Here is a 40,977-nt window from a genome sequence, read left to right on the forward strand (position 1 = left end):
CGCCCCGAGCGCGCGCAGCGCCGGCGCGCGCGCAGGCGACGACGTGAGGGCCAGCACGCGCCAGCGCCCTTGCAGCAGGCGGGCAACGCGCTGCCCGACGTCGCCACAGCCGACGATCAACACGGTGGGGCGCTTGAAGCGGGTCGGCAGGTCCGGGCGGAAGGGCATTGGATCGCGGGCAGAATCGGGGGCTGGTTTCTAGGGCCTGTCAACAGGTTACCCCATGACTTTCACCGCGACCGTGCAGCCCAGCGGCACGAGTTTCCAGGTCGATCGCGACGAGCCGATCCTCGCGGCAGCGATCCGCCAGGGCATCGGCCTGCCCTACGGCTGCAAGGACGGCGCCTGCGGCTCCTGCAAGTGCAAGCTGCTCGAAGGCCGCGTGATCCACGGCGCCCACCAGGCCAAGGCGCTGAGCGACGCCGAGGAAGAGGCCGGCTTCGTGCTGACCTGCTGCGCCGCACCGCAGACCGACGTGGTGCTCGAGGCCCGCACCGTCGCCGGCGCCGGCGAGTTCCCGGTGCGCAAGATGCCGTGCCGCGTCAACCGCATCGAGCGGCCGGCCGGCGACGTGGCGGTGCTGCACCTGCAGCTGCCGGCCAATGACCGCCTGCGCTACCACGCCGGCCAGTACGTCGAGTTCGTGCTGCGCGATGGCAGCCGCCGCAGCTACAGCATGGCCAACGCGCCGCACACGCAGGAGCAGCAGCCCGGCATCGAACTGCACATCCGCCACATGCCGGGCGGCAAGTTCACCGACCATGTGTTCGGCGCGATGAAGGAAAAAGAGATCCTGCGTCTCGAAGGCCCGTTCGGCAGCTTCTTCCTGCGCGAAGATTCCGACAAGCCGATGGTGCTGCTGGCCAGCGGCACCGGCTTCGCGCCGATCAAGGCCATCGTCGAGCACCTGCGCTTCAAGGGCAACGAGCGCCCTGCCGTCGTCTACTGGGGTTGCCGCAGCCGCGCCGACCTGTACCTGCACGACTGGATGCTGCAGGCCGCCGCCGAGCTGCCGTGGCTGGGCTACGTGCCGGTGCTGTCCGAGCCGAAGCCCGATGATGGCTGGACCGGCCGCACCGGCTTCGTCCACCAGGCGCTGATGGCCGACCTGCCCGACCTGTCCGCCCACCAGGTGTATGCCTGCGGCGCGCCGGTGATGGTGGAATCGGCCCAGCGCGACCTGGTGGCCCGCTGCGGCCTGCCCGCCGAAGAGTTCTACGCCGATTCATTCACGTCGGAAGCCGACAAGCACCCTGCCTGAGACCCCTCGATGCAACGCAGACACCTTCTTTCACTGCTCGGCGCCGCCGCGCTGCCCGCCACGACCTTCGCACAGGCCGGCAAGCCGATCCGGCTCGTCGTGCCCTACTCGCCCGGCGGCCCGCTGGACGTGATCGCCCGCGCGCTGGCCGACAAGGTCAAGGACAGCCTGGGCCTCGTGATCGTCGACAACAAGGCCGGCGCCGGCGGCAACATCGGCGCCGATGCGGTCGCGAAATCGCCGCCCGACGGGCTGACGATCGTGATGGGCGCGGTCGCGACGCATGCGATCAACCCGTGGCTCTACGCGCGCATTCCGTACGACCCGATCCGCGACTTCACGCCGATCACCGGCGTCGCGCAGGTGCCGAACGTGCTGGTGATGAACGCCGAGACGGCCACGCGGCTGGGCATCCGCAGCGTGGCCGACCTGGTCGCGTACGCGAAGAAGAACCCCGGCAAGCTGAACTACGGCTCCGGCGGCAACGGCAGCGCGGGGCACCTGGCCGGAGAGATGTTCAAGGCACAGGCCGGCGTCTTCATGGTCCACATCCCGTACTCGGGCGGCAACCCGGCGCAGCTCGCGTTGCTGTCGGGCCAGGTCGACCTCAACTTCGACAACCTGGCGACCGCGTCGACCAACATCAAGGCCGGCAAGCTGCGCGCGCTGGCCGTCACGACCACGGCGCGCTCGAGCGCGATGCCCGAGGTGCCGACCATCGCCGAAGCGGGCGGCGGGCTCGCGCGCTTCGACGTGAACACCTGGTTCGGCCTGTTCGGCCCGGCCGGCCTGCCGGCCGACGTGACGCGCAAGATGAACAAGGCGTTCACCGACGCGCTCGCATCGCCCGACATCAAGGCGCGCTTCGCGAGCCTGATGGCCGAGCCGATGCCGAGCACGCCGGAGCAGTTCGGCGCGTTCGTCAAGCGCGAACGTGCGAAGTACGAGCAGGTGGTGAAGGCCTCAGGCGCGAAAGTCGACTGAAGCCCTCGGCGCCCGGTTTACTTCTTCTTTGCAGGAGCCTGCGGCTGCGATGCCGGCGTCGTGCCGCCATCCACGCCCAGGCGGCCGCCGGTGCCCAGGCCGCCCTTGACGGTCTGCGCCTTGTAGTTGCGCAGCGACTTCACCATCTGGTTGAACGAATCGGCGAACGCGGCCACGACCACCTTGCCCTGCGGCGTGTTCGCGTAGCCGCCGCCACCGCCGACCAGCCCGCCGGTGAAGGCGGCGCCGAACATGCCGAAGTCGAAGTTCTTCGCGGTGCCTTCGGCGGCCGAGATCTGCACGCCCGAGCGGTTGTCGATCAGCAGCAGCGTCGTCGACGCTTCATTGCGGCTCACGTTGCCGGCCACGGCGCCCAGCAGGCCCAGCCCGCCGCCGCCGAGGAAGCCGCCGCCGCCGCCGGTTTTGCCCGAGAACTGGATCGCCGGACTCATCGTGTAGTCGGCCGCGACCATCTGGCCCTTGCCGAAGTTGCTGTTGGCGCGCACTTCGCCGCTTTGCTCCAGCGAGCGCTCCTTCATCATGTTGTTCATCGCACCGCCGCGCTCGACGATCACGAAGCAGTTGCTCTGCTGCACCATCAGGCGCAGCACCGGGATGGTGGAGCCGAGCTGGTGCTGGCGCAGCTGGTAGTACCAGGGCGCGGTGGTGTCTTCCTGCACGGCCAGCGTGCCCAGCGATTCGGGGCACTTCTCGAGCTGGCTGTTGTTGTTCTCGGCCGTGCCGCCACCGGCAGCGCCCGACACGGTGCCCTTGTTCTCGCCCATCGTCGGCATGGTGGAACCGCAGGYGCTGAGCAGCGCGGCGGTGGCGACGGCGACAAGGGACAGACCGGTCAGGCCGGACGGGCGCAGGGTGGCTTGCATGGAAGAACTCCTAGGGGTTGGCGCGGCCCTGGTCCCGGGCCGTTTTGTGCCGGCCAGTATAGGAACGCGCCCCCTGCAGAGGAACCACCCAAGCGGGTGGTTCTTGCCCCTTCGCGGCTCACTCCGCGGCTCACTCGCCCAGATAGGCGGCGCGCACTTTCGGGTCGTCCAGCAGCGCCTTCGCGTCGCCGTCCATCGTGACCTCGCCCGACTCCATCACGTAGCCGCGGTTGGCCAGCTGCAGCGCCCGGCTCGCGTTCTGCTCGACCAGCAGCACCGTGGTGCCGCGGCTGTGGATGTCAGCCACCACCTCGAAGATCTTGTCGACCATGATCGGCGACAGTCCCATCGATGGCTCGTCCAGCAACAGCACCTTCGGCTTGGCCATCAGCGCGCGGCCCATCGCGAGCATCTGCTGCTCGCCGCCCGACATCGTGCCGGCCAGCTGGTTGCGGCGCTCCTTCAGGCGCGGGAAGATCGCGAACACCTTCTCGATGTCGGCCTCGACCTCCTTGTCCTTGCGCACGAAGGCGCCCATCTGCAGGTTCTCGGTGATCGTCATCCGCGTGAAGGTGCCGCGGCCCTCCGGCACCATCACCAGGCCCTGCTTGACCAGGTCCCACGGCCCCTGCCCCTTGATCGGCTTGCCGAGGAATTCGATGTCGCCGGCGGCCACCGGCTGCAGGCCGGTCACGGCCTTCAGCGTCGTCGTCTTGCCGGCGCCGTTGGCACCGATCAGGCTGACCAGCTCGCCTTCGTTCACCTCGAACGACACGCCCTTGACGGCCTGGATGCCGCCGTAGGCGACCTTGAGGCCCGAAACTTTCAACAATGTTGTTGCCATGTGGGCGTCCTCAGTGGGCCTTGTGTCCGGCGCCGAGGTAGGCCTCGATCACCTTTTCGTTGCGTTGCACGTCGGCCGGCGTGCCTTCGGCGATCTGCTTGCCGTAGTCGAGCACGGTGACGCGATCGCACAGGCCCATCACCAGCTTCACGTCGTGCTCGATCAGCAGGATCGTGCGGCCGTCGTTGCGGATGCGGTCGATCAGCTCGCGCAGCACGACCTTCTCGGTCGCGTTCATGCCGGCGGCCGGCTCGTCGAGCGCGATCAGCTTCGGGTCGGTGGCGAGCGCGCGGGCGATCTCCAGCCGGCGCTGGTCGCCGTAGCTCAGCGTGCGGGCCTTGAACTCGGCGTACTTGCCGATGCCGACATAGTCGAGCAGCTCCTGCGCACGCTTGGCGATCGCGGCCTCCTCGGCCTTGAAGCCGCTGGTGCGGAACACCGCGCCGATCAGGCCCGAGCCGGTGCGCACGTGGCGGCCCACCATCACGTTCTCGAGTGCCGTCATCTCGGCGAACAGCCGGATGTTCTGGAAGGTGCGCGCGATGCCGGCCTTCGCCACCTCGTGCACCGCGGTCGGCTGGTAGGGCTTGCCGCCCAGCTCGAAGCTGCCGGCGTCGGGCGTGTACAGCCCGGTCAGCACGTTGAAGAAGGTCGTCTTGCCGGCGCCGTTGGGGCCGATCAGGCCATACACCTGGCCGGCCTCGATCGAGATGCCGACATCGGAGAGCGCTTGCAGGCCGCCGAAGCGCTTGGAGACGCCACTGACCTTGAGAACAGTTTCTGCCATGCGGAGCTCCTTGTTGTTATTTGGTCGGGACGGGAGCCGCCTTGCCGTGCTCCGGCGAAGGCCACAGGCCCCGCGGGCGCGACAACATGATGGCGATCATCGCCAGCGCGATCAGCAGCTGGCGCAGGATGGCCGCGTCGAGCCGGCCGTCGGTCATGTTCTGCAGCGGGCCGGCCACGTAGCGCAGCACTTCGGGCAGCGCCGACAGCAGCAGCGCGCCGAGGATCACGCCCGGGATGTGGCCGATGCCGCCCAGCACCACCATCGCGACGATCATCACCGACTCCTGCAGGCTGAACGATTCCGGCGAGATGAAGCCCTGGAAGGTCGAGAACAGCACGCCCGACACGCCGCCGAAGGTGGCGCCCATGCCGAACGCCAGCAGCTTCAGGTTGCGGGTGTTGATGCCCATCGCCTTGGCCGCGATCTCGTCCTCGCGGATCGCCATCCACGCGCGGCCGATGCGCGAGCGCTCGAGCCGGTAGCAGATCAGCACGCTGAGCACCACCAGCGCCAGGAAGAAGAAGTAGTAGCTCGTGACCGGCGGCAGGTCGATCACGCCGAACAGGCTGTGCCGCTTGCCGAGGTCGTAGCCGAGGAAGTTGAACGAATCGATCTGCGCCAGCCCCTTCGGGCCGTTGGTGATGTTGACCGGCGCATCCAGGTTGTTCATGAACACGCGGATGATTTCGCCGAAGCCGAGCGTGACGATCGCGAGGTAGTCGCCGCGCAGCTTCAGCGTCGGCGCACCCAGCACCACGCCGAAGATGCCGGCCACCAGCGCGCCGATCGGGATCGCGAGCCACCACGGCGTGTGCAGTCCGCCCGGGAACATCTCGGCGATGCGCGGGAAGGTCTCGGCCAGCTGCGGCGACGCGAGCAGGCCGAACAGGTAGGCGCCGACCGCGTAGAACGCGACATAGCCCAGGTCCAGCAGGCCGGCGTAGCCGACCACGATGTTCAGGCCGAGCGCGAGCAGCACGTACAGCAGCGCGATGTCGAGGATGCGCACCCAGGCATTGCCGAAGTACTGCGCGATGAAGGGCGCGATCGCCAGCACGATGGCCGCGGCGATCCAGGTCCCGATCTTGTTGTCTCTGAGGTTCATGGTGGGATTCCTTGTGCGATCAGGCGCGGTCGGCGACACGTTCGCCCAGCAGGCCCTTCGGGCGCAGCGTCAGCACGAGGATCAGCACGATGAAGGCGAAGATGTCCTGGTAGTGGCTGCCCAGCACGTCGCCGGTCAGGTCGCCGATGTAGCCGGCGCCGAGCGACTCGATCACGCCGAGCGCCACGCCGCCGACCATCGCGCCGGCCAGGTTGCCGATGCCGCCGAACACCGCGGCCGTGAAGGCCTTCAGCCCCGGCAGGAAGCCCATCGAGTGCTGCACCGAGCCGTAGTTGGCCGCGTACATCACGCCGGCCAGCGCGGCGAGCGCGGCACCGATGATGAAGGTGGCCGAGATCACGGTGTCGGGCTTGACGCCCATCAGGCTCGCCACGCGCGGGTTCTCGGCGGTGGCGCGCATCGCGCGGCCCAGCTTGGTGCGGTTCACGAGGTACATCAGCCCGGCCAGCGTGATCGCGGTGACGACCAGGATCAGGATCTGCACGGTGTTGATCACCGCACCGCCGATGAAGAAGGGCTCGCTCGGCAGCAGGATCGGGTACGACTTGTAGTTCGGCTTCCAGATGATCATCGCGAGCGTCTGCAGCAGCAGCGACATGCCCATCGCGGTGATCAGCGGCGCGAGCCGCGGCGCGGTGCGCAGCGGCCGGTAGGCCACCTTCTCGATCGTGAAGTTGAGCGCCGAGCACACCACGATGGCGGCGATCAGCGAGATCAGCATCAGCAGCCAGCCCGGCAGGCCGGTGCCGGCCAGCGCCGTGACGACCGTCCAACTGGTGAGCGCACCCACCATCAGCACCTCACCGTGCGCGAAATTGATCAGGTTGATGATGCCGTAGACCATCGTGTAGCCCAGTGCGACCAGCGCATACACGCTGCCCAGCACCAGACCGTTGATGACCTGCTGGATGAAGGTATCCATGTGAAAAGTCTCCTGCGGAAATCCAAGGCGGCAGCCTTGTCGAATCAAAGAACAGCTGCCGCGCGAAGCCAGCCACCGTTCCCTGTAGCAAAAAGCCCGCCGTGGCTATCTGGCGGGTTGCGCTGCACCTAAATGACGCGGTGGCGGCGGATTCTAGAGGGCGCTCACCGCTAAAACAGGCCTCGGTTACCCGGGCGGAACAGAACAAGTCTCGGCGTTTACCCGGATCTGCCGCGTTTCCTGCTGGACTCCTCGTTCATCCGGCGCAGTTCCTGCAGGCGCTCTCCGATACGCAGTTCCAGGCCGCGCGGCACGGGTTCGTAGAAGCGAGGCGTTTCCATATCGTCGGGCCAGTAACGCTCGCCAGCCGCGAAACCGCCCTCTTCGTCGTGCGCATAGCGGTACTCGCGCCCGTAGTCGAGGTCCTTCATGAGCTTTGTCGGTGCGTTGCGCAGGTGCAGCGGCACCGGGCGGGTGCCGTCCTGCTGGATGAAGCTGCGCACCGCCTTGTAGGCGGCGTAGACGGCGTTCGACTTCGGCGCCATCGCGAGGAACACCACCGCCTGCGCGAGCGCCAGCTCCCCTTCGGGCGAGCCCAGGCGCTCGTAGGTCTCGGCCGCGTCGAGCGTCATGCGCAGCGCGCGCGGATCGGCCAGGCCGATGTCCTCGCTGGCCATGCGCACCAGGCGGCGCGCCGCATAGCGCGGGTCGACGCCGCCGTCGAGCATGCGCACGAACCAGTACAGCGACGCATCGGGGTCGCTGCCGCGCACGGATTTGTGCAGCGCCGAGATCGTGTCGTAGAACTGCTCGCCGCCCTTGTCGTAGCGGCGCAGCTGCTCGCCGAGCGATTTCTCGAGCTGGGCCTCGTCGAGCTCGGCCGCGGTGCCGACCATGCGCACCAGGTTCTCGTAGGCGTTCAGCAGGCGCCGGGCGTCGCCGTCGGCATAGCCGATCAGCCGCTTCGCCGCCGCCTCGCTCATCGGCGGCGCTGCCAGCAGCGCGCGGGCGCGCTCGAGCAGCGTGGCCATGTCGGCATCGTCCAGGCTCTTCAGCACATGCACCGTGGCACGCGACAGCAGCGCCGAGTTGACCTCGAACGACGGGTTCTCGGTGGTCGCGCCGATGAAGGTGAACAGGCCCGATTCGACGTGCGGCAGGAAGGCATCCTGCTGCGCCTTGTTGAAGCGGTGCACCTCGTCGACGAACACCACCGTGCGCCGGCCGCTCGTGCGGGCCGCATTGGCGCGCTCGACGGCCTCGCGGATGTCCTTCACGCCGCCGAGCACCGCCGAGATCGCGATGAACTGCGCATCGAACGCATCCGACATCAGCCGCGCCAGCGTCGTCTTGCCGACGCCCGGCGGCCCCCACAGGATCATCGAATGCAGCCGGCCCGATTCGAACGCGACGCGCAGCGGCTTGCCCTCGCCGAGCAGCTGCTGCTGGCCGATCACCTCGTTCAGCGTGCGCGGGCGAAGCCGTTCAGCGAGCGGCGCCTGGCGGTCGGCCTCGGCTTCATCGAAGAAGGGCAATTGCTGCTCGGCCATCGTGAATGATCACTGCTCGATCAGGTCCGCACCCTTCGGCACGGTGAAGACGAAGCTGTCGGGTGTGATCGCCGCGTTCGCCGCGAAACCGTTGAACTGCAGCAGCGAGCGCTGGCCGAAGCCGTCGGTGATCTCGATCGCGGCCAGGTCTTTCGCCTTGAAGCCGACGCGCACCGCCTGGAACGCGCTGTCCTTGGCCTTCGGCGTCGCCAGCACCCACGACAGGCCGTCCTTGTCGGGCAGCGGCGCGAGCTCGAAGTCCTTCTCGAGCGAGCCGCCGGCCAGCAGCGCGGCCGGCGTCGCGCCGAGCGCCTGCGTCAGCTTGCGCGAGCTGGCCTGGTTCAGGTCGGCGTCGTAGATCCAGACCTTCTGCCCATCGGCCACGATCAGCTGGTTGACCGGCTTCGCGTAGGCGAAGCGGAAGCGGTTCGGGCGCGCGAACTCGAAGGTGCCGCTGGAGTTCTTCTTCTTGACGCCGTCGGGCGCGGTGACGGTCTGCGTGAACGCGGCCTTGCCGCTCTTCACGTCGCGCACGAACTCGCGCAGCGTGTCGACCGCGTCGGCGTGGGCCGCGGCGGCCGCGGTGGCAAGCAGCAGCGCCACCAGTGAACGAACCGTCTTCATGCGGCGGGGGCGGTCAGTCATCGCATCATTCATCACGATTGGGCACGACGATGTCGCGGTTGCCGTTGGTGGACATGGCAGTTACGAGCCCGGATTTCTCCATTTGTTCCAGCAGCCGGGCCGCGCGGTTGTAGCCGATGCGCAGGTGGCGCTGCACCAGCGAGATCGACGCGCGCCGGTGCTGCAGCACGATGCCGACCGCCTGGTCGTACATCGGGTCGGCCTCGCCGCCGCCTTCGCCTGCGGCACCCGGCGCGGCATCGCCGCCTTCGGTGTCGAGCGTGCCGCCCTCGAGGATGCCCTCGATGTAGTTCGGCTCGCCCTGCTCCTTCAGGTACTTGACGACGCGGTGCACCTCTTCGTCGCTGACGTAGGCGCCGTGCACGCGGATCGGCAGGCCGGTGCCCGAGGGCATGTACAGCATGTCGCCCATGCCGAGCAGCGCCTCGGCGCCCATCTGGTCGAGGATGGTGCGGCTGTCGATCTTGCTGCTGACCTGGAACGACAGGCGCGTCGGGATGTTGGCCTTGATCAGGCCGGTGATCACGTCGACGCTCGGCCGCTGCGTCGCGAGGATCAGGTGGATGCCGGCCGCGCGCGCCTTCTGCGCGAGGCGGGCGATCAGCTCCTCGATCTTCTTGCCGACCACCATCATCAGGTCGGCCAGCTCGTCGATCACCACCACGACGAACGGCAGGCGCTCCAGCGGCTCGGGCTGCTCGGGCGTCAGGCTAAACGGGTTGCCGAGCGTCTCGCCGCGTTCGGCGGCATCGGCGATCTTCTTGTTGTAGCCGCTCAGGTTGCGCACGCCCAGCTTGCTCATCAGCTTGTAGCGCCGCTCCATCTCGCCGACGCACCAGTTCAGCGCGTTGGCCGCGTGCTTCATGTCGGTGACCACCGGCGCCAGCAGGTGCGGGATGCCTTCGTAGACGCTCATCTCGAGCATCTTCGGATCGATCAGGATCAGCCGGACGTCCCGCGCCTCGGCCTTGTACAGCAGGCTCAGGATCATCGCGTTGATGCCCACCGACTTGCCCGAGCCGGTGGTGCCGGCCACCAGGCAGTGCGGCATCTTCGCGAGATCGGCCACCACCGGGCCGCCGACGATGTCCTTGCCCAGGCCCATCGTCAGCTGCGACGACGCATCGTTGTAGACCTGCGAGCCGAGGATCTCGGACAGCCGGATCGTCTGCCGCTTCGCGTTCGGCAGCTCCAGCGCCATGTAGTTCTTGCCGGGGATCGTCTCGACGACGCGGATGCTGACCAGGCTCAGCGAGCGCGCCAGGTCCTTCGCGAGGTTGACGACCTGCGAGCCCTTCACGCCAGTGGCCGGCTCGATCTCGTAGCGCGTGATCACCGGGCCCGGCGAGGCGGCCACCACGCGCACCTCGACGCCGAAGTCCTTCAGCTTCTTCTCGATCAGCCGCGAGGTCATCTCGAGCGTCTCGGGCGTCACCGTCTCCATGCGGCCAGGCGCGGCGTCGAGCAGGTCGACCTGGGGCAGCTTGGTGTCGGTCAGTTCGGTGAAGAGCGGCTTCTGGCGCTCCTTGACGACGCGCTCCGACTTCGGCACCTCGACGACCGGCGTCTCGATGACGATCGGCGCGTGGTCCTCGGCCAGCTGGTGCTCGACCTCGACGATGTGCTCGCGCTCGCGCAGCGCCTGTTCGCCCAGGCGGTGGTCTTCGGCGCGCTCGATGCGCTCGACACGGCGCTCGCGCAGCGAATCGACCCAGGCGCCGATGCGTTCGGCCAGGCGCACCCAAGAGAAACCAAATGCAAGTGCGCTGCCGGCCACCAGCATCGCGATCCACAGCACGCCGGAGCCGGCAAAGCCGAGCAATTTCATGCTGGCCGGACCGAGCAGGTAGCCGAGCACGCCGCCGGCATGGCCGCCGGCGACGAACGATTCCCACTGGTAGAGCCGCGTCCATTCGAGTGCGGTGCTGGCCGCCATCAGCAGCAGCACGCCGACCCAGAGAACCCAGACGGGCCGGCGCTTGTCGCGGGGAGCAGCCGGATCCTCGCCATGTCGCAGCAGCCGGGCCAGCGCCGAGAGCCACGCGCGCGCCGCGATCGCGACCAACCACCAGGCCGAGTAGCCGAACACGACGAACGCGATGTCGGAGAACCAGGCGCCCAGCGTGCCGGCCTTGTTCAGCGCCGCGGCGGCGGTGCCGGAGGTGGAGAACGCACTGTCGGCGGCCTGGTGCGTGGCCAGCGCCAGCACGGCCAGCAGCCACAGCGCGCCGCCGATCAGCACCGCGAGCTGGGTGCGCAGGCCGGCGCGGTCGGCGTCAGCGTCACTGCCCGCCGGGCCCGAGCGGGTGTAGGTGCCACCCTGGCCCTGGGCGGACGGGGCGGCATGGTTCGGTGCGGCAGCGCCGCCGTCGGCACGAAGCGATCCGAGCGGAAAAGTCATCCGGCGATTGTGGCCGATCGCGCCGCAGCGCCCTCGGGGTGGTCGATCAACCGCTCGTCAGGCGCTCCTTGATGATGACGGAGCCGTTTTCCTGCGTCTCGACGATGCCGCGGTCCTCGAGGTCCTTCATCACGCGGCTGACCATCTCGCGCGAGGCGCCGACGATCTTCGCCAGGTCCTGGCGCGACACCTTGTTGCGGATGATCTTCACGTCGCCGTCGTCCTCGGACATGTCGAGCAGCGAACGCGCGACCCGGCCGTAGACGTCGAGCAGCGCGAGCGACTCGATCTGGCGGTCGGCGCTGCGCAGGCGCGACACCAGGCCGCGCATGATCGCGTACGACAGGCTGGAGTTCTCCGGCAGGCAGCGTGCGAACTCGGCGCGGCCGAGGATCAGCATGTCGGTCTGCACCTCGGCCCGGACGGTGGCCGAGTGCGGCTCGTTGTCGATCAGGCTCATCTCGCCGACGTAGTCGCCCGGCTGCAGCACCGCGAGGATGACCTCGCGGCCGCGCGAATCGGACGTGAGCACGCGGGCGCGGCCGGTCAGCAGGATGAAGAGGGCATTCGACTTCTTGCCATGCTCCACGACGATTTCACCGCGGCGGAAGCGGCGCTTGACGACGCTGTCGGCGATCGCCGTCGCCTGCTCGTTGGTGAGCATCGAGAACAGCGGTACGCGCCGAATGAGGTCAAGATTGGACAACATGGCCATCGAACTTCCTCCTGTGTGGGGTGGTTGTCGGCAAACGTGAAAAACTCACAGTTCCTACAATTTCGCTATTGTCACCATTACGCAGATTGACACCAGCCGGAGTCAACCCCATGTCAGACTCGGCGGCGTTTTTCTGCCAGTTGACCGTCATTCCGCTGCCTTTGCGCCACGCGCGCCCACCTGTTTTCCGTCGAGCTTCTTCATGAACAGCACCCCCAAGCACGCCCAGGTCCTCATTCTTGGCTCCGGCCCGGCCGGCTACACCGCCGCCATCTACGCGGCCCGCGCCAACCTGAAGCCGATGCTGGTGACCGGCATCGCGCAAGGCGGGCAGCTGATGACGACGACCGAGGTCGACAACTGGCCGGCCGACGTGATGGGCGTGCAAGGACCGGACCTGATGCAGCGCTTCCTGCAGCATGCCGAGCGCTTCAACACCGAGATCGTGTTCGACCACATCAACCAGGTCGATTTCTCGAAACGCCCGTTCACGCTGAAGGGCGATTCCAACACCTACACCTGTGACGCGCTGATCATCTGCACCGGCGCCTCGGCCAAGTACATCGGCCTGCCGTCGGAAGAAGCCTTCATGGGCCGCGGCGTCAGCGGCTGCGCCACCTGCGACGGCTTCTTCTACCGCGACCAGGATGTCTGCGTGGTCGGCGGCGGCAACACCGCGGTCGAGGAAGCGCTGTACCTGTCGAACATCGCCCGCAAGGTGCACCTGATCCACCGCCGCGACAAGTTCCGCGCCGAGGCCATCCTGATCGACAAGGTGGCCGAGAAGGTCAAGGCCGGCAAGATGGAGCTGCACCTGTGGCAGACGCTCGATGAAGTGCTGGGCGACGCGTCGGGCGTGACCGGCGTGCGGCTGAAGAGCACGCAGGACGGCCGCACCAACGACCTGACGCTCAAGGGCTGCTTCATCGCGATCGGCCACCAGCCCAACACCGACATCTTCAAGGGCCAGCTCGAGATGAAGGACGGCTACATCGTCACGCGCAGCGGCCTGGGCGGCTTCGCGACGATGACCACCGTGCCGGGCGTGTTCGCCGCCGGCGACGTGCAGGATCACGTCTACCGCCAGGCCATCACCAGCGCCGGCACCGGCTGCATGGCCGCCCTGGACGCGCAGCGCTTCCTGGAGCAGGGTGCGGCCTGAACTGGCGCCTGTCCAAAAAGCTGGCTATAATCGCGGTCTTTGCCGAAAGCGGCAGGCATTTCATTGAAGCGCCTGCCTCCGCTTTCGAAGAGGCACCCACCAAGCCAAAGCGATGTCCTCATCCGAGGCCTGCTCTGTGTGCCACTCCTGAAACGAGATTCAAGTGGAGAAGCGTCATGGCACGCGTCTGTCAAGTAACGGGTAAGGGCCCGATGGTGGGAAACAATGTTTCCCACGCCAACAACCGGACCAAGCGTCGTTTCCTGCCGAACCTGCAGTACCGCCGCTTCTGGCTGGAAACCGAAAACCGCTGGGTCCGCCTGCGCATCACGAACGCAGCACTGCGTCTGATCGACAAGGTCGGCATCGAGCAAGTGGTCGCGGATCTGCGCGCCCGCGGCGCACTCTGATTAGGAGCTGATCATGGCAAAAGGTGGACGCGAAAAGATCAAGCTGGAATCGTCAGCCGGCACCGGTCACTTCTACACGACCGACAAGAACAAGAAGACGACGCCCGAGAAGCTCGAGATCATGAAGTTCGATCCGAAGGCTCGCAAGCACGTGATGTACAAGGAAATGAAGCTGAAGTAATTCGGCCTCGCTTCACCAGAAACCCGCTCGGCGCAGGCCCGGCGGGTTTTTTGTTGTCGGCTTGGCGCTGAACCCCGGATTGGCATCCGGACTGCGAGTCGTGCAGCCCGGATGCCAATCCGGGAATCGCCACCCACAAAAAAGCCCGCTCGAAAAGCGGGCTCTTGGTCGAACGGGGGAAACCGAAGCCGTCAGGCGTGCGCAGCGCGCAGCTTGACCGCAAACTCCTGCAGCGCGGCGATCCCGCTCTCCTCGGCCTTCTTGCACCAGGCCTGCAGGTCGATCACCAGCTGCTCGGCCGACACATTGGTGCGGGTCCAGAGCTGGCGCAACTCTTCGCGCATCGTCACCAGCTTCGACAGCGACGGGCTGTCGGCACAGACGCTCGCCACCTGGGCCTTCACGTGATGCGGGATCTTGTCCTCGTCGCGGTGCAGCCAGCGGCGCGCCAGGCGCATGTTGGCCAGCTTGGCACTGCCGGCGGCAACGCCCTCGGCCTTCAGGCGCTTGACCTCGGCACGGCAGGCGTCGCGCAGGCCGCCGGCGTACTTGGCCATCACCTCGTAGCGGTTGGCGATGATCGCCTCCAGCGTCTTCGAGTCGGCGACCGGCCTCACGTCGCCCAGGCGCAGCATCGGCGGCGTCTTGCGGACCTTGGCCAGGCCCAGCATCTCGAGCCCACGGATGTAGGCCCAGCCGATGTCGAACTCGTACTTCTTGACCGACAGCTTGGCCGAGGTCGGGTAGGTGTGGTGGTTGTTGTGCAACTCCTCACCGCCGATGATGATGCCCCACGGCGAGATGTTGGTGCTGGCGTCGACCGCTTCGAAATTGCGGTAGCCCCACCAGTGGCCGAGACCATTGATGATGCCGGCAGCCGTGATCGGGATCCACGCCATCTGGATCGCCCAGATCGTCGCGCCGATCGCGCCGAACAGCGTCAGGTTGATGATCAGCATCACGCCGACGCCCTGCCAGCTGTAGCGGGTGTAGAGGTTGCGCTCGATCCAGTCGTCCGGCGTGTTGTGGCCGTACTTGGAGAGCGTCTCCTGGTTCTTGGCTTCAGCGCGGTACAACTCGCTGCCGGTGAACAGAACGGTCTTGATGCCGTGGGCGACCGGGCTGTGCGGGTCTTCCTGGGTTTCGCACTTCGCGTGGTGCTTGCGGTGGATCGCGACCCACTCCTTGGTCACCATGCCGGTCGTCAGCCACAGCCACAGCCGGAAGAAGTGCGAGGGTGCCGCATGCAGATCGAGCGATCGGTGTGCTTGCGAGCGGTGCAGGAAGATCGTGACGGATGCGATCGTGATGTGGGTCAGAACCAGCGCAATGATGACAATTTGCCACCACGTGGTTTCGACCAGGCCGTTTGCCAGCCAGTTCACCAGAGCATCCCAGACCGTCATCAACAGATTCATCAAAGCGCCTTTGCACCGTCACACAAGAAACGGGTCCCGCATTGTAGGGGGCCCTCCCAACAAACAACCCGATGGAAGAGCGGGGTTTGCACCATTCAGTTCCGCAGATGGTGGCGCATTGATCGAAATCAACGCACCAGCCGTCAGCGCTCACTCACATCCGCGGCACCACCAGCGTCAACGGCGCTCCCAGACTGCGGCAAAGAACCCGTCGGTCGCGTGCCGGTTCGGCCAGAGACGCACGAAACCGTTCGTGACGAGTTCGCCCGGCGTGCCGGCATGCGCCTTCTCCAGCGCCGCGGTCGCATCCACCGGCGTGAACTCGCGGGCGTGCGATTCGCTGAAGGCCTGCGCGATGCCTTCGTTCTCGGCCTCCAGCAGGCTGCAGGTCGCGTAGACGAGCCGGCCGCCGGGCTTCAGCAACCGGGCCGCGCTGTCGAGGATGGCGGTCTGCTTGACCCGCAGCTCCTCGACCGATTCCGGCGACTGGCGCCATTTCAGGTCGGGATTGCGGCGCAGCGTGCCCAGCCCCGAACAGGGGGCGTCGACCAGCACGCGATCGATCTTGCCGGCCAGCCGCTTGATGCGGTCGTCGCGCTCGTGCGTGATCTGCACCGGGTAGACGTTCGACAACCCGCTGCGCGCGAGCCGCGGCTTCAGCGCCGCCAACCGGTGGCCGGAGGTGTCGAAGGCGTAGAGCCGCCCGGTGTTGCGCATCGACGCGCCGAGCGCCAGCGTCTTGCCGCCCGCCCCCGCGCAGAAATCCACCACCATCTCGCCGCGCTTGGCATCGGTGATCAGCGCCAGCAGCTGGCTGCCCTCGTCCTGCACCTCCACGTCGCCCGCGGTGAAGACATCGAGCTTGTTCACCGCCGGCTTGCCCTGGACCCGCAGGCCCCACGGCGAGAACGGCGTCGGCTGCGCGTCGATGCCCTTGGCGGCCAGCGCCGCCTGCACGTCCTCGCGCTTGGCCTTGAAGGTGTTGACGCGCAGGTCCAGCGGCGCGCCCTCGTTGAGGCTGTTCACCAGCGGCCAGAACTCCTCGCCGAGCGAGGCCTGCAGCCGTTCGGCGAGCCATTCGGGCAGGTTGTGGCGCAGCTTGTCGGGCAGCGCCRCGGCGTCCACCGCCTGCACCTTGGGCAGCCAGTGCTGCTCGAAGTCGTTCATCGCGGCGCGCAGGAAGCCTTCGTTGCCCTGCCAGCCGAGCAGCGCCAGCCGGCGCTCCATCTCGCCCTTGCCCGACTGGGCCAGGTGCTGGAACAGCAGCCGCTTGCGCAGCACGGTGTAGGTGGTCTCGGCCAGCGTGTGGCGCTCGCGGGCACCGAGCGCACGGTGTTCCTTGAAGAAGGCCGACACGACGCTGTCGGCGGGGGTGTCGAATCGCAGCACGCGGTGCAACAGTTCAGTGGCGAGTTCGAGCAGGGCGTTGGGATGCATCCCGCGATTATCCTTGCCCCCATGACCGAACCCGATCTGCCGCCGCTGCCGTCCCTCGAGAAGGGCCTCTACCGCCATTACAAGGGCGGCGAGTACGAGGTGATCGGCGTCGCGCGCCACAGCGAATCGCTGGAGCCGATGGTGGTCTACCGCCCGCTGTACAACGACACCGGCTGGTGGGTGCGGCCATTCGCGATGTTCGTCGGGACGGTCGAGATCGACGGCGTCGTGCGTCCACGCTTCGAGCCGCTGCCCGCGCGATGAGAACGCTGATCCAGCAGCTGCGCGCCCGGCCGCACCTGGTGATATCGGTCGGCACCGGCGCGTTGGTCGCCGCCCTGGCGCCGCTGCCCAGCCATTCGCCGCCCTACCTGCTGCTCGGCTGGAACGTGGCCGTGTGGCTGTACCTCGCGCAGGCGTTCTGGATCATGTCGCGTGCCGATCACCATCACCTGCGCCGCACCGCGGTCGCGCAGGCCGAGGGGCACGGCGTGGTGCTGTTGGTCGTCGTCGCGGCAGCCGTCGCGAGCCTCGCGGCGATCGGCGTCGAGCTGTCGAGCGCCAAGGCGGCCACGCCCCTGCAGGCCTTGCCGCACATCGCGGCTGCGCTCATCACGGTGATCGGTGCGTGGCTGCTGCTGCCCACGCTGTTCGCGCTGAGCTATGCCAGTGCCTATTTCGCCGACGATGCGGCGCCGGGCGAGTGCGGGCTGGTGTTTCCCGGCGACCCGAAAGCACCGCGCCACTACTGGGATTTCCTGTACTTCTCGTTCACGATCGCGGTCGCGTCGCAGACGTCCGACGTCGTGGTCACGCGCAGCGCGATGCGCCGCACGGTGCTGATGCAAGCGCTGCTGTCGTTCGCGTTCAACACCGCGATCCTCGCACTGGCGATCAACATCGCTGCCAGCCTGATCTGAGCCTGCTTCTAGAGCAGCTGCGATTCGCCCGCCGTGTGCATGACGACATCGCCGTCGACCCGCAACTGATCCTGCACCAGCCAGCGCACCGCGCGCGGGTACATCACATGCTCGCGCGCCAGCACGCGCGCCGACAGGCTGGCCTCGGTGTCGCCCGGCAGCACCGGCACGGCGGCCTGCGCGATGATCGGCCCGTGGTCCAGCGCCGGCGTCACGAAATGCACCGTCGCGCCGGCCAGCTTGCAGCCCGATTCGATCGCCCGGCGGTGCGTGTGCAGCCCCGGAAACGCCGGCAGCAGCGATGGATGCACGTTGACCATGCGGCCCGCGAAGCGCTGCACGAACCCGTCGGTCAGGATGCGCATGAAGCCGGCCAGCACCAGCACGTCGGGCTCGTAGCCCTCGATCACCGCGGCCAGCTCCGCGTCGAAGGCCTCGCGATCGTCGAAGCGCTTGTGATCCACCGCCACCGCGGCAATGCCGCGCTCGCGAGCGAACGCAAGCCCCGCCGCGTCGGGCCGGTTGCTGATCACCGCCGCGACCCGCGCCGGCCAGCCTTCGGCGGCGCAGGCCTGCACGATGGCCTCCATGTTGGAGCCGCGGCCGGAGATCAGGATCACGATGCGCTTCATCGGCCGGCAGTGTAGTGCCCACCTACAATGCGCCCCACCATGACGCAACGCGTGCTCACCGGCATCACCACGACCGGCACTCCCCACCTCGGCAACTACGTCGGCGCGATCCGCCCCGCCATCGCGGCCAGCCGCGAACCCGGCGTCGAGAGCTTCTTCTTCCTCGCGGATTACCACGCGCTGATCAAGTGCGACGAGCCTGACCGCATCGAGCGCTCGCGCCTGGAGATCGCCGCCACCTGGCTGGCGGCCGGGCTCGACCCGGAGCGCGTCACCTTCTACCGCCAGAGCGACATCCCCGAGACGCCCGAACTCACCTGGCTGCTCACCTGCGTGACGGCCAAGGGCCAGATGAACCGCGCCCACGCCTACAAGGCCGCGACCGATGCCAACGAGGCGCAGGGCAAGGACGCCGACGACGGCATCACGATGGGCCTGTTCAGCTACCCGATCCTGATGGCGGCCGACATCCTGCTGTTCAATGCCCACCGCGTGCCGGTCGGGCGCGACCAGGTGCAGCACATCGAGATGGCGCGCGATGTCGCGCAGCGCTTCAACCACCTGTTCGGCAAGCAGCGCGAGCTGTTCGTGCTGCCGCAGGCGCAGATCGACGAAGCCGTCGCGATGCTGCCCGGCCTCGACGGCCGCAAGATGTCGAAGAGCTACGACAACGCGATCCCGCTGTTCGAAGGCGGCCCGAAGGCGCTGAAGGAGGCGATCGCACTGATCGTCACCGACTCGAAGCTGCCCGGCGAGCCGAAGGACCCCGACAACTCGCACCTGGTGACGATCCACGACGCCTTCGCGAGCGCCGAGCAGCGCAGCGCCTTCCGCGCCGAACTGCGCGACGGCCTGGGCTGGGGCGAGGCCAAGCAGCGGCTGGTCGAGCGCATCGAAGCCCACGTAGGGCCGATGCGCGCGCACTACGCCGACCTGATGGCACACCCGGAGCGCATCGAAGAAGCACTGCTGGTCGGCGCCCGCAAGGCGCGTGCGATCGCGACGCCGTTCCTGCAGGAGCTGCGCGGCGCGGTGGGGCTGCGCTCGATGAAGGCCGTCGTGCGCGCCAGCACGGCAACGGTCGCGGCCGAAGCGCCGAAACTGCCCGTCTTCAAGCAATACCGTGAAGCCGACGGCCTGTTCTATTTCAAGCTCACCGCATCCGACAACCTCGTGCTGCTGCAAAGCCGCAGCTTCACCGAAGGCCGCGAGGCCGGGGCATGGGTCAAGCGGCTGAAGACCGAAGGTGCAGCCGCGCTGGCCGGTGCGCCGGTCGAACTGGGCGCCGAGCGCGGCGTGGTAGAGCAGGCGCTCGCCGCGCTGGCCGCAGCGCAGGAATAACCCGCGCTGCGGGGGTCTTCGCCCCGCGCTATGCTCTGCCCCCCGCAGGGTTCCCGCATGGCCGCCATCCACATCACCGACATCGAATCCGCCATCAACTGGTGGCGTGATCGCAGCCCCTCGCCGGACGGCATCACCGCCTGTCCGCAGGTGCTGGCGCTGGCCGAGGTGTATGCGCTGCTCGTCTACTACCACGAGAGCGAGTGCGACGAGGCGTCGATGCCCGCCAAGGCGCGCGACGCCTGGCTGCAGTGGTATGCCAGCACGCCCGATGCGCCGTGCATCGCGATCTGCTCGACGAGCCAGGGCGACGACATCTGCAAGGGCTGCGGCCGCACCTTCGACGAGGTGCAGCTGTGGACCGAGATGTCGCCGGCCGAGAAGCGCATCACCTGGCGGCGCATCACGATGGAAGGCACCGCCTGGCGCTTCAACCGCTACGCCGAACGCGCGCAAGCCACCTCTTCCGGCGAAAGCCCGGCCGCGTGACGGGGCACGGTCTGCTCGACAGCGCGCGCCGCATCGCGCGCCTGGCCTGGCCGGTGTTCATCGGCCAGCTCGCGGTGCTCGCCTTCAGCACCGCCGACACGGTGATGGTGGCTCGCCACACCGCGCTCGACCTGGCGGCACTCGCGATCGGCGGCGCCACCTACATCACGATCTTCGTCGGGCTGATGGGCGTCGTGCTCGCGATCGGGCCGATCGCCGGCCAGCTGTTCGGTGCGCGCGACCTGCCGGGCGCAGGGCGCCAGTTCCAGCAATCGGTGTGGCTCGCGCTGCTGCTGTCGGTGCCCGGCTGCGCGCTGCTGCTGATGCCGCAGCCCTTTCTCGCGCTCGCGCAGGCCTCGCCCGAGGTGGCCGAGCGCGTGCGCGGCTACCTGGGCGCGCTCGCGTTCGCGCTGCCCCCGGCGCTGGTGTTCACCGCGTTCCGCGGCTTCAACACGGCCGTGTCCCGGCCGACGGTCGTGATGCTGCTGCAGCTGGGCGCGCTGGCCTTGAAGCTGCCGCTGAACGCCGCGCTGATCTTCGGCACGACGCTCGGCCCGCTGCAGATTCCCGCGCTCGGCGCCGCGGGCTGCGGCGTCGCGACCGCCCTCGTGATGTGGCTGCAGCTCGCACTCGCATGGCAGGTGCTGCGGCGCGACAGCTTCTACGCCGCGTTCGGCCTGCGCGGCCATCCGTTCCCGAAACCCGACCGCGCCAGCATCGTCGCGCTGCTGCGCCTGGGCGTGCCGATGGGCGGCTCGATCCTGATCGAGGTGACCGGCTTCACCTTCATGGCGTTCTTCATCTCGCGCATCGGCAGCACCGCGGTGGCCGGGCACCAGCTCGCGGCCAACCTGGTCTCGCTGATGTTCATGCTGCCGCTGGCGCTGGCCAACGCGAGCGGCACGCTGGTGGCGCAAAGCATCGGCGCGCACGACGCGGCCGACGCACGGCGCATCGGCTGGCACGGCCTGCTGATCGGCGTGTCACTGTCGGCCGTGCTGGGCGCGGCGGTGTACCTCTCGCGCGAGGCCGTGCTCGGCGCCTACACGAGCAACGCGACCATCATTGCCGCCGCGATGCCGCTGCTGGCCTGGGTCGCGGTGTTCCACATCGCCGATTCGGTGCAGACCATCGCATCGTTCGTGCTGCGCGCCTACCGGCTCGCGACGGTGCCGATGCTGATCTACGCGTTCGCGATCTGGGGCATCGGGCTCGGCGGCGGCTATGCGGTGGCGTTCGACACCACCGGCCACACGCCGGCCGCGCTGCATGGCGCGCTGGGCTTCTGGTCGGCGTGCACCGCCGGGCTGGTGGCGGCCGCGGCGGGCCTGAGCGGTTTCCTCGTCTGGCTGTGGCGCCAGAAGACGGTCGCTTGAGAACAGCGGCCTGATCGGTCAGGCCAGCGGCAGGCTCAGCTCGAAGCAGCTTCCGCCGCCGTCACGCGACTCGCAGCGCACGCTGCCGCCATGCCGTTCGGCGATCTGCTTGACCAGGCTCAACCCCAGCCCCACCCCGCCCGCCTGCTCGGCATGGCCGGGCAGCCGGTAGAACGGCTCGAAGATCCGCTCGCGCAGCGTCTCGGGCACGCCCGGGCCGCGGTCGCAGACCTGCACCAACGCGCGGCCGGCGCCGTTGCGCACCTCGATCGTGATGTCGCCACCGCCGTAGCGGCGGGCGTTCTCGAGCAGGTTGCGCAGCGCGCGGCGGATCAGCCGCTCGTCGCCCTGCACGGTGGCCGTGCTGCCGTCGGCATCGGCGCCGACGCGCGAGCCTTCTTCGGCGGCCAGCGCCAGCAGCTCCACCGGCTCATCGCGGTCGACACGCTGCAGCGCGTCGAGGCGGCTCGCGAGCAGCACCTCTTCGACCAGCGCATCGAGCTCGCCGACGTTGGTGTCGATCTCGCGACGCAGGCGCTGGCGCTGCTCGGGCGTCGCGTCTTCCATCATCGACACCGCCATGCGCAAGCGCGCAAGCGGCGAGCGCAACTCGTGGCTGGCATTCGCGAGCAGCGATTGATGCGAGCGCACCAGCGCCTCGACGCGCTCGGCCGCGAGGTTGAAGCTGGCCGCCACCGCCGCCACCTCGTCGCGGCCGGAGACTTCCACGCGGTGGTGCAGCTCACCCGCGCCGAACTGCTCGACGCCGCGCTTGAGCGCCTGCAGCCGCCGCGTGAGCCGCCGCACCACCGGCCACGCACCGGCGGCCACCGCGACGAACAGCAGCACCAGCACGACGATCGTGCCGACGCCGCGCTGCCAGCTGGGCGGAACGAACGGCAGGTTGGGCGGCATCGGCCCGAACTCGGGGCGGCCATCGGGCGGCGGGCGCCGCAGGCCCGGCCGCAGCACCCACAGCGTGCGGCCGTCTTCGAGGTGGATCTGGAAGCTGCGCGTCTGGCCTTCGCCCTGGCGCAGCACGAACGAATCGGAGGCCGAGATGCGATCGCCGCTCGGGTCGTCGAGCGCGAGCGGCAGCCGCAGCCGCTGCGACCAATCGCGCAGCGCCTGGGCCTGGTCCTCGTGCGGCGACTCGGCGCCGGGCAGCGAGCGCTGGATCAGGTCGCCCCAGGCGGCCATGCGCTCGGACAGCACGTTGTCGGCGCGCATGCGCTCGTCTTCCATGTGGCGCTGGAACAGCCAGGCCGATCCGGAGGCGAACAGCAGCAGCACCGCCACGACGGTGAGGTAGATCCGCAGCGTCAGCGTGCGCATCGCGGTCTCAACGCCCGGTGATCATCAGTCGGCACCCTCCGCGTCCTGCTTCTTCGCGAACACGTAGCCGGCACCGCGCACCGTCAGCACGCGGCGCGGGTTCTTCGGGTCGTCCTCGATCACCGCGCGGATGCGCGAGATGTGCACGTCGATCGAGCGGTCGAAGGCTTCGAGCGGATGGCCTTTCAGCAGGTCCATGATCTGGTCGCGCGACAGCACGCGGCCGGAGCTTTGCGCCAGCACGACCAGCAGGTCGAACTGGTGGCTGGTGAGGTCGCAGGCCACGCCGTTCAGGCGGGCGACGCGCTCGCCGAGATCGATCTCGAGGCGGCCGAAACGCAGCACCTCGTCGGGCGCCGCGGGCGGCGTCGCGCGGCGCAGCAGCGCCTTCACGCGCGCGAGCAGTTCGCGCGGCTCGAAGGGTTTGGGCAGGTAGTCGTCGGCACCGAGTTCGAGGCCGACGATGCGGTCCATCGGCTCGCCGCGCGCGGTCAGCATCAGCAGCGGCAACTGGCGGGTGCGCGGGTTGGCGCGCAGCTCGCGGCACAGGTCGAGCCCGTCGCCGTCGGGCAGCATCAGGTCGAGCACCAGCGCGTCGTAGCCGGCACCGGCCAGGCGCTCGCGGCCGGCGGCCAGCGAGCCGGCGGTTTCCACCTCGAAGCCCGAGCCGCGCAGGTAGTCGCCCACCATCGCGGAGAGGCGGGCATCGTCATCGATCAACAGCACGCGGGATGTCATGGGTCGGTCAGCCTCCAAGGCCGAAGGGCCCGCGGCATCGAACCGCGGGCCACTGGAAGTGGCAGGTCGCAATGAGATCACAACTTGCGGTCCGTGATGGGTCCCGGTGGGTTACTTCGGGGCCGGGGCGGGCTTGTCGCGCTGCATGCGCTGCATGCGATCGCGCATCTGGTCTTCGCGCATCTTCATGCGCTGGGCCAGCTTGGTGCGCTGCTCGGGCGTCAGCACCTTGGCGACGTCGATCAGGCCTTGCGTGATGCGGCGGCTGGCCTGGTCGTGCTGGGCCTCGGTCTGCTGGCGCAGCGATTCGACGGCGGCGGTGTCGATGGTCGGGGCGGCCAGCAGCTGCAGGCCCTTCTCGTGCAGGCCCTTGGCCGATTCGTGCTGGGTCTTCAGGTCGGCGGCCGCGGCCTGCACGATCTGCTTGATCTGGGTGCGCTGCGCCTCGCTGGCGCCGACGCCGTCGAGCATGTGGTCGACCATGCGGTTGAGTTGCTCGGGCCGGCCCATGAACATGCCCGGGCCGCCCATGCCGGCGTGGTGCATGCGGGGACCGTGGCTGAAGCCGGGGCCGGGAGGTGCGTTCTCGGCCCACGCCGAGAGGGCCAGCGTGCCGGCCACGGCCAGCAGCATGCCGCCCAGCAGGCGTTTGATGCCGCGCGGCTTGTCCTGGGGCAGCGCGTCGAAAGTGCTCACGTCGCTCATCGTCTTCTCCAACAAGACCCGCGGGAGGTGGGTCGATGGAATGAATGGTCGCGGGCGGGGGTGAAGCGGGATTGGCTGGGGGGTAAAGATCTGTGAATGGTTTGCGGGCGATCCGGCATGCGGCCAGTCGGGACTGGTTTTTTATACAGTATGATCGTGCAGCAGTTGCCACTGCCAACTTGATCCCGCCAGCGGTCCCCTCCAAGGCCGCTGGCTTTTTTTTGCCCTGGCGTGCCTCAGCCGGCGGCCTTGCCCGCCACCAGCACCGGCTCGGCGCGCCAGGCCTGCGGGAACAGGCGCTTCAGGTCGTCGAGCTTGGGCAGGTCGTTGAAGACGATGTACGGCTGCCGCGGGTTGCGGGCGAGGTAATCCTGGTGGTAGGCCTCGGCCGGGAAGAAGCGGCGGCCGGGTTCGATGCGGGTCGCGATCGGCGCCTTGAAGGCGTGGGCCTTGTCGAGCTGTTCGACATAGGCGCGTGCGGTGCGGGCCTGGTCATCGTTGGCGGGGAAGATCGCCGAGCGGTACTGCGTGCCGGAGTCCGGCCCCTGGCGGTTGAGCTGCGTGGGGTCGTGCGCCACCGAGAAGTAGATCTGCAGCAGCTGGGCGTAGCTGACCTGCTTCGGGTCGTAGGTGACCTGTACCGCCTCAGCATGGCCGGTGGAGCCGCTGCCGACCGATTCGTAGACGGCGGAGGACGCCTCGCCGCCCGCGTAGCCGGAGACGGCGTTGGTGACACCCTTGACGTGCTGGAAGACGGCCTGCACGCCCCAGAAACAGCCGCCGGCGAGGACGGCGGTTTCGGTGGGGGCGGTGGCAGCGGCCGCGGTGGCGGTGGGCGTGAACGGCGGCACGAGCCGGGCTTCACCGCCCATGCCGCCGGCCATCGCGGAGAGGGTCATCACCGCCCCGGTGCCGACGAGCAAGGCGGCAATGGTGAGCAAGCGGCGGCGGGGTGGGCGAGAGGGGGTGGTCATCGAAACGCTCCTGGAGGGTCGTGTCGGGCTGGGTCGTGCCCCGCCGGGCGAACCTTACGCTTCGGCGGGAAACGCCACCAGACAGCAGCGACGGCGAGCCCGAACACAGAGTACGCCACGGTGAACACCCATGGCGGCGCATCCCAGAACAGGACGGACTGCAGCCAGTGCTCGATGAAGCCGCCCGAATAGGTCGAGACCTTGGCCTGGGCACGCAGCCACATCTCGAGCGTGGTCAACGGGCACTCGATGCCCCACCATGATTCGGCGACGACGATGCCGATGGTGCCGACGTGCACCAACCTGAACCAGAGCGAGTTCACCGTGCGCCAGCCGCGCAGGTTGCCGACGACGATCAGCACCAGGCCGCCGACGACGAACAGCACGATGGCGATGTGCAGCAGGAGCACGGCGTTGGCAAGCAATTGATACGGCATGGGGCTGTCATTCTGAGTGGTGCAATTCGTGCTTGGCATTGAAGCACCAACAATTGCAGGGAGGATTGCCATGTCGAATCGATTTGGAAAGCTGGTGGCCGCAGCCACCCTCGGGACGGCCTTGTCCGTGAGCTCGTTCGGCGCCACGGCCGCCGAGCTCTCCGACCTGTTCGGCACCTGGACGGGGAGCTGGCTCTTCGGTTCGATGTACGGCGGACCGAGCAACCCCGTTCCCACCAGCCCGCTGTTCACCCGCCCGGTGACCATCGACCTGGACTCGTTCGATGCCCAGGCAGGCCTCTACGGCCATGTGTTCATCGAAGGCGCGGTCGTCGGCAACGTGACCTCCCTGTCGGTGGTCGGCAACGCGGTGACGATGGAGGTGACGCACCCCAGCATCGACCTGACGCGCCCCACGGCGTATTTCTTCGGCACGCTGGGCGACCACTCGCTGATCGGCGACTACGACCTGCGCGGGTACCTGTATGGCAACACCGAGTGGCGCGGCACGATGACGCTCGCTTCATCGGTGCCCGAGCCCGCCATGGCGATGCTGTTGGGTTTGGGACTCGTGGGTGTCGTGTTGCAGGCGCGGCGGCGTCGGTCGGCCGAAGCTCAGGTCTGACGCAGGGCGCCGGTGCTGCGCCAGCGCCTCGCATACGGCAACGCGAACATGTAGAGGCCGCTGAACAGCAGCAGGAAGAGCGGGAGCAGCGGCGAGTAGGTCACCCACGCGGGCGGCTCGCCGCGGGCTCGCACGATGAAGTTGGCGACGACCGTCAGCGTGAAGGCCATCGACAGCCAGCGGTGGGACTGGCGGATCCAGTGGCTCCACCTGGGAGCGAGTTCTGCGTGGTGACTCGTGAGTTCGATACCGTGGCACATGTGATCTCCTTGGTTTGAGCCCCACGTTTGTATCGTTCACGGTGAGCCGGCGCTTCTCCGAAACTGCGGAAGTGGCTCAATCCGGCAAGCCCCAGTCGAACCGATACGAGTGCGCGCCGCCCTCGCCGATGACGACCTCCATGCGCCCCGAGAGCCCGGCCAGCGCGCCGGTGCCCGAGCCCGGCACGACGGTGATCGACTGCTGCGGCACGCCGGCGGCCATCGTCGAGCTGTGCTGCAGCACGAAGCTGCCCTCGCGGCCGGCGAGCGTGCCGCGCACGAGCTCGAGCGCGACGTAGCCACCGGAGGTCATCGCGGCATCGCGCCACGAGAGCATCTCGCCCTGGCTCGTGGCCTCCAGCTCGCCGTGGAAGCGTTTGTCGATCGACATGCGGCCGAGGCCTGCGGGTGCGGCCACGTCGCTGAGCGGCTGCAGCGCGAGCTTGACGTCGAACGGGCCGGTGGCATGGTGGCGTGAACTCATGGGGATCTCCTGTCGAGGGGAAGACACCGCCGCGCAGGCCGCCAGGGCGAGCGCAACGAAGGGTGCGGAGGCGCGGTGGAGGGACATGGCATCATCGTCCGGACTTGGCAATGCCCGCATTGGAATGCCCACTCCCGCGCTGACGATTGGAAAAACGCGACGCCCGGTCGCGCAGCAGGCGCGCGGCGTGCTGCACCGTGTCGCCGACGGCGCCTTCACGCACGAGCGGGCCGCGCCGACTCCTGGGCTTGCGGACACCATCGAGCACTTCTGGCGCGTGCGCTGGCGCCTTGCCGGCCAGCCGCCCCAGGTGCAGGAGACGCTGCCGCACCCGAACGTGCACATCGTCATCGAGCCCGGCCGCATGGCCGCCCACGGCGTTCACACCGGCCGCTGGACGACCTTGCTGGAGGGCGACTCGCAGGCCTTCGGCATCAAGTTCCGCCCCGGCGCTTTCCGCGGCGTCCTGCAGCGGCCGGTGTCCGAGCTGGCCGACCGCCACCTGCCGCTGGCGGAGCTGTTCGGCGACGCTGCGCGCGTGCTGGCCGACGTGCTCGGGCACGAGGACATGGCCGACGCCATGGAAACCGCCGAGCGCTTCCTCGCGCCCCGCGTGCCCATGCCCGACCCGCAGGCGCTGCTGGCGGCACGCATCGTCGATTCGATCGTCGACGACCGCGAGCTCGTCGCGGCCGCCGACCTCGCCGAACGCCACGGCTTGACGTTGCGCGCGCTGCAGCGGTTGTTCGCCGAGTACGTGGGGGTCGGCCCCAAATGGGTGATCCAGCGCTACCGGCTGCATGAGGCCGTCGCTCGCGTGCAGGCCGGCGAGCCCGTCTCGTGGGCTGCGCTGGCACAGGACCTCGGCTACTTCGACCAGGCGCATTTCATCGCGGACTTCCGCAAGCTCGTCGGTCGTACGCCGGCTGACTATGCGACGGCGGTCAAGGTCCAACGCATACCCACTCAACAGGAATCCTGAAGATGACGGCATCGACTCCCACGCTGTACCAGTGGCTCGGCGGCATCGATGCGCTGAACCGGCTGACCACGCGCTTCTACGAGCGCGTCGCACAGGACGACTTGCTCGCGCCGGTGTTTGCGCACATGGGCGCGGAGCACCCTGCGCACGTGGCCGCCTTCCTCGCGGAGGTGCTGGGCGGCCCGGCGACCTATTCGGCGGCACACGGCGGCCACCCGCACATGATTCGCCAGCACCTGAACCGGCACCTGACGCAGGACAAGCGCCGGCGCTGGGTGGAGTTGCTGCTGTCGACCGCCGACGAACTCGGCATGCCCGATGATCCCGAGTTCCGCTCGGCACTCGTGGGCTACCTGGAGTGGGGATCGCGCCTTGCGGTCATCAACTCGCAACCGGGGGCGAGCGTCGATCCTGATGCGCCGATGCCGAAGTGGGGGTGGGGCGAGGTCAAGGGGCCGTATGTGGGTGGATGAGCGGCACACACGACCCGTCAGGGCAAGTGCGAGAACCGCAGTGACTTCCTTCGTTCACATTGATCTGCCGATCTTCATCGGAAGCGACGTGGCCTGCGGCTACTTCGGATGCGATGTCGAGGTCGAACGCTTGCCGCAAAAGGACGAGCCATTTCCCTGGCCGAAGCCTTGGCTCATTGCATTCCGAGAGCTGTTCGAAGGGCAATCGACCCAGGTCTGGGGCGAAGCCGCCTGGGAGTGGCCGCCTTCGGAGATCCACTTCACGTTGTACGGGCTGGTGTGCGCCGATTGGGACGAGGCGCGTGCGCTTGTCCAGCACATCGAGCGTGTCTCGGGTTCCTTGTTCAACGGGCACGATCGATGGTGGAGCGCCGAGTGTGTGATCTCTGAGCGAGAAGAAGTGCCGCGGCTCGACGAGCCGATCGAAGGAGGCGACGCAGCCATCTTCGAGGTGTCGGTGAATGGGCAGGCCGTCGGCATTGAGTCGGTCGAGCACTTGGGGTGTTGGCTCCATGAGCTTGATGTGCAGAAGGAATTCGAGCTCTGGATCACCGTCAAGGGCGGACCTTCGCTGTGCATGTTGCGCAACGGCGCAGATGCGTTCCTGATGTATGCCAGGGAGGCAGGAGACAGCGGATTCACGTCGATCGGGAATGGCGACGCGCCAGGCGAGGTTCAGTATCGGTTAAGCAATGGCCAGATCGACGAGCATCCGCGCTCGTGGTCCATCGACGTCGAACAAGGCTACAAAGCCATCGCGTACTTCTACGTCAACGACGGCGCCCGCCCCGCCTGGATCCATTGGTCACCCAATTGAATCGGACGACGTGCATCCGCCCATCTCAAATCGCCTGCTCATGCCCAAAACCTTGCGGCCATACATGGTTGTCCGCGTAGTCGCGATCCGCGGTGATCGCTTCACCGGCCGGAAGGTCTTTTACAGCCGCCATCCGCGCGTGGGCGACACCGGAGCTGTCCTCGATGTGTACGAGAAGCCGGCGCTCGCCTATGAAGTGGAATGCTCCGATCCAGCCACAGGCACGACCATTTGGCTTGAAGCCATGTACCCGGACGAAATCGAAGCATGCCCGGATGAACCATCGGTTCCCTAGTTTGGCGGCGGCGTCTTGGAAAGCGCCGATCGCCGAAGGCCTCATCGAGCGGACATTTCGTGCGCGGTCCAAGCTGGCTACAGAGGATCGAATGGGCCGGCGCAATCCTTGAGCCGGGCCAACTCGACGTTCTGAACGACATCCCATCGCCGCCACGAGTAGTGAATCAGCGTGACGCCGGTCGGATGCATCGGCCGGCTCCCTTCGCCGACCTGGATGATGGCCGTGCCGGCACTCGGCAGGAAGCTGTGCAGGCTCGACACCCACCGGCGATTCGGGTGCGCGCCCTGGAACTGCTCCTCCGTGATGACGGCGGTTTGAGCCCATCCTGTCGGCGTTCTGGCCTCGAGTGCCAGGGCATGGAAGTCCATGCCGTCTTCGCCGCGCTTGACACCGCGCAGCGCCAGGCGGCTGTCTCCCGTCAGAGAGTTCAGCTCCTCGATGGTGACGATGTCGCCGTTCATCTGCGGCCTGCTTCGCGTGATCGGGCTTTGCGCACATGGGTCTCCTGGCGGTAAGGCTCGAGCATGCCTTGAAGGTCGGGAACGGCCAAGATGCGAGCCCGCAATGGCGTCGTTCCGTGCATGTCCTGGTCCGATCAGGCGCCCCGGCTCACCAGCGTCGGGGTGACGCCGAGCAGCCGGCGCATGCAGCGCGCCATGTGACTCTGGTGTGCGAAGCCTGCCTCGAGCGCGACCTCACTGGGCGGCATCTCGCCACCACGCAGCAGTGACACCGCGCGCTCGACACGCCGCTGAACGACGAACTGGTGCACCGGCACGCCGGTGCTGCGCTTGAACACCGTCTTCAAGTGCGACGCACTGATTCCCGCCACCTCGGCGAGCCGCGCGAGCGAGAGGTCGGCAGCGACGTGTGCGTCGATGTGCTCCACCACCCGGCGCAGCTGGTGCGGCGACAGCGGCGCCGGCTCGCGCCGCGCGGTGGCAGCCGAGTGGCCGAGCAGGTGCACCGCCAGCGCAATGCCCAGGGAGTCCGCGAACAGGCGGCCGCTCGGCGAGCCGGCCAGGCGGTCGGCATCCAGCGCCCACGCGATGTGCTCGATGCGGGCATCGCGGAACTGATGCCGCGGTGCGAGTGCCGCACGGCTCTCGGGCAGACGCATCTCATCCGCGGCCCGTCGCAGCAGCGCGTGCGGCAGGTGCAGCGTCAACGTGCTGCCCGCGTCGTGCTCCTCCCAGGCGTCGGACATGCCGGCCGGGACGATATCGATCTCGCCACGCCGGGCGACGAAATCGCGCATGCGGCAGGTTCCGCGCACCGGTGGGCCGGCATGCAGCTTGACGCGATGGTCGGCGATGGGCGCCCAGGCCGCAGGGCCCGGCAAGGTGGCAAGGCGCTCGACCCGCAAGTTCATCACCATCGTGTTCCTTCCTCGGGCGGCAGCGTCTGAACGTGTCCGGGAAACATCCGTTCGTGAGCGACGGCCGCCATGCGTCGGCCGCATTCTTGCCCCGCAGGCGCGCTGTGCGCTTGCCCGGCGCACAGCCGGCTTACTGCCAACGAGGACTCTATGGATGTGACCGTGATGGGATTGGGAATGATGGGATCGACGCTGGCGCAGTTGCTGCTGCGTGCCGGCCACCGCGTTCACGTGTGGAACCGCAGCGCGGCCAAGGCGGACGCCCTGGTGCGCGAAGGCGCGCTGCGCACCGCCAATGCGGCAGCGGCGGTGCGAGCGGCCGAGATCGTCGTCATCTGCGTGCACGACTACGCGGCGGCCGACAGCTTTCTGCGCGATGACAGCGTGGCGAGCGGTCTCGCGGGCCGCGTCGTCGTGCAACTGACGACCGGCAGCCCGCACGACGCGCGCGATGGCGAGGCTTGGGTGCAGAGGCACGGCGGCGCCTATGTCGACGGTGCGATCCAGGCGGCCCCCGGCCAGATGGGAACTGCGGACACACCGATCCTCGTGTCTGGCGCGAACGACGCCTACCGTCGCGCCGAACCGGTGCTGCGACTGTTCGGAGGCGGCCTGGTCTACCTGGGAGAGCCGGCAGGGGCTGCGGCCACGATGGACCTGGCGACGCTGTCGTACGTCTACGGTGCCGTCATCGGCTTCCTGCACGGAGCGCGCGTTTCCGAAGTGGAAGGCATTGGCGTTGACGCGTACGGCGAGGTCGTCGCACGAATCGCACCGGGCTTCGGCGACTTTCTCAAGCACGAGGGGAAGATGATCCATGAGGGGCACTTCGAGGTGACGCAGAGCCCGATGACGATTTCGATCGAGGCCGTGGAGCGCATGCTGCGGGCGGCGACCGATGCGGGGATCAATGCGGAGTTTCCTGCGTTCGCGGCGCAGCTCCTGCGGCGTGCGGCGGCGGCAGGGCTGGAGACTGAGGAATTGGCGGCGTTGATCAAGGTGCTGCGGGTGGCGTCGTAGCGGCATATCTTTTTCAGAATCTTCTGGACCAACAACCAACGCAAAGGCAAAAAGCCCCGAACCAGACGGTCGGGGCTTTCGTGCGTTGGGAGGGTGTCTTCCGAAGAAAACTCGGAAAAGCGCACGATGCGCATTCCCCAACTCATTCCCCAAACCTCATCCCTTATGACTGTCCGTCGTCTTCCTCATCGGAGGCTTGACCGAGCGACATGTTCTCCAGTGACTGGCGATCCAGGTGTGCACGAAGCACCTTCATTGCTGCGTCAAATCGAGACTGCCCGCCGCCGGACACCAAGTGCTGGGCCTTCAGCTTGACGCGATTGACTTCGTGGATCCAGGCATGGCCTGCTGCCTTCTGCTCCTGGGTGAGATCCAAGCAGTAGTTGAAGCTGGTCGCATCAACGTAGAACTGCATCAAAGCAGCAGCCTCAGCGCCGCTCAGCGTCCCGTCACTCAACAGAGCCGGCAATGCTGTCTGCTTCCCGTGTAGCGGAAGACGATACGCGGGCACCCTCACCTTTCCACGAAGGTAGATCGCCGCTTGTCGCTCTGCGATGAGCACGTCAGCTGCAATCGTAAGCAGATGCCCATTCTTCGCCGCTTTGCGCTGCCGACGGCCCTGGACGATCGGAAAACCCACCGCCACGATCAGGGCAAGTATTGCGCCCCAAGCCTGCACCCACCCGGCGCACGAGTTGAGGTCCGTGCCGATAGCGCGGCAAACACATTCCAATTTGGACATGGCTTCAGCGTACACCTGCTGTTGAGGTTCAGTCACTTCAGCCTGACTCGCTCGTGGCTGCCGGAATACACCCCCTAGGGGGCGCCAGGAACTAGATAGCGATCGGGGTTCCCCTGGGAGGACCCAACAGGGGGTGGGTGCAATCGGCAAATTGCCTGCTCAACTCTTTTCGCTGCGGACGCTAAGGACGAGCACCCGAATCTGCCGCTAATCCGCATAGTTGCCAGGTTCGCGCGTCCTCGGAGCGCCTGCGGACAATCGACCAACGACTGAGGCTGGTGAGGGCAAACTGCATCCGTCGCTCCATCGCATTCATTGGGAACCTTGCATTCCGTCAACGCTCGGTCCCCGAGCACTCCACGGCGCGAAGAGAACTGCCCCCGCCCCGCAGCGGCCGGAACAAGACGTCTCTTTGACTCCCTGCAAACCCCATGTGCTCAGGCGCCTTCGCTGCCTAGACTCAACGCGCCAAGTTGATCCCGGGGGAGCCATGACTTTTCTCAATGCATGCCTGCTCTATGGGGCATTCTCAGCGGCGGAGCTGTACTTTTTCCTCATGCAACGTGCAGCCCTTGAGCTGAGTCGCACCTATGACGTTCCGCCGCCTGTCGGACGCCAAATGCTCCCGCTCTGGTACGGGCTTGTATGGCCCATCAAAGTTGCTCGGTGGGTGTCCCTCTACTTCGTCTGGAGCACAGGCGGGTGGGTGGCTCTCGCCGTGGCTTGGGCGATTCCGTTCGGAATCTCAATGGTGATACCTGTGCCCTTCAAACACTTTGTGCGCATGTTCCATCACAAAGTTGTGAAAGACATAGTTGCGAAGGCGGCAGGCCACGCAGGTCCAACTGAAGGACTTCACGCGACGCAGCTACTTGCATTGATCAACGACGCAGAACAAAAGCTACAGGCATGAACCCTTTCACTGGAGATACTTGAGCCAGCGCAGGCTCAGCCCCGGTTGCAATTCTCGGCGCGAAAGCAGCAGCGCCCCACCCTACTGCGGCGGATCAGACTTCGGCCCGGGATAACGGGCTGGCGCACTTCCGCCTGCGTGTGGCATCCTCGCCCCACGTAAATTGCCCCCATGCCAACGGGAGAGAAACGAAAATGAATGGCGCCGCTTCATCCGCTTCTTCGCCATCATCTGCAGCTTCTGCTGTGGCATCGACCGGGGCGTCAGCCCCTCCTGCCACGACTGCTTCTGCTGTTGCAAAAAGCGCTTCATCGCCTTTGACATCGCTTGATCAAGCCATGTGGTCAGCAGTGCCGAGCTTAATTTGGGCGATACTTATTCTCGCAATCCTCGTCTATTTCAGGACCGAGCTATCTCTACTCGTTAGAGCGCTGGTATTCCGCGTACGAGATGGTGCTGCATTCAAGGTCGCTGGGCTGGAGATTGGGGCCGCTTCCGGTCTAGTCGCTAGACCCGGCGACTTTTCAAAGGAAGACACGAGAGTGGGAGTCCGAGCGGATAACGGCACACGCCGGGCGCGCCGCGACGGCGAGTACATAAACACTCGGGGTGTCATGCTGGTGCACCGCCTTCAGCGATCCACTAATGACGGCCAACTATATGATGTACTCATATACGTCATTCCTCACAAGTCCTCCTTGGCTGGCGTGGTAACGGTAGAGTATTTCTTTGGAAGCTACTGGGGGAATAAGATTTATCCGTCAATTGACAGAAGTCGTGGGTTCCCCGTTGTAACTTCCGCCTATGGCCCATTCCTGTGCACAGCAAAGATTATTTTCAACGACGGAGATTCGACTTTTGTATCGCGGTACATCGATTTCGAGATGGGCAACTGTGCACCCTCTGCGTCAGTGTCGAAGTGACCGTTAGTGCGAAGACTGGGCGACAAAGAAGAACGTAGCCGCCTTCTCAAAGTCGGCTTCCTGCGGAGACTGATGCGCACCTCACAGCGTCTGCGCGGCTGGAGGTCATTCCAGTCCAGGCCTTCGAAGCCATTCCGCTTGCACGTCGACCGGCCTATCCGCGTTTCAATCGCTTCTGCCTTCGAGAGCGCTTCGGGTGAAAGCATTCGTGACGGTGACCTGCCAACACCCAATCGCTGAGTCGAGTCGCCTCATCGCTCAACAACTGCAGTGAAGTGATCCCCAGGCGCCGCAGCGCCCCTTGCCGAACCGGATCAAGCAACGGCGGCGCATCGTCCTCACTGCTATAGCCATCCCGCTCGAGTACGCACATCACCGCGCGCACGCCGTCGGTCACGTCAATGACCTTCTCGATCAGCTGATTGAGCGGTCGGGCTTCGATCTGCAGGCAATCAGTCTTCGGGTCGGTCCAGCGAAACGGCTGGAACAGTGGCGCATGTGTTTCGCCGTCCCCGATAGCTGGGGCGTCGTCACGATCGAGAACACGGCGGGACTTCGATCTGTTGCCAGGCATCTGCACTTCCCTTCCATCAAAGGACACCAACGCTGGCGTCGGTCTTGCGAATCCCGAAATGGGATATTCCAAAACGGGATTTAACGTCGGCCACGTGATTCGTGCCCCGACCAACTCCGCCTATGAAAACCTGCGCCGCTTGCTCACTCAAGCGCGCCTGGACGCAGAGCTGACCCAAGCTCAGGTCGCCACCCGCCTCAATCGCCCGCAGTCCTTCGTGTCGAAGTACGAAAGCGGAGAACGCCAGTTGGACGTGATCGAGTTCCTGGCGATCTGCAAAGCGATCGGCGTCGAGCCGTCACCCATCATCGAATCGCTGACGTAGCCCCAAAACAAAAAGCCCCGAACCATCCGGTCGGGGCTTTCGTCTTCTGGCGGAGAGGGTGGGATTCGAACCCACGGTACCTTGCGGTACGCCTGATTTCGAGTCAGGTACATTCGACCACTCTGCCACCTCTCCTGAAACTGGGGCTTCGGCGGGTCTACTGGGCCGAGTCGCGGATTCTAGCCCAGGAAAAGGGCCGTTCCGCCCTCCCCTCAGCCTTTCAGCACCGTTTGCCCGCCCAGATAGGGCCGCAAAGCCTCCGGAACCGTGACGGATCCGTCAGCGTTCTGGTGGTTCTCCAGCACCGCCACCAGCGTGCGGCCCACCGCCAGGCCCGAGCCATTCAAGGTGTGCACCAGCTCGTTCTTGCCCTGCGCATTCTTGAACCGCGCCGGCATGCGCCGCGCCTGGAAGGCCTCGCAGTTCGAGCACGAGCTGATCTCGCGGTAGGTGTTCTGCGCCGGCAGCCACACCTCCAGGTCGTAGGTCTTGGTCGAGCCGAAGCCCATGTCGCCCGTGCACAGCGCCACCACCCGGTACGGCAGCTCCAGCAGCTTCAGCACCGCCTCGGCATGGCCCACCATCTCTTCCAGCGCCTCGTAGCTCTTCTCGGGGTGCGTTATCTGCACYATCTCCACCTTGTCGAACTGGTGCTGGCGGATCATCCCGCGCGTGTCGCGCCCCGCGCTGCCCGCCTCGGAACGGAAGCACGGGCTGTGCGCCGTCAGCTTGATCGGCAGCACGCTCTCGGCCAGCACCTCGCCGCGCACGCTGTTCGTCAGCGAGATCTCCGAGGTCGAGATCAGGTACTGCTCGGCCTGCGTCTCGTCGCCGCCGCGGCTCACCCAGAACATGTCCTCCTTGAACTTCGGCAGCTGCCCGGTGCCTTCCAGCACCTCGCGGTTGACGATGTACGGCGTGTAGCACTCGGTGTAGCCGTGCCGCTGCGTCTGCACATCGAGCATGAACTGCGCAAGCGCCCGGTGCAGCCGCGCAATCGGCCCGCGCAGAAAGCTGAAGCGCGAGCCCGAGAGCTTCGCGCCGGTGTCGAAATCCAGCCCCAGCGGCGCGCCCACGTCCACGTGGTCCTTCACCGAGAAGTCGAACGTGCGCGGCACGCCCCAGCGCCGCACCTCCAGGTTGCCCGATTCATCGGCGCCTTCGGGCACGCTCGCATGCGGCAGGTTGGGCACGCTCATCAGCATCACCGAGAGCTCCGCCTGGATCGCCTCCAGCCGCTCGCCCGAGGCCTTCAGCTCATCGGCCAGGCCCGCCACCTCGGCCATCACCGCCGAGGTGTCTTCGCCCTTGCCCTTCAGCATGCCGATCTGCTTCGACAGGCTGTTGCGCTTGGCCTGCAGCTCTTCGGTGCGGGTCTGCAGCGTCTTGCGCTCGCCTTCCAGCGATTGGAACTGCGCGACGTCGAGGTACGGTTGCGGCGACTTGCGCTTCTCGAGCAAGGCGACGACGCTGGCCAGGTCTTTGCGCAGCAGGTTGATGTCGAGCATGGGGGTCTCTTCTTGTGGCTATTTGAGGGAATTCAGATCTCGGCCATGGACTTGTCGCCCAGGCCCTTGGGCAGCGGGAAATGCGTGGTCTCGATCACGCCCGGCATCTTGCGCACCGACACCGCTCCCAGGCTGCGCAACCGCTCGATCACCTGCTGCACCAGGATGTCGGGCGCCGAGGCACCCGCCGTCAGCCCCACGCGCCGCTTGCCGTCGAACCACTGCGCCTGCAGGTCCTCGGGCTGGTCGACCATGTAGGCATCGGCACCGAGCCGCTCGCCGAGCTCGCGCAGGCGGTTGCTGTTCGAGCTGGTCGGGCTGCCGACGACGATCAGCACGTCGACCTGCGGCGCCAGCACCTTGATCGCATCCTGCCGGTTCTGCGTGGCGTAGCAGATGTCCTGCTGCTTCGGCTCGCGCACCAGCGGAAACCGCTTCTTCACCGCCGCCAGGATCTCGGCCGCATCGTCCACCGACAGCGTGGTCTGCGTCACCACCGCCAGCTTGTCGGCCTGCGCCACCTGCACGCGCCCGACATCGGCCACGTCTTCCACCAGGTAGATGCCTTCGTTGAGCTGCCCCATCGTGCCCTCGACCTCGGGGTGCCCCTTGTGGCCGATCATGATGAAGTCGTAGCCCTCCTTGTGCAGCTTGGCCACCTCCACGTGCACCTTGGTCACCAGCGGGCAGGTGGCATCGAACACGCTGAAGCCGCGCTGCGCCGCCTCTTGCCGTACCRCCTGCGACACGCCGTGCGCGCTGAACACCAGCGTGGCACCCGGCGGCACGTCGGCCAGGTCCTCGATGAAGATCGCGCCCTTGGCCTTCAGGTCGTTGACGACGTAGGTGTTGTGCACGATCTCGTGGCGCACGTAGATCGGCGAGCCGAATTTCTTGATCGCGCGTTCGACGATCTCGATCGCGCGGTCGACCCCGGCGCAAAAGCCGCGCGGCTCGGCCAGCAGCACTTCGTCCAGCGTCTGGGTCGTCATGTGGTTCGCGCTCATCACAGCACCCCGATCAGTTGCACTTCGAAGGTCACCGGCTGGCCCGCCAGCGGGTGGTTGAAGTCGAACAGCAGCCAGTCGCTGCCCACCTCGCGCACGACGCCGGCATACGAGGCCTGGCCGTCGGGCGTCGGGAACTGCACCACGTCGCCCAGGTGGTACTGCTCGTCGGGGTCGCCCAGCTCGTGCAGCAGCGCGAGCTTCACACGCTGCAGCATCTCGGGGTTGCGCTCGCCGAAGGCCTCTCCGGCCGGCAGGTCGAACGAGGCCCGGGTGCCCTCGGCCAGGCCCATCAGGCGCGCTTCCATCGCCGGCGAGAGCTCGCCGCTGCCCAATGACAGCGTGGCCGGCTTCTCGGCGAAGGTGTTGATCAGGTCGACGCCGTCGGGGCCGGCCAGTCGGTAGTGCAGGGTCAGGAACGATCCCTGTTGAACGTGGGTCAAGGCAAATCCTGGTTCGATAGACTGGGCCCAATTTTAGGTGCGGCGCCCCGCCGCGTCGCCGGACCATGCCCATGCTGCTCAAAGACCTGCCTGCCGACGCCCGTCCGCGTGAAAAACTGCTGGCCCGCGGCCCGCAGGCCCTGGCCGATGCCGAGCTGGTCGCGCTGCTGCTGCGCACCGGCGTCAAGGRCGATTCGGTGCTGGGCCTGGCGCAGCGCCTGCTCGACGATTTCGGGGGGCTCACCGGGCTGCTGCGGGCCGATCCGCAGGCGCTGCAGCGCATCAAGGGGCTCGGCCCCGCGAAGCTGGCGCAGGTCAGCGCGGTGCTCGAGCTGGCGCGCCGCTCGCTCGGCCAGCAGATGGCCGAGCGGCCGGTGCTCGACAACGTCATCCTCGTCAAGGACTACCTGCGGCTGCAGCTCGGCGGGCGCGGCCACGAGGTGTTCTCGGTGCTGTTCCTCGATGCGCAGAACCGGCTGATCCAGATGGAGGAGATGTTCCGCGGCTCGCTCACGCAGGCCAGCGTCTACCCGCGCGAGGTGCTCAAGCGCGCGCTGCAGCTGCATGCGGCCGCGGTGATCCTCGCGCACAACCACCCGTCGGGCTCGGCGCAGCCGTCGCGCTCCGACGAGATGCTGACGCAGACGCTGAAGTCGGCGCTCGCGATGATCGACGTGCGCGTGCTCGACCACCTGGTGGTCGGCGACACCGAGGTGGTCTCGTTCGTGGAGCGAGGCCTGCTGTGAGCCTGCGCAGCCTGCAGGACCTGGGCGACATCCGCGAGGCGCTGAAGCGCGCCGAGCGCGAGGCCGCCGAACAGGCAGCCCGGGCCCGCGAGGAAGAAGCCCGCCGGCTGCGCGAGGCCAACCTGTTCTCCAACAGCGTCGGCCGCGTGCAGCCGGTGGCCCCGAGCGGCCGCCGCCACGCGGTGCCCACGCCGCCCTCGCCCGAGCCGCGCCAGCGCGAGCTCGATGAGGAGCGCGCGTTGTACGAATCGCTCTCCGACGAGTTCGATCCGGTCACGCTGCTCGAGACCGACGACCAGCTGTCCTACCGCCGCCCCGAGATCGGCATCGACGTGCTGCGCAAGCTGCGCCGCGGCGGCTGGGCCATCCAGGGCGAGGTCGACCTGCACGGCCTGCGCCGCGATGCCGCCCGCGAGCGGCTCACCGCCTTTGTCCACGACGCCGTGCACACCGGCCTGCGCTGCGTGCGCGTCGTGCACGGCAAGGGCAACGGCTCGCCGGGCCGCGAACCGGTGCTGAAGGGCAAGGTGCGCAGTTGGCTGATCCAGAAGGCCGACGTGCTCGCCTTCGTGCAGGCGCGCGGCGACGAAGGCGGTCACGGCGCGGTGATCGTGCTGCTGCGCGCGCTGCGTTAGAGCTTGTTCACACTGCGTCATGCTGCGTCACGATCTGGCGTGCTTCGTCGCATGCGCGTCGGGTCGTAAGCAAGGCAACAAATGCCACGCACCCCGTCATCCCCCTAACCCGTGGGAGGCAGGTTACAGCGCAGGAGGCTAGGGCCTCGGCGCCCTCCTCGACAGCTCACGGGGAGGGCATCCGAAAATTTCTGAAAGCGCTGTCAAGAATCGGCTTGTCAACCCCGTTTCACCGATGGTTGCATGTCGATCGGTATGAACTTTGCACGGTTTTGACCACAACGCGCATTCGTGATCGCGATAGGCGCAACCTACAAGGAGGTCAGACCGTGTCCCGACAATCCCGAGCATTCGATTCGTCCACCCATCGCCTGCTGGTGCCGCTGGCATCGGTGGCCGTGCTGCTCGCCGCCTGCGGCGGCGGCAACCAGCAGAGCGCCGATGCGCAGGCCGCTGCTGACCAGCAGGCCGAGGCTGCCACGGCCGCCGCAGTCGACACCTCCGCGATCTGCTTCTACGAACACATCAACTACCAGGGCGCGAGCTTCTGCGCCGGTGCCGACTCCACCTGGATCGGCTCGGCCTGGAACGACCGCGTCTCGTCGGTCAAGGTGAAGGCGGGCTACAAGGTCCAGCTGTTCCAGCACATCAACTACGGCGGCAGCTCGGTGACGCTGACGGCCGACACCGCGAACCTGGTGTCGCTCGGCTTCAACGATGCCGCGTCGTCGCTGAAGGTCACCGCGCCCACCACGACCACCCCGCCGACGGGCACGTCGCCGGTGTCGGGCATCCAGGTCGCGCAATCGCTGCTGTTCAACAGCGACGACAGCGCGCTGGTGCTGGTCTCGGGCAAGGCCGCGCTGGTCAAGGTCAACGTCACGAGCGGCGCCACCGGCGGCACCAAGCCGAGCGGCACGCTGCGTGTGACGAGCGCCAACGGCAGCACCCGCGACATCCTGCTGACGGCACCCACCGGCGCGCTGCCGGCCAACGTGCCGGCCGTGCCGAGCTTCACCGATTCGTACACCGCCACCGTGCCGGCCGACCTGGTCAAGACCGGCGTGAAGTTCACCGCGCTGATCGGCAGCAGCGCCGGCACGACGATCACGCCGCGCGTCGGCGGCGGCACGCCGATGAAGTTCGT

48 protein-coding genes, 1 tRNA gene and 1 pseudogene are annotated in these 40,977 nt (G+C 67.2%); 22 read left to right on the top strand and 28 right to left on the bottom strand.

The genetic code is table 11. The features are described from left to right. Nucleotides 1–168 (bottom strand): annotated as a pseudogene (locus tag AC1D1T_RS08720) (SDR family NAD(P)-dependent oxidoreductase); the annotation flags it as partial. 55 nt (nucleotides 169–223) lie between these two features. Between AC1D1T_RS08720 and AC1D1T_RS08725 the strand changes: the two are divergent. Beyond that, a complete protein-coding gene (locus AC1D1T_RS08725) occupies nucleotides 224–1,261 on the top strand; it encodes a CDP-6-deoxy-delta-3,4-glucoseen reductase (RefSeq protein WP_477991775.1) in 1,038 nt (345 codons plus the stop codon). A 9-nt stretch (nucleotides 1,262–1,270) separates the two neighbouring features. Then, nucleotides 1,271–2,245: a Bug family tripartite tricarboxylate transporter substrate binding protein gene (locus AC1D1T_RS08730; protein WP_477827966.1), complete on the top strand. Its 975-nt coding sequence runs from the start codon at nucleotides 1,271–1,273 to the stop codon at nucleotides 2,243–2,245. A gap of 17 nt (nucleotides 2,246–2,262) precedes the next feature. On the opposite strand, the gene AC1D1T_RS08735 is transcribed toward AC1D1T_RS08730, so the two are convergent. The 9 genes from AC1D1T_RS08735 to AC1D1T_RS08775 form a co-directional block, all read right to left on the bottom strand. Continuing rightward, entirely contained in the window at nucleotides 2,263–3,129 is an 867-nt protein-coding gene (locus AC1D1T_RS08735; RefSeq protein ID WP_477991776.1) for a CsgG/HfaB family protein, read from the bottom strand. A gap of 130 nt (nucleotides 3,130–3,259) precedes the next feature. Further along, a complete protein-coding gene (locus tag AC1D1T_RS08740) occupies nucleotides 3,260–3,973 on the bottom strand; it encodes an ABC transporter ATP-binding protein (RefSeq protein ID WP_211191208.1) in 714 nt (237 codons plus the stop codon). A gap of 10 nt (nucleotides 3,974–3,983) precedes the next feature. Continuing rightward, a complete protein-coding gene (locus tag AC1D1T_RS08745; RefSeq protein ID WP_465114192.1) occupies nucleotides 3,984–4,760 on the bottom strand; it encodes an ABC transporter ATP-binding protein in 777 nt (258 codons plus the stop codon). 16 nt (nucleotides 4,761–4,776) lie between these two features. Further along, entirely contained in the window at nucleotides 4,777–5,868 is a 1,092-nt protein-coding gene (locus tag AC1D1T_RS08750; protein ID WP_477825493.1) for a branched-chain amino acid ABC transporter permease, read from the bottom strand. 19 nt (nucleotides 5,869–5,887) lie between these two features. After that, nucleotides 5,888–6,811, bottom strand: coding sequence for a branched-chain amino acid ABC transporter permease (locus tag AC1D1T_RS08755; protein WP_465114194.1), 924 nt, complete (start codon nucleotides 6,809–6,811; stop codon nucleotides 5,888–5,890). A gap of 218 nt (nucleotides 6,812–7,029) precedes the next feature. Further along, complete coding sequence (locus AC1D1T_RS08760; protein ID WP_477825495.1) at nucleotides 7,030–8,361, bottom strand: replication-associated recombination protein A; 1,332 nt, start codon at nucleotides 8,359–8,361, stop codon at nucleotides 7,030–7,032. A gap of 9 nt (nucleotides 8,362–8,370) precedes the next feature. Then, nucleotides 8,371–8,985, bottom strand: a complete 615-nt coding sequence (gene lolA, locus AC1D1T_RS08765) for an outer membrane lipoprotein periplasmic chaperone LolA (protein WP_477991777.1) — start codon at nucleotides 8,983–8,985, stop codon at nucleotides 8,371–8,373. 25 nt (nucleotides 8,986–9,010) lie between these two features. After that, a complete protein-coding gene (locus AC1D1T_RS08770; protein WP_477825497.1) occupies nucleotides 9,011–11,407 on the bottom strand; it encodes a DNA translocase FtsK in 2,397 nt (798 codons plus the stop codon). A 46-nt stretch (nucleotides 11,408–11,453) separates the two neighbouring features. Next, nucleotides 11,454–12,122, bottom strand: coding sequence for a Crp/Fnr family transcriptional regulator (locus AC1D1T_RS08775; RefSeq protein ID WP_047507530.1), 669 nt, complete (start codon nucleotides 12,120–12,122; stop codon nucleotides 11,454–11,456). A gap of 202 nt (nucleotides 12,123–12,324) precedes the next feature. Between AC1D1T_RS08775 and trxB the strand changes: the two genes are divergently transcribed. The 3 genes from trxB to rpmG all read left to right on the top strand — a co-directional run bounded on the left by trxB (nucleotide 12,325) and on the right by rpmG (nucleotide 13,875). Next, nucleotides 12,325–13,284: a thioredoxin-disulfide reductase gene (gene trxB, locus AC1D1T_RS08780; protein ID WP_047507528.1), complete on the top strand. Its 960-nt coding sequence runs from the start codon at nucleotides 12,325–12,327 to the stop codon at nucleotides 13,282–13,284. Nucleotides 13,285–13,460: 176 nt separating this feature from the next. Next, a complete protein-coding gene (gene rpmB, locus AC1D1T_RS08785) occupies nucleotides 13,461–13,694 on the top strand; it encodes a 50S ribosomal protein L28 (protein ID WP_047507526.1) in 234 nt (77 codons plus the stop codon). Between the two features lie 13 nt (nucleotides 13,695–13,707). Next, nucleotides 13,708–13,875 (top strand): 50S ribosomal protein L33, encoded by a 168-nt coding sequence (gene rpmG / locus AC1D1T_RS08790; protein WP_047507524.1) that lies wholly within the window; start codon nucleotides 13,708–13,710, stop codon nucleotides 13,873–13,875. Nucleotides 13,876–14,066: 191 nt separating this feature from the next. On the opposite strand, the gene AC1D1T_RS08795 is transcribed toward rpmG, so the two are convergent. After that, the gene (locus AC1D1T_RS08795) at nucleotides 14,067–15,281 is read right to left on the bottom strand and encodes a DesA family fatty acid desaturase (RefSeq protein WP_465114284.1); all 1,215 of its coding nucleotides are present in this window, start codon (nucleotides 15,279–15,281) and stop codon (nucleotides 14,067–14,069) included. A gap of 189 nt (nucleotides 15,282–15,470) precedes the next feature. After that, nucleotides 15,471–16,730: an RsmB/NOP family class I SAM-dependent RNA methyltransferase gene (locus AC1D1T_RS08800; RefSeq protein ID WP_477991778.1), complete on the bottom strand. Its 1,260-nt coding sequence runs from the start codon at nucleotides 16,728–16,730 to the stop codon at nucleotides 15,471–15,473. Between the two features lie 21 nt (nucleotides 16,731–16,751). Between AC1D1T_RS08800 and AC1D1T_RS08805 the strand changes: the two genes are divergently transcribed. Together AC1D1T_RS08805 and AC1D1T_RS08810 are read left to right on the top strand one after the other, a co-directional pair. Continuing rightward, on the top strand, nucleotides 16,752–16,994 hold the full coding sequence (locus AC1D1T_RS08805; protein WP_477825869.1) for a DUF1653 domain-containing protein: 243 nt from the start codon (nucleotides 16,752–16,754) through the stop codon (nucleotides 16,992–16,994). After that, on the top strand, nucleotides 16,991–17,650 hold the full coding sequence (locus AC1D1T_RS08810) for a DUF1345 domain-containing protein (RefSeq protein ID WP_477825870.1): 660 nt from the start codon (nucleotides 16,991–16,993) through the stop codon (nucleotides 17,648–17,650). Before AC1D1T_RS08805 ends, AC1D1T_RS08810 begins: the two co-directional genes overlap by 4 nt. Nucleotides 17,651–17,658: 8 nt before the next feature. On the opposite strand, the gene purN is transcribed toward AC1D1T_RS08810, so the two are convergent. Then, on the bottom strand, nucleotides 17,659–18,282 hold the full coding sequence (purN, locus tag AC1D1T_RS08815; protein ID WP_477825871.1) for a phosphoribosylglycinamide formyltransferase: 624 nt from the start codon (nucleotides 18,280–18,282) through the stop codon (nucleotides 17,659–17,661). A 39-nt stretch (nucleotides 18,283–18,321) separates the two neighbouring features. On the opposite strand from purN, the gene AC1D1T_RS08820 reads away from it, so the two are divergent. From AC1D1T_RS08820 to AC1D1T_RS08830, 3 genes are read left to right on the top strand one after another with little or no spacing between them, the layout of a single operon-like run. After that, on the top strand, nucleotides 18,322–19,623 hold the full coding sequence (locus tag AC1D1T_RS08820) for a tryptophan--tRNA ligase (RefSeq protein WP_477825872.1): 1,302 nt from the start codon (nucleotides 18,322–18,324) through the stop codon (nucleotides 19,621–19,623). A gap of 57 nt (nucleotides 19,624–19,680) precedes the next feature. Beyond that, nucleotides 19,681–20,112 carry a DUF3717 domain-containing protein gene (locus AC1D1T_RS08825; protein WP_047507512.1) on the top strand — a complete coding sequence of 144 codons (432 nt, stop codon included), beginning with the start codon at nucleotides 19,681–19,683 and terminating at the stop codon, nucleotides 20,110–20,112. Continuing rightward, nucleotides 20,109–21,488, top strand: coding sequence for an MATE family efflux transporter (locus tag AC1D1T_RS08830; RefSeq protein ID WP_477840339.1), 1,380 nt, complete (start codon nucleotides 20,109–20,111; stop codon nucleotides 21,486–21,488). The genes AC1D1T_RS08825 and AC1D1T_RS08830 overlap by 4 nt, the downstream gene beginning before the upstream one ends. An 18-nt stretch (nucleotides 21,489–21,506) precedes the next feature. On the opposite strand, the gene AC1D1T_RS08835 is transcribed toward AC1D1T_RS08830, so the two are convergent. The 5 genes from AC1D1T_RS08835 to AC1D1T_RS08855 all read right to left on the bottom strand — a co-directional run bounded on the left by AC1D1T_RS08835 (nucleotide 21,507) and on the right by AC1D1T_RS08855 (nucleotide 25,677). Then, nucleotides 21,507–22,823 carry a sensor histidine kinase gene (locus AC1D1T_RS08835; protein WP_047507508.1) on the bottom strand — a complete coding sequence of 439 codons (1,317 nt, stop codon included), beginning with the start codon at nucleotides 22,821–22,823 and terminating at the stop codon, nucleotides 21,507–21,509. 24 nt (nucleotides 22,824–22,847) lie between these two features. Further along, nucleotides 22,848–23,561 (bottom strand): response regulator, encoded by a 714-nt coding sequence (locus AC1D1T_RS08840; RefSeq protein ID WP_465114202.1) that lies wholly within the window; start codon nucleotides 23,559–23,561, stop codon nucleotides 22,848–22,850. Nucleotides 23,562–23,672: 111 nt separating this feature from the next. Beyond that, nucleotides 23,673–24,266, bottom strand: coding sequence for a Spy/CpxP family protein refolding chaperone (locus tag AC1D1T_RS08845; protein WP_156154939.1), 594 nt, complete (start codon nucleotides 24,264–24,266; stop codon nucleotides 23,673–23,675). 236 nt (nucleotides 24,267–24,502) lie between these two features. Further along, nucleotides 24,503–25,240 (bottom strand): peptide-methionine (S)-S-oxide reductase MsrA, encoded by a 738-nt coding sequence (gene msrA / locus AC1D1T_RS08850; protein WP_477826576.1) that lies wholly within the window; start codon nucleotides 25,238–25,240, stop codon nucleotides 24,503–24,505. Then, the gene (locus AC1D1T_RS08855) at nucleotides 25,237–25,677 is read right to left on the bottom strand and encodes a DUF2784 domain-containing protein (protein ID WP_477826577.1); all 441 of its coding nucleotides are present in this window, start codon (nucleotides 25,675–25,677) and stop codon (nucleotides 25,237–25,239) included. The genes msrA and AC1D1T_RS08855 overlap by 4 nt, the downstream gene beginning before the upstream one ends. 70 nt (nucleotides 25,678–25,747) lie before the next feature. Here AC1D1T_RS08855 and AC1D1T_RS08860 point away from each other — a divergent pair, with 70 nt between their 5' ends. Next, nucleotides 25,748–26,302, top strand: a complete 555-nt coding sequence (locus tag AC1D1T_RS08860; RefSeq protein WP_477991779.1) for a PEP-CTERM sorting domain-containing protein — start codon at nucleotides 25,748–25,750, stop codon at nucleotides 26,300–26,302. Here the strand turns inward: AC1D1T_RS08860 and AC1D1T_RS08865 are convergent. After that, the gene (locus AC1D1T_RS08865) at nucleotides 26,293–26,562 is read right to left on the bottom strand and encodes a hypothetical protein (RefSeq protein WP_477826579.1); all 270 of its coding nucleotides are present in this window, start codon (nucleotides 26,560–26,562) and stop codon (nucleotides 26,293–26,295) included. The two genes, AC1D1T_RS08860 and AC1D1T_RS08865, sit on opposite strands and share 10 nt — an antisense overlap. 76 nt (nucleotides 26,563–26,638) lie before the next feature. Then, nucleotides 26,639–27,046 (bottom strand): DUF3224 domain-containing protein, encoded by a 408-nt coding sequence (locus AC1D1T_RS08870; protein WP_047507499.1) that lies wholly within the window; start codon nucleotides 27,044–27,046, stop codon nucleotides 26,639–26,641. A 124-nt stretch (nucleotides 27,047–27,170) separates the two neighbouring features. Here AC1D1T_RS08870 and AC1D1T_RS08875 point away from each other — a divergent pair, with 124 nt between their 5' ends. Genes AC1D1T_RS08875 through AC1D1T_RS08890 form a run of 4 tightly spaced genes read left to right on the top strand, consistent with a single transcriptional unit; the run spans nucleotide 27,171 to nucleotide 29,613 of the window. After that, nucleotides 27,171–28,028: a DUF6597 domain-containing transcriptional factor gene (locus AC1D1T_RS08875; protein ID WP_477826580.1), complete on the top strand. Its 858-nt coding sequence runs from the start codon at nucleotides 27,171–27,173 to the stop codon at nucleotides 28,026–28,028. Between the two features lie 2 nt (nucleotides 28,029–28,030). Next, nucleotides 28,031–28,501, top strand: coding sequence for a group II truncated hemoglobin (locus AC1D1T_RS08880; RefSeq protein ID WP_477826581.1), 471 nt, complete (start codon nucleotides 28,031–28,033; stop codon nucleotides 28,499–28,501). 40 nt (nucleotides 28,502–28,541) lie between these two features. After that, the gene (locus AC1D1T_RS08885; RefSeq protein ID WP_477826582.1) at nucleotides 28,542–29,318 is read left to right on the top strand and encodes an Imm1 family immunity protein; all 777 of its coding nucleotides are present in this window, start codon (nucleotides 28,542–28,544) and stop codon (nucleotides 29,316–29,318) included. Nucleotides 29,319–29,358: 40 nt separating this feature from the next. Further along, on the top strand, nucleotides 29,359–29,613 hold the full coding sequence (locus tag AC1D1T_RS08890; RefSeq protein ID WP_477991780.1) for a hypothetical protein: 255 nt from the start codon (nucleotides 29,359–29,361) through the stop codon (nucleotides 29,611–29,613). Between the two features lie 77 nt (nucleotides 29,614–29,690). Here the strand turns inward: AC1D1T_RS08890 and AC1D1T_RS08895 are convergent, their stop codons facing one another. Continuing rightward, complete coding sequence (locus AC1D1T_RS08895; RefSeq protein WP_047507495.1) at nucleotides 29,691–30,077, bottom strand: hypothetical protein; 387 nt, start codon at nucleotides 30,075–30,077, stop codon at nucleotides 29,691–29,693. A gap of 134 nt (nucleotides 30,078–30,211) precedes the next feature. Then, a complete protein-coding gene (locus tag AC1D1T_RS08900) occupies nucleotides 30,212–30,994 on the bottom strand; it encodes a helix-turn-helix transcriptional regulator (RefSeq protein ID WP_477991781.1) in 783 nt (260 codons plus the stop codon). 150 nt (nucleotides 30,995–31,144) lie between these two features. Here AC1D1T_RS08900 and AC1D1T_RS08905 point away from each other — a divergent pair, with 150 nt between their 5' ends. Further along, the gene (locus tag AC1D1T_RS08905) at nucleotides 31,145–32,014 is read left to right on the top strand and encodes an NAD(P)-dependent oxidoreductase (protein ID WP_477827348.1); all 870 of its coding nucleotides are present in this window, start codon (nucleotides 31,145–31,147) and stop codon (nucleotides 32,012–32,014) included. Nucleotides 32,015–32,177: 163 nt separating this feature from the next. Here AC1D1T_RS08905 and AC1D1T_RS08910 read toward each other — a convergent pair whose 3' ends face one another. Then, nucleotides 32,178–32,756, bottom strand: a complete 579-nt coding sequence (locus tag AC1D1T_RS08910) for a hypothetical protein (protein WP_477991782.1) — start codon at nucleotides 32,754–32,756, stop codon at nucleotides 32,178–32,180. A 490-nt stretch (nucleotides 32,757–33,246) separates the two neighbouring features. Here AC1D1T_RS08910 and AC1D1T_RS08915 point away from each other — a divergent pair, with 490 nt between their 5' ends. Together AC1D1T_RS08915 and AC1D1T_RS08920 are read left to right on the top strand one after the other, a co-directional pair. Further along, entirely contained in the window at nucleotides 33,247–33,669 is a 423-nt protein-coding gene (locus AC1D1T_RS08915; protein ID WP_477991783.1) for a hypothetical protein, read from the top strand. Between the two features lie 614 nt (nucleotides 33,670–34,283). After that, on the top strand, nucleotides 34,284–34,592 hold the full coding sequence (locus AC1D1T_RS08920) for a pYEATS domain-containing protein (RefSeq protein WP_477827350.1): 309 nt from the start codon (nucleotides 34,284–34,286) through the stop codon (nucleotides 34,590–34,592). Nucleotides 34,593–34,746: 154 nt separating this feature from the next. Here AC1D1T_RS08920 and AC1D1T_RS08925 read toward each other — a convergent pair whose 3' ends face one another. Continuing rightward, nucleotides 34,747–35,172, bottom strand: a complete 426-nt coding sequence (locus tag AC1D1T_RS08925; RefSeq protein ID WP_477825963.1) for a hypothetical protein — start codon at nucleotides 35,170–35,172, stop codon at nucleotides 34,747–34,749. A 52-nt stretch (nucleotides 35,173–35,224) separates the two neighbouring features. Between AC1D1T_RS08925 and AC1D1T_RS08930 the strand changes: the two genes are divergently transcribed. Further along, nucleotides 35,225–35,491, top strand: coding sequence for a helix-turn-helix domain-containing protein (locus AC1D1T_RS08930; RefSeq protein WP_477825962.1), 267 nt, complete (start codon nucleotides 35,225–35,227; stop codon nucleotides 35,489–35,491). 47 nt (nucleotides 35,492–35,538) lie between these two features. On the opposite strand, the gene AC1D1T_RS08935 is transcribed toward AC1D1T_RS08930, so the two are convergent. From AC1D1T_RS08935 to AC1D1T_RS08950, 4 genes are all read right to left on the bottom strand, one after another. After that, nucleotides 35,539–35,626, bottom strand: a tRNA-Ser gene (locus tag AC1D1T_RS08935). Between the two features lie 77 nt (nucleotides 35,627–35,703). Then, the gene (gene serS / locus AC1D1T_RS08940; protein ID WP_477991784.1) at nucleotides 35,704–36,999 is read right to left on the bottom strand and encodes a serine--tRNA ligase; all 1,296 of its coding nucleotides are present in this window, start codon (nucleotides 36,997–36,999) and stop codon (nucleotides 35,704–35,706) included. A gap of 32 nt (nucleotides 37,000–37,031) precedes the next feature. Next, nucleotides 37,032–38,006 (bottom strand): 4-hydroxy-3-methylbut-2-enyl diphosphate reductase, encoded by a 975-nt coding sequence (gene ispH / locus AC1D1T_RS08945; RefSeq protein ID WP_477991785.1) that lies wholly within the window; start codon nucleotides 38,004–38,006, stop codon nucleotides 37,032–37,034. Beyond that, nucleotides 38,006–38,449 carry an FKBP-type peptidyl-prolyl cis-trans isomerase gene (locus AC1D1T_RS08950; RefSeq protein ID WP_047591370.1) on the bottom strand — a complete coding sequence of 148 codons (444 nt, stop codon included), beginning with the start codon at nucleotides 38,447–38,449 and terminating at the stop codon, nucleotides 38,006–38,008. The genes ispH and AC1D1T_RS08950 overlap by 1 nt, the downstream gene beginning before the upstream one ends. Before the next feature lie 71 nt (nucleotides 38,450–38,520). On the opposite strand from AC1D1T_RS08950, the gene radC reads away from it, so the two are divergent. The 3 genes from radC to AC1D1T_RS08965 form a co-directional block, all read left to right on the top strand. Continuing rightward, on the top strand, nucleotides 38,521–39,195 hold the full coding sequence (gene radC, locus AC1D1T_RS08955) for a RadC family protein (protein ID WP_477991786.1): 675 nt from the start codon (nucleotides 38,521–38,523) through the stop codon (nucleotides 39,193–39,195). Beyond that, nucleotides 39,192–39,830 (top strand): Smr/MutS family protein, encoded by a 639-nt coding sequence (locus tag AC1D1T_RS08960; RefSeq protein ID WP_477825960.1) that lies wholly within the window; start codon nucleotides 39,192–39,194, stop codon nucleotides 39,828–39,830. The genes radC and AC1D1T_RS08960 overlap by 4 nt, the downstream gene beginning before the upstream one ends. Nucleotides 39,831–40,159: 329 nt before the next feature. After that, on the top strand, nucleotides 40,160–40,977 hold an 818-nt coding region (locus AC1D1T_RS08965; RefSeq protein ID WP_477991787.1), incomplete at its 3' end, for a peptidase inhibitor family I36 protein.

The sequence above is a fragment of the Rhizobacter sp. P2_H3 genome, assembly GCF_056403355.1.

Coding starts and splice junctions, on each gene's coding strand:
- AC1D1T_RS08725 (WP_477991775.1), top strand. CDS start 224: ATGACTTTCACCGCGACCGTGCAGCCCAGCGGCACGAGTTTCCAGGTC.
- AC1D1T_RS08730 (WP_477827966.1), top strand. CDS start 1,271: ATGCAACGCAGACACCTTCTTTCACTGCTCGGCGCCGCCGCGCTGCCC.
- AC1D1T_RS08740 (WP_211191208.1), bottom strand. CDS start 3,973: ATGGCAACAACATTGTTGAAAGTTTCGGGCCTCAAGGTCGCCTACGGC.
- AC1D1T_RS08745 (WP_465114192.1), bottom strand. CDS start 4,760: ATGGCAGAAACTGTTCTCAAGGTCAGTGGCGTCTCCAAGCGCTTCGGC.
- AC1D1T_RS08750 (WP_477825493.1), bottom strand. CDS start 5,868: ATGAACCTCAGAGACAACAAGATCGGGACCTGGATCGCCGCGGCCATC.
- AC1D1T_RS08755 (WP_465114194.1), bottom strand. CDS start 6,811: ATGGATACCTTCATCCAGCAGGTCATCAACGGTCTGGTGCTGGGCAGC.
- AC1D1T_RS08760 (WP_477825495.1), bottom strand. CDS start 8,361: ATGGCCGAGCAGCAATTGCCCTTCTTCGATGAAGCCGAGGCCGACCGC.
- lolA (WP_477991777.1), bottom strand. CDS start 8,985: ATGAAGACGGTTCGTTCACTGGTGGCGCTGCTGCTTGCCACCGCGGCC.
- AC1D1T_RS08770 (WP_477825497.1), bottom strand. CDS start 11,407: ATGACTTTTCCGCTCGGATCGCTTCGTGCCGACGGCGGCGCTGCCGCA.
- AC1D1T_RS08775 (WP_047507530.1), bottom strand. CDS start 12,122: ATGGCCATGTTGTCCAATCTTGACCTCATTCGGCGCGTACCGCTGTTC.
- trxB (WP_047507528.1), top strand. CDS start 12,325: ATGAACAGCACCCCCAAGCACGCCCAGGTCCTCATTCTTGGCTCCGGC.
- rpmB (WP_047507526.1), top strand. CDS start 13,461: ATGGCACGCGTCTGTCAAGTAACGGGTAAGGGCCCGATGGTGGGAAAC.
- rpmG (WP_047507524.1), top strand. CDS start 13,708: ATGGCAAAAGGTGGACGCGAAAAGATCAAGCTGGAATCGTCAGCCGGC.
- AC1D1T_RS08795 (WP_465114284.1), bottom strand. CDS start 15,281: ATGACGGTCTGGGATGCTCTGGTGAACTGGCTGGCAAACGGCCTGGTC.
- AC1D1T_RS08805 (WP_477825869.1), top strand. CDS start 16,752: ATGACCGAACCCGATCTGCCGCCGCTGCCGTCCCTCGAGAAGGGCCTC.
- AC1D1T_RS08810 (WP_477825870.1), top strand. CDS start 16,991: ATGAGAACGCTGATCCAGCAGCTGCGCGCCCGGCCGCACCTGGTGATA.
- purN (WP_477825871.1), bottom strand. CDS start 18,282: ATGAAGCGCATCGTGATCCTGATCTCCGGCCGCGGCTCCAACATGGAG.
- AC1D1T_RS08820 (WP_477825872.1), top strand. CDS start 18,322: ATGACGCAACGCGTGCTCACCGGCATCACCACGACCGGCACTCCCCAC.
- AC1D1T_RS08825 (WP_047507512.1), top strand. CDS start 19,681: ATGGCCGCCATCCACATCACCGACATCGAATCCGCCATCAACTGGTGG.
- AC1D1T_RS08835 (WP_047507508.1), bottom strand. CDS start 22,823: ATGCGCACGCTGACGCTGCGGATCTACCTCACCGTCGTGGCGGTGCTG.
- AC1D1T_RS08840 (WP_465114202.1), bottom strand. CDS start 23,561: ATGACATCCCGCGTGCTGTTGATCGATGACGATGCCCGCCTCTCCGCG.
- AC1D1T_RS08845 (WP_156154939.1), bottom strand. CDS start 24,266: ATGAGCGACGTGAGCACTTTCGACGCGCTGCCCCAGGACAAGCCGCGC.
- msrA (WP_477826576.1), bottom strand. CDS start 25,240: ATGACCACCCCCTCTCGCCCACCCCGCCGCCGCTTGCTCACCATTGCC.
- AC1D1T_RS08855 (WP_477826577.1), bottom strand. CDS start 25,677: ATGCCGTATCAATTGCTTGCCAACGCCGTGCTCCTGCTGCACATCGCC.
- AC1D1T_RS08860 (WP_477991779.1), top strand. CDS start 25,748: ATGTCGAATCGATTTGGAAAGCTGGTGGCCGCAGCCACCCTCGGGACG.
- AC1D1T_RS08865 (WP_477826579.1), bottom strand. CDS start 26,562: ATGTGCCACGGTATCGAACTCACGAGTCACCACGCAGAACTCGCTCCC.
- AC1D1T_RS08870 (WP_047507499.1), bottom strand. CDS start 27,046: ATGAGTTCACGCCACCATGCCACCGGCCCGTTCGACGTCAAGCTCGCG.
- AC1D1T_RS08875 (WP_477826580.1), top strand. CDS start 27,171: ATGCCCACTCCCGCGCTGACGATTGGAAAAACGCGACGCCCGGTCGCG.
- AC1D1T_RS08880 (WP_477826581.1), top strand. CDS start 28,031: ATGACGGCATCGACTCCCACGCTGTACCAGTGGCTCGGCGGCATCGAT.
- AC1D1T_RS08890 (WP_477991780.1), top strand. CDS start 29,359: ATGCCCAAAACCTTGCGGCCATACATGGTTGTCCGCGTAGTCGCGATC.
- AC1D1T_RS08895 (WP_047507495.1), bottom strand. CDS start 30,077: ATGAACGGCGACATCGTCACCATCGAGGAGCTGAACTCTCTGACGGGA.
- AC1D1T_RS08900 (WP_477991781.1), bottom strand. CDS start 30,994: ATGGTGATGAACTTGCGGGTCGAGCGCCTTGCCACCTTGCCGGGCCCT.
- AC1D1T_RS08905 (WP_477827348.1), top strand. CDS start 31,145: ATGGATGTGACCGTGATGGGATTGGGAATGATGGGATCGACGCTGGCG.
- AC1D1T_RS08910 (WP_477991782.1), bottom strand. CDS start 32,756: ATGTCCAAATTGGAATGTGTTTGCCGCGCTATCGGCACGGACCTCAAC.
- AC1D1T_RS08915 (WP_477991783.1), top strand. CDS start 33,247: ATGACTTTTCTCAATGCATGCCTGCTCTATGGGGCATTCTCAGCGGCG.
- AC1D1T_RS08920 (WP_477827350.1), top strand. CDS start 34,284: ATGCTGGTGCACCGCCTTCAGCGATCCACTAATGACGGCCAACTATAT.
- AC1D1T_RS08930 (WP_477825962.1), top strand. CDS start 35,225: ATGGGATATTCCAAAACGGGATTTAACGTCGGCCACGTGATTCGTGCC.